Source organism: Ramlibacter sp. WS9 (assembly GCF_003797765.1).
GTDB lineage: Bacteria > Pseudomonadota > Gammaproteobacteria > Burkholderiales > Burkholderiaceae_C > Ramlibacter.
The window spans coordinates 1-57671 of record NZ_RKMB01000029.1 but is presented as its reverse complement, the minus strand read 5'-3'; the positions used below and the strand labels follow the sequence as shown (position 1 = coordinate 57671).

Annotated in this window: 44 protein-coding genes (1 of these 44 running past the window's edge); 26 read left to right on the top strand and 18 right to left on the bottom strand. The window is 66.8% G+C overall.

Features of this window, described 5'->3' with window-relative positions; genetic code table 11:
• The 10 genes from leuS to gshB form a co-directional block, all read left to right on the top strand.
• Positions 1-422, top strand: the final stretch of a protein-coding gene (leuS, locus tag EEB15_RS28040) for a leucine--tRNA ligase (protein WP_141513268.1). The gene continues 2206 nt to the left of window position 1, outside the view; only the last 422 of its 2628 coding nucleotides appear in the window; its start codon lies off the left edge, out of view; it ends in the stop codon at positions 420-422.
• Complete coding sequence (gene lptE / locus EEB15_RS28035) at positions 422-922, top strand: LPS assembly lipoprotein LptE (protein ID WP_141513267.1); 501 nt, start codon at positions 422-424, stop codon at positions 920-922. Before leuS ends, lptE begins: the two co-directional genes overlap by 1 nt.
• Before the next feature lie 11 nt (positions 923-933).
• Positions 934-1407 (top strand): Lrp/AsnC family transcriptional regulator, encoded by a 474-nt coding sequence (locus tag EEB15_RS28030; protein ID WP_141513266.1) that lies wholly within the window; start codon positions 934-936, stop codon positions 1405-1407.
• 155 nt (positions 1408-1562) lie between these two features.
• On the top strand, positions 1563-2891 hold the full coding sequence (gene rocD, locus EEB15_RS28025) for an ornithine--oxo-acid transaminase (RefSeq protein WP_141513265.1): 1329 nt from the start codon (positions 1563-1565) through the stop codon (positions 2889-2891).
• Positions 2892-2916: 25 nt separating this feature from the next.
• Positions 2917-3999, top strand: a complete 1083-nt coding sequence (gene holA, locus EEB15_RS28020) for a DNA polymerase III subunit delta (protein ID WP_141513264.1) — start codon at positions 2917-2919, stop codon at positions 3997-3999.
• Between the two features lie 66 nt (positions 4000-4065).
• Positions 4066-5346 carry a glutamate-5-semialdehyde dehydrogenase gene (locus EEB15_RS28015; protein WP_141513263.1) on the top strand — a complete coding sequence of 427 codons (1281 nt, stop codon included), beginning with the start codon at positions 4066-4068 and terminating at the stop codon, positions 5344-5346.
• 44 nt (positions 5347-5390) lie between these two features.
• On the top strand, positions 5391-6407 hold the full coding sequence (locus EEB15_RS28010) for a DUF6352 family protein (RefSeq protein ID WP_141513262.1): 1017 nt from the start codon (positions 5391-5393) through the stop codon (positions 6405-6407).
• Between the two features lie 87 nt (positions 6408-6494).
• Complete coding sequence (gene gshA / locus EEB15_RS28005; RefSeq protein WP_141513261.1) at positions 6495-7790, top strand: glutamate--cysteine ligase; 1296 nt, start codon at positions 6495-6497, stop codon at positions 7788-7790.
• A gap of 132 nt (positions 7791-7922) precedes the next feature.
• On the top strand, positions 7923-9791 hold the full coding sequence (locus tag EEB15_RS28000) for a potassium transporter Kup (RefSeq protein ID WP_141513260.1): 1869 nt from the start codon (positions 7923-7925) through the stop codon (positions 9789-9791).
• Between the two features lie 79 nt (positions 9792-9870).
• The gene (gshB, locus tag EEB15_RS27995) at positions 9871-10818 is read left to right on the top strand and encodes a glutathione synthase (protein ID WP_141513259.1); all 948 of its coding nucleotides are present in this window, start codon (positions 9871-9873) and stop codon (positions 10816-10818) included.
• 7 nt (positions 10819-10825) lie between these two features.
• Here gshB and EEB15_RS27990 read toward each other — a convergent pair whose 3' ends face one another.
• From EEB15_RS27990 to EEB15_RS27980, 3 genes are all read right to left on the bottom strand, one after another.
• Positions 10826-11353, bottom strand: a complete 528-nt coding sequence (locus EEB15_RS27990) for a hypothetical protein (RefSeq protein WP_141513258.1) — start codon at positions 11351-11353, stop codon at positions 10826-10828.
• Between the two features lie 146 nt (positions 11354-11499).
• A complete protein-coding gene (locus EEB15_RS27985) occupies positions 11500-12264 on the bottom strand; it encodes a class II glutamine amidotransferase (RefSeq protein ID WP_141513257.1) in 765 nt (254 codons plus the stop codon).
• A 4-nt stretch (positions 12265-12268) separates the two neighbouring features.
• Entirely contained in the window at positions 12269-13735 is a 1467-nt protein-coding gene (locus EEB15_RS27980) for an MFS transporter (RefSeq protein ID WP_233259646.1), read from the bottom strand.
• 98 nt (positions 13736-13833) lie between these two features.
• Between EEB15_RS27980 and EEB15_RS27975 the strand changes: the two genes are divergently transcribed.
• Positions 13834-15774, top strand: coding sequence for an acyl CoA:acetate/3-ketoacid CoA transferase (locus EEB15_RS27975; protein WP_233259645.1), 1941 nt, complete (start codon positions 13834-13836; stop codon positions 15772-15774).
• A 296-nt stretch (positions 15775-16070) separates the two neighbouring features.
• Here EEB15_RS27975 and EEB15_RS27970 read toward each other — a convergent pair whose 3' ends face one another.
• Together EEB15_RS27970 and EEB15_RS27965 are read right to left on the bottom strand one after the other, a co-directional pair.
• The gene (locus EEB15_RS27970; protein WP_141513255.1) at positions 16071-16292 is read right to left on the bottom strand and encodes a cysteine-rich CWC family protein; all 222 of its coding nucleotides are present in this window, start codon (positions 16290-16292) and stop codon (positions 16071-16073) included.
• Positions 16289-17194, bottom strand: coding sequence for a LysR family transcriptional regulator (locus EEB15_RS27965; RefSeq protein ID WP_141513254.1), 906 nt, complete (start codon positions 17192-17194; stop codon positions 16289-16291). The genes EEB15_RS27970 and EEB15_RS27965 overlap by 4 nt, the downstream gene beginning before the upstream one ends.
• A 72-nt stretch (positions 17195-17266) precedes the next feature.
• Between EEB15_RS27965 and EEB15_RS27960 the strand changes: the two genes are divergently transcribed.
• Positions 17267-17956, top strand: a complete 690-nt coding sequence (locus EEB15_RS27960; RefSeq protein ID WP_141513253.1) for a glutathione S-transferase family protein — start codon at positions 17267-17269, stop codon at positions 17954-17956.
• On the opposite strand, the gene EEB15_RS27955 is transcribed toward EEB15_RS27960, so the two are convergent.
• The 4 genes from EEB15_RS27955 to EEB15_RS27940 form a co-directional block, all read right to left on the bottom strand.
• Positions 17923-20001, bottom strand: a complete 2079-nt coding sequence (locus EEB15_RS27955) for an ATP-binding protein (protein ID WP_141513252.1) — start codon at positions 19999-20001, stop codon at positions 17923-17925. The genes EEB15_RS27960 and EEB15_RS27955 overlap by 34 nt on opposite strands.
• Before the next feature lie 60 nt (positions 20002-20061).
• On the bottom strand, positions 20062-22551 hold the full coding sequence (locus EEB15_RS27950; protein WP_141513251.1) for a DUF1631 family protein: 2490 nt from the start codon (positions 22549-22551) through the stop codon (positions 20062-20064).
• A 162-nt stretch (positions 22552-22713) separates the two neighbouring features.
• On the bottom strand, positions 22714-24921 hold the full coding sequence (locus tag EEB15_RS27945; RefSeq protein WP_141513250.1) for a malate synthase G: 2208 nt from the start codon (positions 24919-24921) through the stop codon (positions 22714-22716).
• A gap of 25 nt (positions 24922-24946) precedes the next feature.
• Positions 24947-25624: a haloacid dehalogenase type II gene (locus tag EEB15_RS27940; protein WP_141513249.1), complete on the bottom strand. Its 678-nt coding sequence runs from the start codon at positions 25622-25624 to the stop codon at positions 24947-24949.
• 197 nt (positions 25625-25821) lie between these two features.
• On the opposite strand from EEB15_RS27940, the gene EEB15_RS27935 reads away from it, so the two are divergent.
• On the top strand, positions 25822-26991 hold the full coding sequence (locus EEB15_RS27935; RefSeq protein WP_141513248.1) for a Fic family protein: 1170 nt from the start codon (positions 25822-25824) through the stop codon (positions 26989-26991).
• A 25-nt stretch (positions 26992-27016) separates the two neighbouring features.
• Here the strand turns inward: EEB15_RS27935 and EEB15_RS27930 are convergent, their stop codons facing one another.
• From EEB15_RS27930 to EEB15_RS27920, 3 genes are all read right to left on the bottom strand, one after another.
• Positions 27017-28240: a serine hydrolase gene (locus EEB15_RS27930; RefSeq protein ID WP_141513247.1), complete on the bottom strand. Its 1224-nt coding sequence runs from the start codon at positions 28238-28240 to the stop codon at positions 27017-27019.
• Positions 28241-28404: 164 nt separating this feature from the next.
• Positions 28405-29628: a serine hydrolase gene (locus EEB15_RS27925; protein WP_141513246.1), complete on the bottom strand. Its 1224-nt coding sequence runs from the start codon at positions 29626-29628 to the stop codon at positions 28405-28407.
• Positions 29625-30125 (bottom strand): helix-turn-helix transcriptional regulator, encoded by a 501-nt coding sequence (locus tag EEB15_RS27920; RefSeq protein WP_158290259.1) that lies wholly within the window; start codon positions 30123-30125, stop codon positions 29625-29627. Before EEB15_RS27920 ends, EEB15_RS27925 begins: the two co-directional genes overlap by 4 nt.
• 164 nt (positions 30126-30289) lie before the next feature.
• Between EEB15_RS27920 and EEB15_RS27915 the strand changes: the two genes are divergently transcribed.
• A complete protein-coding gene (locus EEB15_RS27915; RefSeq protein WP_141513244.1) occupies positions 30290-31165 on the top strand; it encodes a pirin family protein in 876 nt (291 codons plus the stop codon).
• Between the two features lie 12 nt (positions 31166-31177).
• Here the strand turns inward: EEB15_RS27915 and EEB15_RS27910 are convergent, their stop codons facing one another.
• The 3 genes from EEB15_RS27910 to EEB15_RS27900 are packed head-to-tail and all read right to left on the bottom strand — an operon-like array spanning position 31178 to position 35183.
• The gene (locus EEB15_RS27910; RefSeq protein WP_141513243.1) at positions 31178-31933 is read right to left on the bottom strand and encodes a GntR family transcriptional regulator; all 756 of its coding nucleotides are present in this window, start codon (positions 31931-31933) and stop codon (positions 31178-31180) included.
• Positions 31930-33705 (bottom strand): glycerol-3-phosphate dehydrogenase/oxidase, encoded by a 1776-nt coding sequence (locus EEB15_RS27905; protein WP_141513242.1) that lies wholly within the window; start codon positions 33703-33705, stop codon positions 31930-31932. The genes EEB15_RS27910 and EEB15_RS27905 overlap by 4 nt, the downstream gene beginning before the upstream one ends.
• Positions 33702-35183, bottom strand: coding sequence for an FGGY family carbohydrate kinase (locus EEB15_RS27900; RefSeq protein WP_141513241.1), 1482 nt, complete (start codon positions 35181-35183; stop codon positions 33702-33704). Before EEB15_RS27900 ends, EEB15_RS27905 begins: the two co-directional genes overlap by 4 nt.
• A 168-nt stretch (positions 35184-35351) precedes the next feature.
• On the opposite strand from EEB15_RS27900, the gene EEB15_RS27895 reads away from it, so the two are divergent.
• The 9 genes from EEB15_RS27895 (at position 35352) to EEB15_RS27855 (ending at position 49763) form a co-directional block, all read left to right on the top strand.
• On the top strand, positions 35352-36395 hold the full coding sequence (locus EEB15_RS27895) for a substrate-binding domain-containing protein (protein WP_141513240.1): 1044 nt from the start codon (positions 35352-35354) through the stop codon (positions 36393-36395).
• On the top strand, positions 36392-37924 hold the full coding sequence (locus EEB15_RS27890; RefSeq protein WP_141513239.1) for a sugar ABC transporter ATP-binding protein: 1533 nt from the start codon (positions 36392-36394) through the stop codon (positions 37922-37924). The genes EEB15_RS27895 and EEB15_RS27890 overlap by 4 nt, the downstream gene beginning before the upstream one ends.
• Positions 37925-37971: 47 nt before the next feature.
• Positions 37972-38961 carry an ABC transporter permease gene (locus tag EEB15_RS27885; RefSeq protein ID WP_141513278.1) on the top strand — a complete coding sequence of 330 codons (990 nt, stop codon included), beginning with the start codon at positions 37972-37974 and terminating at the stop codon, positions 38959-38961.
• Complete coding sequence (locus EEB15_RS27880) at positions 38958-39938, top strand: aldo/keto reductase (RefSeq protein WP_141513238.1); 981 nt, start codon at positions 38958-38960, stop codon at positions 39936-39938. Before EEB15_RS27885 ends, EEB15_RS27880 begins: the two co-directional genes overlap by 4 nt.
• A 112-nt stretch (positions 39939-40050) precedes the next feature.
• Positions 40051-40896: a class I fructose-bisphosphate aldolase gene (locus EEB15_RS27875; RefSeq protein ID WP_141513237.1), complete on the top strand. Its 846-nt coding sequence runs from the start codon at positions 40051-40053 to the stop codon at positions 40894-40896.
• A 96-nt stretch (positions 40897-40992) separates the two neighbouring features.
• Positions 40993-45684, top strand: a complete 4692-nt coding sequence (locus EEB15_RS27870) for an RICIN domain-containing protein (protein WP_141513236.1) — start codon at positions 40993-40995, stop codon at positions 45682-45684.
• Positions 45685-45725: 41 nt separating this feature from the next.
• Positions 45726-46910 (top strand): ABC transporter substrate-binding protein, encoded by a 1185-nt coding sequence (locus EEB15_RS27865; protein WP_141513235.1) that lies wholly within the window; start codon positions 45726-45728, stop codon positions 46908-46910.
• Between the two features lie 46 nt (positions 46911-46956).
• Positions 46957-48486: a tetratricopeptide repeat protein gene (locus EEB15_RS27860; protein WP_141513234.1), complete on the top strand. Its 1530-nt coding sequence runs from the start codon at positions 46957-46959 to the stop codon at positions 48484-48486.
• A 212-nt stretch (positions 48487-48698) separates the two neighbouring features.
• Positions 48699-49763 (top strand): porin, encoded by a 1065-nt coding sequence (locus EEB15_RS27855; RefSeq protein WP_141513233.1) that lies wholly within the window; start codon positions 48699-48701, stop codon positions 49761-49763.
• 34 nt (positions 49764-49797) lie between these two features.
• On the opposite strand, the gene EEB15_RS27850 is transcribed toward EEB15_RS27855, so the two are convergent.
• Complete coding sequence (locus EEB15_RS27850; RefSeq protein WP_141513232.1) at positions 49798-51465, bottom strand: GMC family oxidoreductase; 1668 nt, start codon at positions 51463-51465, stop codon at positions 49798-49800.
• A 71-nt stretch (positions 51466-51536) separates the two neighbouring features.
• On the opposite strand from EEB15_RS27850, the gene EEB15_RS27845 reads away from it, so the two are divergent.
• Entirely contained in the window at positions 51537-52463 is a 927-nt protein-coding gene (locus EEB15_RS27845) for a LysR family transcriptional regulator (protein ID WP_141513231.1), read from the top strand.
• A gap of 27 nt (positions 52464-52490) precedes the next feature.
• Here EEB15_RS27845 and EEB15_RS27840 read toward each other — a convergent pair whose 3' ends face one another.
• Positions 52491-53528: a VWA domain-containing protein gene (locus EEB15_RS27840; protein WP_141513230.1), complete on the bottom strand. Its 1038-nt coding sequence runs from the start codon at positions 53526-53528 to the stop codon at positions 52491-52493.
• Between the two features lie 238 nt (positions 53529-53766).
• Between EEB15_RS27840 and EEB15_RS27835 the strand changes: the two genes are divergently transcribed.
• The gene (locus EEB15_RS27835; protein WP_158290258.1) at positions 53767-55473 is read left to right on the top strand and encodes an MASE4 domain-containing protein; all 1707 of its coding nucleotides are present in this window, start codon (positions 53767-53769) and stop codon (positions 55471-55473) included.
• Between the two features lie 4 nt (positions 55474-55477).
• Here EEB15_RS27835 and EEB15_RS27830 read toward each other — a convergent pair whose 3' ends face one another.
• Positions 55478-56458 (bottom strand): amidohydrolase family protein, encoded by a 981-nt coding sequence (locus EEB15_RS27830; RefSeq protein ID WP_141513228.1) that lies wholly within the window; start codon positions 56456-56458, stop codon positions 55478-55480.
• A 103-nt stretch (positions 56459-56561) separates the two neighbouring features.
• On the opposite strand from EEB15_RS27830, the gene EEB15_RS27825 reads away from it, so the two are divergent.
• Positions 56562-57515, top strand: coding sequence for a Bug family tripartite tricarboxylate transporter substrate binding protein (locus tag EEB15_RS27825; protein WP_141513227.1), 954 nt, complete (start codon positions 56562-56564; stop codon positions 57513-57515).
• Positions 57516-57671: the final 156 nt, after the last annotated feature.

The following is a 57671-nucleotide window of genomic DNA, read 5'->3' as shown; positions in this document are numbered from 1 at the left end:
TGGTGTCGGGCGCCATGAAGCTGCTCAATGCGCTGGAAGATTTCAAGCGCCCGCTCGAAGGCGGCGACCGAGCGGCGGTGGAAGAGGGCTTCGGCATCCTGCTGCGCACGCTGCATCCGGCAACGCCCCACATCGCCCAGGAGCTCTGGCATTCGCTTGGCTATGCGAAGCTGTTCGGCCAGGAGCTGCTGGACGCGCCGTGGCCCAAGGTCGACGAGCAAGCGCTCCAGCAGGACGAGATCGAGCTTGTGCTGCAGATCAACGGCAAGCACCGCGGCTCGGTGCGGGTGCCGGCCACGGCCAGCAAGCAGGAGATCGAGAAGCTGGCCGTCGCCAGCGAAGCCTTCGCCGCGCATGCGGCGGGCGCATCGCCCAAGAAGGTGATCGTGGTTCCCGGCCGCCTCGTGAACGTGGTGATCTGATGAACCGGCGCAATCTCGTTGCCGTCGTCGGTTCCGCACTGGTGCTTTCCGCGTGCGGCTTCCAGCTGCGCCAGGCACCCAACTTCGTCTTCAGCAGCATCTACGTTGCGGCCCCGGGCAACTCGTCGCTGGGCGCCGAGCTGCGCCGCACCATCGCGCACAGCAGCGGTCTTGCAGTGCTCGATGCCACAGGCCCACGCGACACGGCCCAGGTGGTGCTGGACGTGCTGTCCGAGCAACGCGAGAAAGTCGTGGTCGGCCTGACGGCGTCGGGCCAGGTGCGCGAATTCCAGCTGCGCACGCGCATGAAGTTTCGGCTGCGAACGCCGCAGGGCAAGGACCTCATCCCCGAAACCGAGCTGCTGCAACAGCGCGACATCAGCTTCAGCGAATCGGCGGTTCTGGCCAAGGAAGCGGAAGAGAACCTGCTGTACCGCGACATGCAGACCGACATCGTGCAGCAGCTGATGCGGCGGCTGGCCGCGGTCAAGACCCTGTAGCTCCCGGCACCATGGAGCTCGATCGCGCGGACCTGAAGCTGCTCGACATGCTCCAGCAGGACGGCCGCGTCACCGTGCAGGCGCTCTCGGAGGCAATCCACCTGTCGGCCCGCGCAACGCTCAACCGCGTGCGCAAGCTCGAAGCCGAAGGCGTCATCGAAGGCTACCGCGCACTGGTGAGCCGCAGCGCCTTGGGCGAGCAGATCTGCGTCTTCGCGGAGATTGCGTTGAAAGACCAGCGCCAGGCCGTGATCCAGCGATTCGAAAAGCGGATGGCCGCCTCGCCCGAAGTCGTGGCCTGCTACATCGTGAGCGGGCGCTACGACTACCTGGTGCGCGTGGCCTGCCCGAATCTCGCGCATTACCACCGGCTGATCAACGCCTGGCTGGACGACGCGTCGCTCGGCGTCGAGAAGATCGTCACCAACATCGAGCTGCAGACCATCAAGGAATTCGCCGGCTTTCCGCTGCCCAAGGCGGCATAGCCGCCTGCACGCGCCTGGAGGCTCGTCCTACGTCACTTCCGATTCGGAAGTGAAACGGCGAATTCCCTGCCGTTGCCGCTGCGCCGAATGCGCCGATGTGCGCCCGCCGCAGCGTGCCCAGGCCTAGACTCTTCCTATCAACGGGAGCAAACGCCATGGACCGCACGACCCACACCGCGACGCAGGAATTCATCCGCAAGGAAGCGCGCTTCGGCGCACGCAACTACGCGCCCATTCCCGTGGTGGTCGACCACGCCAAGGACTGTATCGTCTGGGACGTCGAGGGCCGCGAGTACATCGACATGATGAGTGCGTATTCCGCCGTCAGCCATGGCCACCTTCACCCGCGCGTGGTCGCCGCCGCGCAGCGCCAGCTCGAGAAAGTGGCTGTGACCTCGCGTGCGTATCACGGCACCGCGCTGGGCCCGTTCCTGGAAAAGCTGTGCGCCATGAGCGGTTTCGATCGCGCACTGCCGATGACCACGGGCGCCGAAGGCGTGGAAACGGCGATCAAGTGCGCGCGCCGCTGGGGCTACCGCGTCAAGGGCATCCCCGCAGGGCAAGCGCAGATCCTGGTCGCACGCGGCAATTTCCACGGCCGCACCAGCACCATCGTGGGCTTCTCCACCGAGGACGACTACCGTGATGGCTTCGGCCCGTTCGCGCCCGGCTTCGCGCATTTCGATTTCGGCGACATGAACAGCGTCCGCGCTGCCACCACGGCCAACACCTGCGCCGTGTTGATCGAACCGATCCAGGGCGAGGCCGGCATCGTCGTGCCGCCGCGGGGCTTCTTCAAGCAGCTGCGCGAATGGTGCATCCAGAACAACATCCTGCTGATCGACGACGAGATCCAGGCCGGCCTGGGCCGCACCGGAAAGCTGTTCGCTTTCGAGCACGAAGGCATCCGCCCCGACGCGCTGATCCTGGGCAAGGCGCTGGGCGGCGGCGTGATGCCGGTGAGTGCTTTCCTGGCCGACGCGAAGGTGATGGATGTCTTCAGCCCGGGTAGCCACGGCTCGACCTTCGGCGGCAATGCGCTGGCGGCCGCCGTCGGCCTCGAAGCCCTCCAGGTGATCGAGGACGAGCAGCTCGTCGAGCGCAGTGCGCGCCTGGGGGAACAGCTGATCTCCGGCCTGCGTGAGGTCATGCAAGACAGCCACGGGCTGATCCGCGACGTGCGCGGCCGTGGCCTGTGGGTGGGCGTGGACCTCGACCCCAAGCTCGCCAGCGGGCGGGAAATCATCGAGCGCCTCGCCGCGCGCGGTGTGCTGTCCAAGGACACGCACGAAACCGTCATCCGCTTCGCACCGCCGCTCACGATCACCGAAGGCCTGATCGAGGACGCGATCGGCATCTTCCGGCGCGTGGTGCTGGAGAAGTGCGTCGAGCTTGGCCTGATGTCGGGCGCCTCGCTTAACTTGGCGCAGAAGATCGACGCGTTGCTGGAAACCGAGAACCAGAGCGATCGCCTGCCCGCCTGAGCCGCCGCCCCTTAAACTTGGCGGCATGCAGCTCGCCGCCCCCCAACTGACCCAGCACCTGCAAAAAGGCCTGCGCCCGCTGTACACCGTGTACGGCGACGAGCCCCTGCTGGTGCAGGAAGCGGCCGACGCCATTCGCGCGGCTGCGCGCGGCCAGGGCTACACGGAGCGCACCGTGCACACCGTCGCCGGCGCGCACTTCGACTGGAGCGAGGTGTTGGCGGCGGGCGGCTCGCTCAGCCTGTTCGCCGACAAGCAGATCGTCGAGATCCGCATTCCCTCGGGCAAGCCCGGCAAGGAGGGCAGCCCGGCGCTTCAACAGTTGGCCGAGGGCTCGCCCGGCAACGACAGCACGCTGACGTTGGTGCTCCTGCCCAAACTCGACAAGCAGACTCGCACCGGCGCCTGGTTCGGCGCGCTGGACGCGCATGGCGTGACGCTGCAGGTCGAGCCGGTGGAGCGTCCCGTGCTGCCGCAATGGATCGCACAGCGCCTCGCGCGGCAGGGCCAGCGCGTGGTGGGCGGTGACGAAGGCCAGCGCACGCTGCAGTTCTTCGCCGACCGCGTGGAGGGCAACCTGCTGGCCGCGCACCAGGAAATCCAGAAACTCGGCTTGCTGTATCCGGAAGGGGAGCTGGGGTTCGAGCAGGTGGAAAGCGCCGTCCTTAACGTCGCCCGCTATGACGTCTTCAAGTTGTCCGAGGCTGTTCTCGCCGGCCAGGCCGGCCGGGTGCAACGCATGCTCGACGGTTTGAAAGCCGAGGGTGAGGCCGAGGTGTTGGTGCACTACACGCTGTCGGAAGACATCCGCGCCTTGAAGCGCGTCAAGGACGCAATGGCCGCAGGCCGGCCGCTGCCGATGGCCTTGCGCGAGCAACGCGTCTGGGGCCTGAAGGAGCGGTTGTTCGAACGCGTGCTGCCGCGGCTCACGACGACGGCGCTGGACAACCTGCTGCACTCTGCGCACCTCGTGGACGGCATCGTCAAGGGCCTGAAGGCGCCCGGCTGGCCGACGGATGGTTGGCAGGCATTGCACAAGCTGGCGTTTACGTTGTGCAGCGAGTGTTCTTCTCTTTCTCCCTCTCCCTCCGGGAGAGGGCAGGGGTGAGGGTCTGCATGCCCGGAATGCCCTCACCCTAACCCTCTCCCAGAGGGAGAGGGGATAATTCAGCCCATGAACGCGTTCAACGTCGCCGAATACATGCAATCCGTGGGTTCTCAGGCCCGCGAGGCCTCGACCTTCATGGCGCGCGCCGATGCCGCCACCAGGAACAAGGCCCTGCGAGCCCTGGCCGCCCTGCTGCGCACCAACACCGAATCCCTGCAAGCCGACAACGCCAAGGACCTCGAGCGCGCGACGGCCGCCGGGCTGCCTGCGCCGATGGTCGACCGCCTCAAGCTCACCCCGAAGATCATCGAAACCGTGGCCCAAGGCTGCGAGCAGCTGGCCGCGATGCCCGACATCATCGGCGAGATCAGCGGGCTGAAGCAGCAACCCAGCGGCATTCGCGTCGGGCAGATGCGTGTGCCCATCGGCGTGTTCGGCATGATCTACGAGAGCCGGCCCAACGTGACGATCGAAGCGGCCAGCCTGTCGATCAAGAGCGGCAATGCCTGCGTGCTGCGCGGCGGTTCCGAAGCCATCGATTCCAACAAGGCGCTGGCCCGCCTGGTGCAGCAGGCACTGGCTGAAGCCGGCTTTCCCGCCGAAGGTGTGCAGTTGGTCCAGACCACCGATCGCGAAGCCGTGGGGCAGCTCATCACCATGCCGCAGTTCGTCGACGTGATCATCCCGCGCGGCGGCAAGGGCCTTATCGAACGCATCAGCCGTGACGCCAAGGTGCCCGTCATCAAGCACCTGGACGGCAACTGCCATGTCTACGTCGATGATCCTTGCGACATCGCGATGGCCGTGAAGGTGACCGACAACGCCAAGACCCAGAAGTACAGCCCTTGCAACGCCATCGAAGGCCTGCTGGTGGCGCGCGGCGTAGCAAAAGAATTCCTGCCGAAGATCGGCGCGGTGTTCGCGGCCAAGGGCGTGGAGATGCGCTGCGACGAAGAGTCGCGGGCCATCCTCGCCACGGTGAACGGTGCGAACCTGAAAGCCGCCACCGAGCAGGACTGGTACGAGGAATACCTCGCGCCCATCATCAGCATCAAGGTGGTGGACGGCCTCGACGCCGCCATCGCCCACATCAACCGCTACAGCAGCCACCACACCGACGCGATCATCACGCGCGATCACATGCATTCGCAACGCTTCCTGCGCGAGGTCGATTCGGCCAGCGTCATGGTCAACACCAGCCCGCGGTTTGCGGATGGCTTCGAGTTCGGCCTGGGCGCCGAGATCGGCATCAGCACCGACAAGTTCCACGCGCGCGGCCCCGTCGGCATCGAAGGCCTGACGTCGCTGAAGTGGGTGGTGCTCGGCGACGGCGAGATCCGGACCTGATTGCGGGACAGATCTTCAGCTCTGTCCCCAACTGACTAAACAACATGCATGATTTCTGGCGCAGCTGCGGCTATGTGCTGCTCGATCGAACCCCTGAAGGCCACCTGGTGGTCACCGACGGCTTCCTGCGGCACCTGATGGACCGGCCCGAGCTGGCGCCGGTGCCGGAGTCCTGCGCCGGCGAACTCGCGCTGCGCGAATTCCTGCTGGAAGACCCACGTGCCGACGTGGCGCCCGCCATGCTGGCTGCCGTGACGGACGAGAACGCGCGCGAGAGCTACGCCATCTGGCTGCGCTTTCGCAAGCGCCTGCTCGCCCACGACACACTGGAAGCGAGCTACGCGGCCCTGTTCCGTGGCGAAGGCGTCGACGTTCCGCCGCTGCTGGTGCACGTGCTCACCCAGGTGCTGCTGCGGCACATCCTGGGCGACGACGCCAAGCCGATGCAGGCACGGGCAGCGGAGATGCTGTTCCGCCGCCAGCGCATCTCCATCCAGCCGGACGGGCAGGTGATGGCGGCCGACGACGAAACCGTGGAACGCCATGCATTGGCGGCCAACTTCGGCACCGTCGGCGAGCTGCTCAAACAGGGCGGCGCGCCACTGCGCGAGGCCGAACTCGACGTCTTGCACGACACCAATGCAGACGACTACTGGGCGCGCGACGAAAGCCATGATTTCGTCGTGAGCCTCAATCACGGCCACCCGGCGCTCGCCGCGCTGTGCGTGGTGCTGGAAAGCTGGGTCGAGCATTTCCTGGGTTGCGCCGTGCGGATCGAGCCCGAGCGCGCGATCGACGACGAGAACTGGGTCTGGCACGTCGGCCTGGATGCGCAGGCCAGCCAACTGCTCAACGACCTGTACGAGGGCAAGGACGCCACCGAAGATCGGATGCGCCGCCTGCTGTGCCTCTTCCGCCTGGAGTTCGTGGAGCCGTCCGCCATGCGGCCGGAGATCGCCGGCCACCCGGTGTACCTCGCGATGGCCAAGGACGAGATGGAAAGCCTGCGGCTCAAGCCGCAGAACCTGCTGTTGAACCTGCCCCTGGCGCAGCCGGCCTGAACCGTCCGTCCCTTGTAACGGGCGCGGCCGCCCCCAAATCCCTACAATTCCTGTCAGATATTCCCACAAGCAAGGCGCGAGGGCCGCATGGTTCCCCATCTCATCACGGCCCTGACCGGCCCCATCAACGAGCTTGAGCAACGCGTGCTCGAGTCCATGCCCGCCATCGAACGCTGGTTCCGCCTGGAGTGGATGGAGCACACGCCGCCGTTCTACAGCTCGGTCGATATCCGCAATGCCGGGTTCAAGCTGGCCCCGGTCGACACCAACCTGTACCCCGGCGGCTGGAACAACCTGACGCCCGAGATGCTGCCGCTGGCCGTGCAGTCGGCGATGGCCGCGATCGAGAAGATCTGCCCCGAGGCCAAGAACCTGCTGGTGATTCCCGAGAACCACACCCGCAATACCTTCTATCTGAGCAACCTGGCCCAGTTGAAGCGCATCTTCCACATGGCCGGCCTGAACGTGCGGATCGGCTCGATCAGCCCCGACATCAAGGAGCCGACGACGATCGAGCTGCCAGGTGGCGGCTCGGTGTTGCTGGAGCCGGTGGTGCGCACGAAGCGCCGGCTGGGGCTGAAGGACTTCGACCCCTGCACCATCCTGCTCAATAACGACCTGTCGACGGGCATTCCCGGCATCCTGGAAGACATCCACGAGCAGTACCTGCTGCCGCCGTTGCACGCGGGCTGGTCGGTGCGGCGCAAGAGCAATCACTTCAAGAGCTACGAGGAAGTCTCCAAGCGTTTCGGCAAGCTGCTGGGCATCGACCCGTGGCTCATCAACCCGATGTTCAACATGTGCGGCGAAGTGAACTTCGCCGAAGGCACCGGCATGGAGTGCCTCAGGACCAACGTCGACGCGCTGCTCACCAAGGTCCGAAAGAAGTACAAGGAATACGGCATCAACGAGAAGCCGTTCGTGGTGGTGAAGGCCGACAACGGCACCTACGGCATGGGCATCATGACGGTGCGCGACGTGAAGGACCTGGACGACCTGAACCGCAAGACCAAGAACAAGATGGCCGTCATCAAGGACGGCCAGGAGGTCAATCAGGTCATCATCCAGGAAGGCGTGCTGACCAACGAGCGCATCAACGACGCCGTGGCCGAGCCGGTGGTCTACATGATGGACCGCTACGTGGTCGGCGGCTTCTACCGCGTTCATGCTGACCGCGGCATCGACGAGAACCTCAACGCACCGGGCGCCAGCTTCGTGCCTCTCGCGTTTGCCGAGAGTACGCGCTTACCTCAACCTGGCGAGAAGCCCGGCGCCAGCGCCCCGAACCGCTTCTACATGTACGGCGTGATCGGCCGGCTGGCCATGCTTGCGGCCAGCTACGAACTGGAAGCGACCGATCCGGACGCGGAAACCTACGATTGATCTAGAGTGGCGGCCCCGTTGCTGCGCTGCAACATGCACGGTTTTGCGGCGGGCCCGGGCGCACAATATCGATCCCAAAGGTAACGGAACCCCGCCGGCCGGCCCCTGCGGCCCCAAGAACGGGGCGTCTTAGTGCAAAGCTCGAAATCTCCGCTCGCGGCGCTCACGCTCGGCGCCATCGGCGTCGTCTATGGCGACATCGGCACCAGTGTCCTTTACGCGGTCAAAGAAGTCTTCGGATCGGGGCACGTTCCGTTCACCCACGCCAACGTCTACGGCATCCTGTCCATCTTCTTCTGGACGCTCACCGTCATCGTCTCGATCAAGTACGTCGTGCTGGTGCTGCGCGCGGACAACAACGGGGAGGGCGGGTTGATCGCCATGCTGGCCCTCGCGTCGCAAGCCGTGAAGGACAAGCCGGAACTGCGCAAGTGGCTGCTGGGCATCGGCATCTTCGGCACCTCGCTGTTCTATGGCGACGGGGTCATCACACCCGCGATCACGGTGCTGTCGGCCATCGAAGGCCTGGAGGTCGTGTCGCCGGTGTTCAAGGACTGGGTGGTCCCGCTCACGCTCATCGTCCTGCTGTGCCTGTTCGCCGTGCAAAAGCGCGGCACCGGCGGCATCGGCCGCTTCTTCGGCCCCGTGACCTTGCTGTGGTTCGGCGTGCTGGCGCTGCTCGGCGTCTCGCACATCGTGCAGCATCCGGAGATCCTGGGCGCGATCAGCCCGCATTACGCGGTGCTGTTCATGTGGCACAACCCGGGCACCACCTTCATCATCCTCGGCGCAGTCGTGCTGTGCGTCACCGGGGCCGAAGCGCTCTACGCCGACTTGGGCCACTTCGGCAAAAAGCCGATTCGGCTGGCCTGGTTCGCGATCGTCATGCCGTCGCTGGTGCTCAACTACTTCGGCCAGGGTGCGTTGCTGCTGGCGCGCCCCGAAGCGGTGAAGAACCCATTCTTCCTGATGGCGCCGGACTGGGCCCAGCTGCCGCTGGTGGTGCTGGCGACGCTGGCCGGCGTAGTCGCGTCGCAGGCGCTGATCACCGGCGCTTTCAGCGTGACCAAGCAGGCCATCCAGCTGGGCTACCTGCCGCGCCTGAACATCCAGCACACCAGCGTGCGCGACACGGGCCAGATCTACATCCCGCTGGTCAACTGGGGCCTGTTCGTGGCCATCGTGCTGGCGGTGGTGATGTTCCGCTCGTCCAGCGCATTGGCCGCGGCCTATGGCATCGCCGTCACGCTCGACATGCTCATCACGACGACACTCACGTTCTTCGTGATCCGCTACGGCTGGAAGTACCCGTTGGCGCTGTGCATCGCCGCCACCGGCTGGTTCTTCCTGATCGACCTCACCTTCTTCGCGTCGAACATGCTGAAGCTGTTCCACGGCGGGTGGTTCCCGCTCGTCATCGGCGGCGCGGTGTTCACGCTGATGATGACGTGGAAGCGCGGACGCGCCATCCTCAACGACAAGTTGAAGGCCGACGCGATCGACCTGAGCAGCTTCCTCGAAGCGGTGTTCGTCAGCCCGCCGACGCGCGTCGAAGGCACGGCGGTGTTCCTCACGGCCGAGCCCGGCACGGTACCGAATGCGCTGCTGCACAACCTCAAGCACAACAAGGTGCTGCACGAGCACAACCTCTTTTGCACGGTGCGCAGCCACGAGGTGCCATGGATCGGCATGAACAAGCGGGTCGAGATCGAGGCCCTCGGCCACGACTGCTGGCAGGTCATCGTGCACTACGGCTTCAAGAACGACCCCGACCTGCCGCGCGCGCTGGAGCAGATCCGCGCCCGCGGCTGCGAGATCGAGCAGATGAAGACCAGCTACTTCCTCTCGCGCGACACGGTCATTCCCAGCATCGGCAGCGGGATGGCACCGTGGCGCGAAAAGCTGTTCGCGCAGATGCACCACAACGCCAGCGCGGCGGCTGACTTCCTGCGGCTGCCGAACAACTCGGTGGTGGAGCTCGGGTCGAAGATCGAAATCTGATGCGCCGGCCCGGCAGCAGCAGCCGGACGCACGGGGTCATCGGATTTGTGCAACAGTACGGGCAAACCGAGCCCAGCCTATGAACATCCTCTTCGTCGCCGACCCGCTGGAAGTCTTCAAGACCTACAAGGACACCACTTTTTCCATGATGCGCGAGGCGCAGCGCCGCGGCCACCGCGTGGCGGCCTGCGAGCCGTGCCATCTTTCCTGGCGCGGCGGCGACGTCGTCAAGGCACGCGTGCGCGAGATCACCCTCACCGGCACCCTGGACGAATGGTTCCAGGTCGGGCATGAAGGCGTGCGAGCGTTGAAAGACTTCGACGCGATCATCATGCGCAAGGACCCGCCGTTCGACAGCGAGTACTTCTACGCCACGCACCTGCTCGAACAGGCCGAGCGCGAGGGCGCGCGCGTCTTCAACAAGCCCGCGTCGCTGCGCGACCATCCGGAGAAGCTCGCGATCATGGAGTTCGCGGCCTTCACCAGCCCCACGCTCGTGACACGCGACGAAGAGGACGTGAAGCAGTTCCACGCCCAGCACAAGGACATCATCCTCAAGCCCCTGGACGGCATGGGCGGCATGGGCATCTTTCGCGTCGGCGCGGATGGGCTGAATCTGGGCTCCATCATCGAGACGCTCAACCGCGGCGGCACCACGACCATCATGGTCCAGCGCTTCGTGCCCGAGATCGCGCAAGGCGACAAGCGGATCCTGGTGATCGACGGAAAGCCGGTGCCGTTCAGCCTGGCGCGCATCCCGCAGGGCAGCGAGATCCGCGGCAACCTGGCCGCCGGCGGCAAAGGCGTCGCGCAGCCGCTGTCCAAGCGCGACTACGAGATCGCCAATGCGCTGGGGCCGGTACTCGCTTCGCGCGGCCTGTTGCTGGTGGGGTTGGATGTGATCGGCGACTGCCTCACCGAAATCAACGTCACCAGCCCGACCTGCTTCCAGGAGATTACCCAGCAGGCCGGCTTCGACGTGCCGGCAATGTTCATCGACGCGTTGGAAGCGGCGATGGCGGATTGAGGCAGCCTCAGTAGACCGTGGCCGAGAGGCTGCCCATGACGGACGCGCCCGCCAGCGGCGCGAAGCCGCTCAGCGACAGCTCGGCGTCCTCGAACCAGTTCGCGATCAGCCGGGCCACCGACCGCAGCGCGGCGCGGTCGGGCGCGTCGCCGCTGTCCGCACCGGCCACGCGGAAGCACAGCGTGCCGTGTTCCATGCCATCGCTCGTGATCACCGGGACGGCGTCGTAAGTGCTGCTGCAGGTCTCGGGGGCGGTCTCGGCCAGCAGGCGCAGGCCGAACAGCGATTGAAGCGGGTCGCACTCGCCGTCCGATCCGTCGTCGTGGCAGCGGACGGCGGTCTCGCCGTCGCTGCCTTCGGAGATGAACGCGGCCTCCAGGCCGAAGGCCTTGCGCATGCGGCGCAGCAGGGCACACAGCGGGGAGAAGGCTCTCAGGTCGGCGCCGTCCGCAGTCACCACGACGAACTCGCGCGCGACCAGGTCGAAAGCGCAGGTCGCCGTTTCCGACCAGTCGATGATTTGGCGAGCTGACATTTTCCGACTCCTTGCACAGCGGCCGACGGGGGTGCCGGCCATGTGTGTAGTAAAGCAGCGGGGAGGGCCGCAGGCTTAGGGAATCGGCGTAAGCGGGTTGGGTGATTTGCCGGGATCGGCTTAGGCAAACGCCCCCGGCGCGGCCTTCAGGCCACGGCCGCGCCGTCGACGAAGACGCGCAGTTCGCCGCTGCTCATCCGCGCCCAGTCCTCGTTGGTCGTCAGCGGTGCCGTGACCACCACCGCCACCTTGTCTTGCGGCGAAGTGTTGCGCGCGAAGTCGATCGACAAGTCCTCATCGGCCAGATGCGCATGGGCGAACGGATGCTTGCGTTCGACGAAGAACAGGTTGGTCGAGCAATGCGCCCACAGGGCATGACCGTTTGACAACATGAAGTTGAACGTGCCGTGCGACGCGATGCGCGGCGTGAGTTCGCGCAGCGTCAGCGTCAGCTCTTCCACGCTGGGCACGCCGGCGTGCGACTTCGCCATTTCCTGCATCAGCCAGCAGAAGGCGCGCTCGCTGTCGGTGTCGCCCACCGGCTTGAAGCTCGCATGCAGCCGCGGATGAAAATTCTCCAGGTTGCCGTTGTGCGCGAACACCCAGTAGCGGCCCCACAGCTCGCGCACGAAGGGGTGGCAGTTCTCCAGCGCGACCGCGCCCTGCGTCGCCTTGCGAATGTGCGCGACGACGTTGCGGCTCTTGATCGGGTAGCGGCGGATCAGCTCGGCCACGGGCGATTCGCACGCCGGCTGGTGGTCCACGAAATGCCGCAGGCCCGCGCCTTCGAAAAAGGCGATGCCCCAGCCGTCGGCGTGATGGTCGGTGCGGCCGCCGCGCTGGGCAAAGCCGGTGAAGCTGAACGTCACGTCGGTCGGCGTATTGCAATTCATCCCGAGCAGTTGGCACATGGGACTATTTTGACCCGTCCGGCGCGGCCGTGGGGGCTGCGCGCAGCCGCCATGCGGCCACCATCGCCAGCGCGCATAGCCCGGCCAGCATCCAAAAGACTTCGTTGAACGCGGCCAGCCGCGCCACGCTCGTGACCGGGTTCGTGAGCGAATCGCCATGCGCCGCGATCCGCCATTCCAACGCGATGCCGCACAGGCTGACCCCGGCCGCGCCGCCCAGGATGCGCACGAAGTTGATCGCGCTGGAGCCCTGCGGGATCAGCTCCTTGTCGAGCGAGCGCATCGAGCCGATGTTGAGCGATGGCAGGATGAACCCCAGCCCGATCCGCCCCAGGATGGCCCAGGCCACCAGCAGCCACAGCGGCGAATCCAGGCCGATGGTCACCATCAACGCGAAGGAGAGCGCCAGCAGTGCCAGGCCGGTGCTCACCAGCACGTGGGTGGGCTGCCGGTCCGCGAGCCTTCCGACCAAGGCGATGGTGAAAGCCAGGATCACCCCCGCCGGCAGCAGGATGGTGCCTACATAGGACGGTGACAGCCGCAGCGCCAGCTGCATGTAGACCGGCAGCAGGTAGGTCGAGCCGAAGAGGGCCGTGCCGTAGATGAAGGCCACGATGCTGCCCATCGCGAAGGTGCGGTGGCCGAAGAGCGCCAGGTCCATCAGCGGCTGGCCGCCCTGCGCTTTGAAGCGCCGTTGCCAGGCAATGAACGCCACCAGCGAAACCGCCGCACCCAACAGCAAGACGGCCGCCTCGGCGCCGCCCGAGTGAAGCTGCACCAGGCCGTTGAGCAGGCACAGCGTGCCGACGGCGCCCAGCAGCAGGCCGCGCCAGTCGATCATGCCGCTGCGTTGCGCGGCCGCGCCGCCGGGCGCCGTGGTGGGGACGAACCTTATCGCCATCACCAGCGAGGCGATGCAGAACGGGATCACCATGAAGAACAGCGAGCGCCAGCCGAACAGGTCGACCAGCACGCCGCCGATGCTGGGGCCGATCGCCGGCGCCAGCACCACGCCCATGCCGAACACGCCGCTGGCGCGCCCTTGCTCGTGGGGCTCGAACGCGCGCAGGATGATGATGGCCGGGATCGGCTGCACCACGCCGGCTGCCAGGCCCTCGGCCACGCGCGCCGCCAGCACGACAGGAAAGTGCTCGGCGAAGCCGCCGACGATGCCACCGGCCATCAGCAACAGCATGGTCGCGACGTAGGTGTGGCGGTAGCCGTACCGCGCGAGCAGCCAGGGCGTGGTGAGCATCGACACCGTCATCGCCACCATGAAGCCGGAGCTCACCCACTGGGCGCGCTCCTGGCCCAGCGCGAATTGCTGGCTCATGTCCGGGATGCCCACGTTGATGATGGTCGACGACATGATCGACGCCATCGTGCCGATCATCACGGAAAGCAACAGCAGCCAGCGATAGCGCGGGCCATAGCGCTCGCGCAGTTCGGCCAGGCTGGTGCCGCGGGTCAAGGCGGCATCCCGGAAGCTGTCGGTCCCATGGGTTTTCCTGAAGTCGTGAGGCGGGTTTCCTCACGATGATAGGTGCAGATGCCACCAAGGAGACCGCCGTGCAGACCGACTTGAACTCACACGCGCCGCTGGGCAGCCGCCGCAACAAGGTGGTGACCGCGGCCGAGGCCGTCCGGCTCATCCACGACGGCGACACCGTCGCCACCGGCGGCTTCGTCGGCATCGGCTTTGCCGAAGAGATCGCGGTGGCGCTGGAAGCCCGCTTTCTCGCGACCCAGGCCGAGACCGGCACCGGCTCGCCCCATGCGCTGACGCTGGTCTATGCGGCGGGGCAGGGCGACGGCAAGACGCGCGGCCTCAACCACCTCGGTCATGCCGGCATGGTCCGCCGCGTCGTCGGCGGCCACTGGGGCCTGGTGCCGGCCCTGCAGAAGCTGGCCGTGGCCAACGAGATCGAGGCCTACAACCTGCCCCAAGGCGTGCTGGCGCACCTGTTCCGCGACATCGCGGCCGGCAAGCCGGGCACCTTGACGCGTGTCGGCCTGGACACCTTCGTCGATCCGCGCCACGGCGGCGGCAAGATCAACGCGCGCACCACGGAGGACCTGGTTCGCCTGATGGAGATCGACGGCCAGGAGTACCTGTTCTACAAGGCCTTCCCGATCTCGGTGGGCATCATCCGCGCGACCACGGCCGACCCGGACGGCAACCTCACGATGGAGCGCGAGGCGTTGACGCTGGAAGCGCTCGCGATCGCAATGGCGGCGCGCAATTCCGGCGGCATCGTCATCGCGCAAGTGGAACGCATGGCCGAACGCGGCACGCTGCACCCGCGCCAGGTGAAGGTGCCCGGCGTGCTGGTTGACGCCGTGGTGGTGGCCACCAACCCGGCGTACCACATGCAGACCTTCAGCGAGCAGTACAACCCGGCGTACTCGGGCGAGATCCGCTTGCCGATGGACCAGCTCGCGCCAATGCCGATGAGCGAGCGCAAGATCATCGCGCGCCGCGCCGCATTGGAGCTGAAGGCCAACAGCGTCGTGAACCTCGGCATCGGCATGCCCGAAGGCGTGGCCGCCGTCGCGGCGGAAGAGCGTGTGATCGACCTGGTCACGCTCACGGCCGAGCCCGGCGTGATCGGGGGAATTCCGGCGAGCGGCCTGTCGTTCGGTGCGGCCGTGAACGCGCAAGCCGTGATCGACCAGCCCAGCCAGTTCGATTTCTACGACGGCGGCGGGCTGCATCTTGCGGTGCTGGGCCTGGCGCAGGCCGATGCCGAAGGAAACCTCAACGTCAGCAAGTTCGGGCCGCGCCTGGCCGGCGCCGGCGGCTTCATCAACATCAGCCAGAACGCGAAGACCGTGGTGTTCGTCGGCACCTTCACCGCCGGCGACCTGGCCGTGAAGCTGGAAGATGGCAAGCTGCGCATCGAGAGCGAAGGCACGATGCGCAAATTCGTCAAGCAGGTCGAGCACCGCACCTTCAGCGGCCGGGAAGCACGCCGCCGCGGGCAGCAGGTGCTGTACGTGACGGAGCGCTGCGTGTTCCGCCTGGCCGACGGCGGCCTGGAGTTGATGGAGATTGCGCCGGGCATCGACCTGGAGCGCGACGTGCTGGCGCAGATGGACTTCATGCCCGCGATCAGCACCGAGCTGAAGCTGATGGACCCGGCGATCTTCGCCGCCTCCGCTTTGGGATTGCGGGAGCGCCTGCTGGCCAAACCGTTGCACGAGCGCTTCGAATTCGATCGCGATCATCGGCTGCTCTTCATCAACTTCGAAGGGCTTGCGATCAACAATCAGGGCGCCATCGCAGAGATCGAGCAGGCGGTGGCGCATTTGCTGGAGCCGATGGTGAAGTCGGCGGACCAGCGTGTGGCCGTGGTCGTGAACTACGACAACTTCACCATCCTGCCGGGCCTGGTGGACGAGTACTCGGCGATGGTGACGCGGCTGACCGACCGGTTCTACAGCCGTGTGACGCGGTATGGGACGGGCGGGTTCTTGAAGGCGAAGCTGGACGGGCGATTGGCCAACTGAGCTGTCATGCCGGACTCGTTCCGGCATCCATGCGTGCCTGCGGCGACATCGGCCAACGAGCCATGGATTGCGGGTCAACCAAAAACTAGTGTCCGGAGGAGAACACTCAGTCAGCGGCCAAGCGGTAGATGCAGCTGAAAAAAAATGGGCGAGTCCTCGGGAAATCCATGTCGACATGGCGGGCGGGATCGGGGCGGCGGGGCACTCTGCGCTGCATCGGCCACCCGGCGTCCATGGCTCCGCACAGGTCGCTGTGCAGCGCGCTTCGATGAGATCAGATGTCGGGCAGTACTGGGTCAAGCCCGCAATGACACCTCGCGCGCGCAAGCCTCGCAAATACACGCCTTACCCCGCGCTTCCACAGGCAATTGCGCCAGCAACTCCGCGCTGAAATTCACCCGCGTGCACCAGCACGGCGGCTGCTTCTTGCCGGTGGCCCTTTCGACCTCCATCGCGCACTGATTGCCCTGCCCGCACAAAGGGCAGCGCTCGGCTGTGGAAACGGTGTCGAGTGTCATCGCTTCAGTTTATCCGGCAACCGGATTGCCTGCGCGAAGTGCTGGTACACCGCGGCGATCCGCCGGAGGTGCCGGGACTCCGGGTGCGCCAACAGCCACAGCTGCGACTCGCAACCCTCCAGCGGCTCCGAAAGCGCGACCAATTGCGGCTCCGCCTCCAGCATGAAGAGCGGCACGATGCCCACCCCCAGGCCCGCCTTCACTGCATCGACGACCGCGACGATTCCATCCACCAGGTGCCGAGGCGCGAGCTTGGGCAGGTGCTTGCGGCGCCAGCGCACGGATGGGTGATCGGGCATGGCTTCGTCGGGCGCGATCCAGTCGTGCTCGGCGAGGGGCTTGCGCCGCCGCGCGGCCGGCATTGCCCGCGCGACGCATGGCACGAAGCGGATCGCGCCGAAGTGCCGGCCCACCAGATGGTCGGGCGCCTTGGGCGTGGCACGCAGCGCCAGGTCGGCATCGCGACGCGTCAGGCTCACCAGTTCGTTGGCGGATCGCAACTCGAGTTGCAATAGCGGGTGTTTCGCCGCCAGCGCGGGCAGGCAGGGCAGCACCAGGCCGCGCAAGACCGAGTCGGTGGTGGTGACGCGGACCCGCCCGGTCACCTCTGCATCCTTTCCCTGCGTCGCGAGGCGCGCTGCTTCCAGCTCGGCTTCGATGCGCTCGGCATGGCGCGCGATCTCCAGCGTCGCCTCCGACGCGAGGTAGCCCTGGCGAGTGCGCTCGAACAGCCGCTGGCCGAGGCTCTTCTCGATGCGCTGCACGCCGCGAAACACGGTCGATGCGTCGGCGGCCAGGCGTTCCGCCGCTTCCGCCAACGTTCCGCCGCGCACCAGCGCGAGCAACAACTCGAGGTCGGACGCCGTCAACGCATATTGCGATCTTGCAATGCCAGTTTTCATGGACGCCTATTTTCATTGCGACTTTGCAATCCTACAGTTCGCTTCCCCTCCACGCAAACGGAACACGGCCCCATGCACCACTACACGCTCGTCAGCCATCACTTGTGCCCCTACGTGCAGCGAGCCGCCATCGTGCTCGCCGAAAAGGGCGTGCCGTTCGAGCGGCGCCATGTCGACCTGGCGGCCAAGCCCGACTGGTTCCGGGCCATCTCGCCCTTGGGCAAGACGCCGGTGCTGCTGGTGCAGGACGAGCCCCTGTTCGAATCCGCGGTGATCTGCGAATACCTCGACGAAACGCTCGCGCCGCGGCTGCATCCGCAGGGCGCCCTGGAGCGCGCACGCGAACGGGGCTGGATGGAGTTCGGCTCGGCCATCCTCAACACCATCGCGGCGTTCTACAACGCGCCCGATGCGCCGGCGTTGCAGGCACGCCGCGAAGAGCTGGGCGCAAAGTTCATGCAGGTGGAACAAGCGCTGCACGCCGGCGGCCCATGGTTTGCCGGCGCACGCTTCGGGCTGGTCGACGCGGTGTTCGGCCCGGTGTTTCGCTACTTCGACGTGTTCGAGTCGCTGGGCGAGGCCGGCCTTTTCGGAGAGACGCCCAGAGTCCACGCCTGGCGCCAAGCCCTGGCCGCGCGGCCGTCGGTCAATCAAGCGGTGTCGGCCGAGTACCCGCGGCTGCTGCACGACTTCCTGATCGCGCGCAGCAGCGAACTCTCCCGCCGCATTCAGGTGAGCGGCTCGTCCGCCAGCGTGAAATAGAAAGTCGCCCCCCGGCCCGGCACCGCGTGCGCCCAGATCCGTCCGCCGTGCCGCGTGACGATCTTCTGCACCAGCGCCAGCCCGATGCCCGTGCCGTCGAACTCGCTGGGCGAGTGCAGGCGCTGGAAGGCGCCGAACAGTCGCGAGGCATGCGCCATGTCGAAGCCCGCCCCGTTGTCGGCGACGAAGTAGACCGGGTCGCCGGCATCCTGCTTCGTGCAGCCGAACCGGATCGACGCGATGGGTTTGTGGGCCGAAAATTTCCACGCGTTGCCCACCAGGTTGGCGACGACCTGGGCCAAGAGGCGCGGGTCGCCGTGCGCAGGCAGGCGGCTCGGCGTCTCCAGCGTGCCTTCGCGGTGCGGCTCGCCTTCGCGCAGCTGCGCGAACACCTTGCGCGCGATCTCCGCCAAATCGACGGGCTCCCACCTCAGCCGCACGCGCGACAATTGCGCGAGCGAGAGCATGGCGTCCGTGAGTTCGCTCATCTGCCGCACGCCGGCGCGGATGCGGCGCACGTAGTGGCGGCCCTGCTCGCCCAGCGCGGGCGAGCACAGTTCGTCCAGCGAGTGGCTGAAACCGTCGATGGACGTGAGCGGCGAACGCAGATCGTGCGCGATGGAATACGAGAAGGCTTCGAGTTCGGCGTTGGCTGCTTCCAGCTGCGCGGTGCGAAGCCCCACGCGCTCTTCCAGCTCCGCGTTCAGGCGCGCGATCTCGTCCTGCGCGCGCCGCTGGTCGGTGATGTCGCGGCCCACGCCGCGATAGCCGGTGAAGCGGCCCTGGCCGTCGAAAACGGGCACACCCGCCAGGGCCAGCTGCCGCACGCTGCCGTCCGCAATGCGCCGGCGCACCACGAAGTCGCGGAACGGCTCATGCCGTTCCAGCTGGGCGCGATGCTGCACCCAGGCGTCCTCGTCGGCCTCCGTGTCTTCCAGCTCCCACCGCGCCTTGCCCAGTATCTGCCCCGGTGGCAGCAGGCCCGGCGGGTACGTGCTGCCGCCGCCTTCGATGGCGATGAAACGGAACTGCGCGTCCTGCTCCCAGTACCAGTCGACCGACAGCTCCGTCAGGGCGCGAAAGCGTGCCTCGCTGCGGCGAAGGCCGTCCGAGGCGTCGAGCTGCTCGGTGATGTCGATCGCCAGCACCAGCCTGGCGGCGCGGCCTTCGAAGAGGATGTCGTTCGAGAAGGTGTCGACGTGGATCACCTCGCCGTTCTTGCGCTGGTGGCGGCCACGGCGCCGGGCCGGGCCGACCAACGGCTTGGCGGCCATCTCCCGGCGCCAGGCCTCGACATCCTCCGGCGGTCGCATCGCTTCGATGGACATGGCCAGGAACTCGGCCTCGCTGCGCCCGTACTGCGCCACCCACGCGGCGTTGACGGCCAGGAACTTCAGCGTGCCGGGGTCGTACACGCACATCGGCTGCGGGTTGTCGATGAAGAGCGATTTGTACTGCGACTCCGACGCCGCCAGCTGCGCGGCATGGCGGCGCCGCTGCAGCACCGCACCCAGCGACTCGGCCAGAAGCTCGAGCGCGGTCTCGTCTGCCTGCGTGAAGAAGCCGGGCTGCAGCGACATCACGCTGATGACGCCCACCGTCTCCTGCCTCTGGCGCAACGGCGCGCACATGATGGACTTCCAGGGCTGCGGCGGGACCGTGCGGTGCACGCGCCGGTCGGTGTCGACGTCGTCGCTGCGCAGAATCCGCTGAGAGCACACGGTCAGTCCCGAGAGGCTGCCCTCGAGGGGCACGAGGGTGCCGACCTGGTCCAGCGCGACGCCGTAGACCGATCGCACGCGCAGCCCGTTGCCCTCCAACACCCCGAACGCGGCGCCGTCGGCGGCCAGGACGTCCTGCGCCATTTCGGCGATGCGCGCCGTCAGCGCTTGTTCATCCGCATCGCTCACCGCCAGTTCGTGCTGGGCCCGCGCGATGGCCTCGACGCGCGCGGCCTGACGGCGCGCGTCGGCGTCGCTCAACTCGCGAGCCGGCGTATCCGCCGTCGTCAACACCTTGAATTTGACTGCCTCTCCGCTGCGCATGAGCGAACTGTAACCTTTATCATCAGCGCCCGGGACCCGGCGTGTCCCCAAGTAGCAGTTTCAGGCCGTCGCGTCGGCAGGTTCTTCACGCCCCACGGCGTCGAGGGCGCCGGCCACCACGCCGTGCATGCGCACCGGGCGCAGGAAGCGGTCGCGGATCAACCGCTCGCAGATCCGCTTGGTCATCGAGTGCGGCTGCCCGCCGTGGCTCACGAACATGAACAGCGTGCCCTTGGTGCTGGCCCAGATCAGCTGGGCGCGCAGCCAGCGGCGCTTGGAATACAGGTCGATCCAGTCGCCTTCGCGCAGGTTGGCCAGCACGGTGTCCGGGTCCAGCACGACGGCGGGCGGCGGCGGCGCTTTGGCCACTGCCACGGCCACTGCCGGGGCGGGCTCCAACGGCGCCGGCCGCGAGGTCTCTTCTTCCGCCCACAGCTGCGCCATGTCGGTGGGCATCGTCTCCTGGAAACCCAGTGCGCTCAGCTCGTTGGCGCTCATCCAGGGCTGGCCGGACTTGGCGGCTTTCTCCTCGGGATCGGGGTCCTCCAGCCGCACGCGATCGGCGTCCATCGCACTGAGCGGCGCGTGCCCGGACTCGAGAGCGTCCTGCCGCGACTTCGCACGGCGCAGCTTGAGCACCGGGCGATGCAGTTCCATCAGCTCCTGGAAAAACGATTCATCGGCTTCCTGCCCCACCAGCGCGAGACCCTCGCGCAGCTTGGCCAGCAGGGGCGGGATCCGCTCGAAGAGCTGTGCCGGCTGGCGCATCGTCACTTCCGGCTTCACGCTCCAGAGCAGATCGGTAATGACGGAGAGATAGCCCTGCGGGTCGATGCGGTTGGCGCCGTCGGTGAGCCGCGCGTGCGCCAGCACCAGGGCCCATGGCCCGAACAGGAAATCCTGCACCACCGACGGCACGGTTTCCAGGTCGGGCCGGGTGCTCAGGCCCCAGGCGATCTGGTCGGCTTCGGCCTGGCGGCGTTCGGCGAACCGCATCGCGGCGACCGCCTGCTCCAGCGGGTCGGACTCGATGCGGTCCTGCTCCGCCCACACGGCCTCGAGTCCCTTGAGCATCAGATCGAAGGGCTGGGCGTCGGGAATCTCGGCCTTGTTCAGCTCGTTGAACGAACCCTGCACGCCGTCGAAGAAGCTCGCAAATTCCTTGCTGAACTCGTCGTTGTACTTGAAGCTGCGCAGCGCCACGCGCTCCATCAGCAGCCGGCCCGGGTGTTCTTCTTCGGTGAAGAAGCGCGGATCCACCATGGCCAGGCGCAGCAGCGACGGCTCCAGCGCCACGATCGCTTCGCGCACCGGGCCGAGCAGCCGCGGATCCTGCGCGATCTGGTTGACCACCTTGCGAACCAGTTCCAGGCCCAGCACCTGCGCTACCTGGGTGGCGTCCTTGCGCAGCCGCGTGCGCACCAGCGAGCGCTCGTGCGAATGCGCGTAATCGCCCCAGACCTCGCTGTTCAGCCGGCTCTGGACGCCGATGTTGCGCTGGGGGCGGTCCACCGCGGGCATGTCGCGGTAACTGGCCGGGACGGGCGGTTCGGGTGCGACATCGCGCTCGCCCTGGGCTTCGGCTTGTAGCCGCTCCAGTTCGCGGTCCACTTCCGCGTAGTACGACGCCGGCAATACCTGCGTCGCGTGCTCGCCGGCCCCGTGCGACACGAAGTCGCGCAGCAGGGCGTGGCTGATCTGCCGGCTGGAAAGCGAGGCGAAACCCGATGGCAACTCCTGGCCCGCGGACCCAGGGTGGCCGCCCGCGGACGGCGTGCTGCCCCGGTTGGCCTGGGCACCGGTACTGCCGCTGCCACCGCCACTATTGCTGGCACCACCGCTGCCATCGGCAGCCGCATCAGCAGCAACACCCGGTGCGCCCTGCGCGCGCGCCGGCGCGCCTGCTGCCTGCGTAACGCGGTATTCGGCGGCCTGGACATTCGCGTCCTTCAGCTGTGTGACCAGCCGTTGGTAAAGGCTTTGCAACTCCTGGCCGAGCGGCTCGGCCATGTGCTTCATCCAGAGCGATCCGGTGGCGGGCTTGACCTGTGCGCCGTTGATCAGGGCCCGCAAGCTTTGCGCGAAGATTTCCGGACGCAGGGGGTTCAGCTCCGGCCGCACGGTGGCCAGCCCCATCGCGGAACTGACCAGCGCGTCGAGTTCCGACACCGGCCGTTCGACGATGGGCATCACGTGGCTCACCAGGCGCGAGGACTCGATGGCGCCGTCGATGGCGGAGTCGTCCATCAGCGACAGCTCGAGGTTGGGCGTATGCCGTGCCGCGGGCGCGCGTGCAGCTGCGTCCTTGCCCTGGTCGGCGGTGAACGCGGCGCGCAGTTCGTCGGGGTACCGTTTGCACCAAACCGGCTGTTGCCGCTGCAGCTCGCGCCAGGCCTCGCCGAGTTCGGTGCGGTCGCCCGATTGGCTGGTTTTGAGCTCCGCGTCTTGCAGCGAAGTGACGACCTGATTCAGGCACCGCTCCAGCGCCATCGGCGCCGATGTGGCGACCTCATTGAAACAGTGTTGCAGAGCGGTGGAATGCGTAGCCATGTTGTTGCTTGTGGCCTGAAAAGCGCAACGTTTCGGTACCCCTCAGCACCGAAACGTTATGTAGCAACTTTTTAGCACGTGAACCGGGGATGTGCGCGTTCTCGAAATATCCGGTTACGCATTATCGTCGCACGGGCCCCACAGGCCCCCTGAACGGTGAGGTCAGGCGGTCCCAGCCTTCACCTTCAAGCGCCAGGCATGCAGCAGCGGCTCGGTGTAGCCGCTCGGCTGCTCCAGGCCCTTGAACACCAGGTCGCAAGCAGCCTGGTACGCGGCCGACTTCTCGAAATTCCCGGCCATCGGCTTGTAAAGCGGGTCGCCCGCGTTCTGGCCGTCCACCACGGCGGCCATGCGGCGCATGGTTTGCTCGACGCGCTCTTTCGACGCCACGCCGTGCAGCAGCCAGTTGGCGATGTGCTGGCTGGAGATGCGCAGCGTGGCGCGGTCTTCCATCAGGCCCACGTTGTGGATGTCGGGCACCTTGGAGCAGCCCACGCCCTGGTCGACCCAGCGCACCACGTAGCCGAGGATGCCCTGGGCGTTGTTGTCCAGTTCCGCCTGGATCTCGGCGTCGGTCCAGAAGGGCATCAGCGCCGTGGGAATCTGCAGGATCGCGTCGAGCAGGTTCTCTTCCATCGCCAGCGACTTCTTCTCGTTCACGAAGATCTCCATGCTCTTTTGCAACTCGGCCACGTTGACCTGGTGGTAGTGCAGCGCGTGCAGCGTCGCGGCGGTGGGCGAGGGCACCCACGCCGTGTTGGCGCCGGCCTGCGGATGCGCGATCTTCTGCTTCATCATCTCGGCCATCAGGTCGGGCATGGCCCACATGCCCTTGCCGATCTGGGCGCGGCCGCGAAGCCCGCAGGCCAGGCCGATCTGCACGTTGCTCATCTCGTAAGCGCGCAGCCAGTTGGTGTTCTTCATCAGCGGCTTGCGCATCATCGCGCCCGCATGCATGGCGGTGTGGATCTCGTCGCCCGTGCGGTCCAGGAAGCCCGTGTTGATGAAGGCCACGCGAGCCGCCGTTTCGGCGATACAGGCCTTGAGGTTGACGCTGGTGCGGCGCTCTTCGTCCATGATGCCCAGCTTGACGGTGTTCTCCGGCAGGCCCAGCACCTTCTCGACGCGGCTGAACAGCTCCGAGGCAAAGGCCGCTTCGGCCGGGCCGTGCATCTTGGGCTTGACGATGTAGACCGAGCCCTTGCGCGAGTTCTTGATGCCCGGCTGGTCCTTGCGCTTCAGGTCATGGATGGCGATGGCGGTGGTGACCACCGCGTCGAGAATGCCTTCCGGGATTTCCTTGCCGTCCCCATACAGGATGGCGGGGTTGGTCATCAGGTGGCCGACATTGCGCACGAACATCAGCGAGCGGCCGTGCAGCGTCACTTCGCCGCCGTTCGGGCCGGTATACACGCGGTCGGGGTTGAGCCCGCGCGTGAAGGTCTTGCCGCCCTTGGACACCTGCTCGGTCAACGTGCCCTGCAGGATGCCCAGCCAGTTGCTGTACGCCAGCACCTTGTCTTCTGCATCCACCACGGCCACCGAGTCTTCCAGGTCGAGGATGGTGGACAGCGCGGCTTCCAGCACCACGTCGCTCACGCCGGCGGCATCGGTCTTGCCGATGGCGGTGCTGCGGTCGATCTGGATGTCGATGTGGATGTCGTTGTGCTTGATCAGCACCGAAGAAGGCGCGGCCGCGTCGCCCTGGTAGCCGGCGAACTGCGCGGCGTCCTTCAGGCCCGTCGTCTTGCCGTCCTTCAGGCTCACGGCCAGCTTGCCGCCGTCGACTTTGTAGCCCGTGGCGTCGGCGTGTGAACCTTCTGCCAGCGGCGCCGCCTGGTCCAGTGTCTTGCGGGCGTAGGCGATGACCTTGGCGCCGCGCGCGGGGTTGTAGCCCTTGCCCTTTTCGACGCCTTCGGTTTCAGGGATCACGTCGGTGCCATAGAGCGCGTCGTACAGCGAGCCCCAGCGCGCGTTGGCCGCGTTCAGCGCGTAGCGGGCGTTGAGGACAGGCACCACCAGCTGCGGGCCGGCCTGCAGCGCCAGCTCGTCATCGACGTTGGTCGTGGTCGCCGTCACCTGCGCAGGTGCCGGCACCAGGTAGCCGATTTTTTCCAGGAAGGCGCGATAGGCCTTCATGTCGCGGATCGGGCCCGGGTTGGCCTTGTGCCAGCTGTCCATCTCGGTTTGCAGGCGGTCGCGTTCGGCCAGCAAGGCGATGTTCTTGGGCGCGAGGTCAGCGACGATCGCGTCGAAGCCCTTCCAGAAAGCGGCGCTGTCCACGCCGGTGCCGGGCAGCACTTTCTGTTCGATGAAACTGTGAAGCTCGGTCGCGACTTGCAGGCCGTGAACTGATGTGCGGGAGGTCATGGTTCTTCTCCAGGATGAATGTTGATCAAAAAAAGCCGAGGACATCGCGCAGGCTCGTGCCGGTGCGTGTGGGCTGCGTGCCCAGTTCCTCGAATGGCAATTGGTAGCGGTTGACCCACAGCGTGCGAAATCCGTACCAGGTGGCGGCCAGCGCGTCCCAGCCGTTGCAGCTGACGAAGGCGATCTGCTTGCGCTCCAGCTTGGTTGCCTGGGGCCCCAACGCATAGGCATCGGGATGGGTCTTGTATTTGCGCACGGCGTCGACGCTCAGCACGTGATCGAGCAGGCCATCCAGCCCCGCGCTGCGCACGGCCACGCCCAGCATCTCCGGGTCGCCGTTGGACAGGATGCCCGTGACCACGCCACGGGCCTTGAGCGCGGCCAGCACTTCCTTGTTTTCAGGGAAGGCGGAGAGATGGCGGTACTGGTTCATCAGCCGCTCTTCGCTCGCGGGCGTGAGATCGAGCGAAAGGCGCTTGCACGCAAAGCGCAGGCCGGCGCGCGTCAGTTCCCAGAACGGCTTGTAGTGCTCGCCACCGTTGCTGGTGGTGACCAACCGCGTGTATTCGATCTGCTTGTCGCGCCAGAGCACGCCCAGCGCCGCACCCTGGCCCGGAAACAGCTGTTCCGCGAGCAGGCCCACGCTGTACACGTCGAACAGCGTGCCGTAGGCGTCGAACAGTACGGCCTTGGGCTTTTCCATGGCGATACTTTATTTGATACTTCGAATGGTATTAATAGTCCGAAATGTCGAATATACGTGACTAAAACGAATGCAATGACGAAAAACCTGCTTTGCGGGCTTCGTGCTTGCAGTTGAGTCAGCGAAATTATTAAAGTAAAGTCCGTTTGTGTTTAATAAGAAATTATCTTATTCAAACTTCGCAGCAAGGCCTCGCCATGCGCCGTGAAGCCACGGGTCGCTACGCCAGTAGCGTTGCTGGCAGTGAAACCGTCCGCGCCTTCGTACCGCACCCACTGCCCCCGACGTTTGCACTCGAGCTGACCGGCGAGCGCCAAGCCCTGCTGGAGCGAGCCACTCTGGCCCTGGGGCGGCTGGACAGCATCGCGCTCCTGCTGCCCGATCCGCAGCTCTTTCTCTATGCCTACGTGCGGCGCGAGGCCGTGCTGTCATCGCAGATCGAGGGCACGCAATCATCCCTGTCGGACCTGCTGCTGTTCGAGCTGAACGAACTGCCCGGCGTTCCTTTCGACGACGTGGTCGAAGTTTCCGACTACGTCGCTGCGCTGGAGCACGGCATGGCCCGCTTGCGCGAAGGCTTTCCCTTGTGCAACCGGCTGCTGCGCGAGATGCACGCGCAGCTGATGGCGCGGGGGCGCGGCAGCGACAAGGACCCCGGTGAGTTTCGCCGCAGCCAGAACTGGATCGGCGGCACCCGGCCGGGCAACGCGCGATTCGTGCCGCCGCCGCCGAATGAGGTCGAAGCCTGCATGGCAGCGCTGGAGGCTTTCATCCACGACGAAGCGCCGGCCGGCAGGCTGCCGGTTCTGATCAAGGCCGCGTTGGCGCATGTGCAGTTCGAAACCATTCACCCGTTCCTGGATGGCAACGGGCGTCTGGGCCGCCTGTTGATTGCCATGATGCTCCACGAAGGCGGCGTACTGCGCCAGCCGCTGCTGTACCTCAGCCTCTACTTGAAGCAGCACCGCACCATCTACTACGAGCTGCTGGACCGGGTGCGTGTCGAAGGCGACTGGGAGGCGTGGGTCGACTTTTTCCTCGAAGGCGTGGAGCAGACGGCCGAGAGCGCGGTACAGACGGCACGGCGCCTGGTGGAACTGTTCCGGCAGGACACGCAGCGCGTGCAGGAAATGCGTGGGCGCAACGCCAGCGTGCTGCGGGTGCTCGACACGCTGCGCCAGCGACCGTTGTGCAGCCTGCGGCAGATCGGCGCGACGGCCGGCATCAGTTTTCCGACGGCGAGCAAGGCGATGGTGGCGCTGGTGGAGATGGGGATTGCGCGGGAACTGACCGGGCAAAGAAGGAATCGCGTGTTCGTGTACGACGCGTACTTGAACGTGCTGAATGAAGGGGGGGAAGCGTTGTGACGGTCGTCGCACGCGTCCCCGTCGATCACTTCGGTTGGACGGCGGCCGGCGCTCCGCCCACCTCATCATCCACCGCCTTCTGCACCGCCTTGTAGAACGCTTCCCGCGCCGGGCTCGCTTCCTTATCCCTCGCACCCCCAGCCCAATTCGCATTCGACACGATCACGATCTTCCGCTTCGGGTCGATGAAGATCCCCTGCCCGAAGATCCCGCGCGCTGCGAAGCTACCGTCGTCATACGTCCACCACTGATATCCGTACCCGCGCCCATCCTGGCCGATGCCGGTGCGTTTGCTCGTGGCTTCGGCCAGCCAACCGTCCGGCACGATGGCCTGGCCGTTGACGCGCGCACCGCCGAGGATGAACTGCCCGAAGCGCGCATAGTCCCGTGCAGCCGCCTGGATGCAGCAGCCGCTGATCTCTTGCCCGGTCTTGCTCAAAAGCCAGGTGGCTTGCTGCTCCATGCCGGCGGGCGCCCACACCTTCTCTGAGAGGTACGTGGCCAGCGGCTTCTTCACTGCCTGGCTGACGAGGATGCCGACCAGATTGGTCTCGCCCGTGCTGTAGTTCCAGCGCGTGCCGGCCGGTACCGCGCGCGGCAGGCGCCGCATGTAGCTCACCAGCGCATCGACGCCTTCTTCGGGCTGGTGCTTGTTGAACTGCGCCACATCCGACTTCGGGTCCGCATAGTCTTCATTCCAGGCGATGCCCGAGGTCATCGTCAGTAACTGGCGCACGCTCACTTCGTCGTAGGCCGAGCCCTTCATCTGCGGGATGTAGTCGCTGACCTTGTCGTCCATGCTCTTGATGTGCCCGTCGCGGATGGCGGCGCCCACCAGCGTCGACGTCATCGATTTCGCGACGGAGAACGATGTCCAGCGCCCGCTGCCGTCAAAGCCCAGGCCGTAGCGCTCCATGCGCAGCTTGCCGTCGTGCACGATCAGCAGCGCCGCGCTGCGCTGGCCGGCCATGTAGGCGTCGATATCCACGGGCAGTTTGAGCGGCGGGCCGGGCGGCAACGGCGTCGCCGTTCCGCCAGCCGCAACAAGGCGCGACTTGGCCAGCACGGGCAGGCGATCGAGCGCGCGGAACGCAGCGTCGCGCTGCGGCTGGCTCCAGAACAGCAGGTCGCGGTTGGTGGGCACCGTGGCAAGCAGGCCACGCGTTTCCTTGTCCAGCGTGAACCAGCCGGCTGTCGCGGCCACTGCCAGGACGGCGACGAGGCCGAGAGCGATCTTCTTGAGTTTCATGAGGGTGCCGTGGGTGATCGAAGCAGCGATTCTGCGCCTTGCGCCCACGTCAATGTCCAGGTGCACACGTCGGCGGCGCCAGACGCTGCAATCGCGCCGCTACAACCAGAGTGCCGCGTCCTCGGAGGACGCCACTCCTGTGGATGCGGCCGCGCGAGGGCGCGCTACCAGCTGCCGTAGTGCTCCACGAGTCCGCGCCACAACGCCAGCAATTCCGCGCGGGCGGCCCGGTCGCCAGGGGTCTTCCAGGCCGCGGTCTGGACCAGGACCAGGCGAAGTTCAGGATCGACGAAGATCACCTGGCCCCTCACGCCGATGAGCGCGAAGCGCCGCTTCGCGCCGGGGAACGTCCAGAAGTGGTAGCCGTAGCCGAAGTACGAGCTGGCGACGAAAGGCTGCATGTGCGGCTGGCTGCCTTCGGTGGCTTCTTGCAGCCACGCCGGCGGGATGACCTGCTTGCCGCGGGCCGCGCCGCCGTTCGCGAGCAGCCGTCCCAAACGCCCGAAGTCCCGCAGCGTGGCGTGCAGGAAGGCGAAGGTGGCTTCCTGCCCGGCCGCGTCGATGAGGAAGCTCGCGTCGTCCTGCGCGCCCATCGGCTGCCATATGCGCGTGCCGAAGTAGTCCGCGACAGGCACGCCCGTCGCGCCGCGCAGCACCAGGCCCAGCGCCTGCGTGTCGGCCGAGGAGTAATAGAACACCTTGCCGGCATCGACACGCCGTTTGCCATACGGCACGAGCACGGCGGCGCCGCCCGCGGACTGCTGGCCGATTGTGTTTTGAATGAGGGCCACCAGGTCGTCGCGCCCGTCATAGCGCTCGGCGAAATCGATGCCGGACGACATCTGCAACAGGTGGCGGATCGAGGTCTCGCCGTACGGGTTGCCTGACAGCGCGGGCACATAGACCTTCGCGAGATCGTCGATGGACCGGATGTGGCCCTCGTGCAGCGCAACCCCGACCAGCAGGCCGACGATCGACTTCGCCATCGACGCAGACAGGAAGCGACTACCGGCGTTGTGTCCATGGCGATAACGCTCCAGCACGACGGTGTCGTCCTTGATCGCCAGCAAGCCGGTGACGCGCTGGTTCGCCAGATAGTCGTCGACGTTGCGGCGTGTTCCTTCATGGGCATAGGTGAATGCGATTTCGCCGGCCGCGGAAGGCAGTGCCGAAGTGTGTTCGCCCTTGCGCACCACGCGATGCGGCAGGCGCCTTTCCAGCGCGCCGCCGAACGATTCGATCAAGCGCTCCGGCTGCGCGCTGCCGACGAGGTGCTGCGCCAGCGCGCCGGCCGCGGGGGCCTGCGGCTGTGCGTGCGCGAGGAGGGCGGCTGCTGCAAGACACACGAGCAGCAAGTGCGCGACGATGCGCATGTGTGTCAGCCTCATTTCGCGAGGCTTTGCCACAAGGGCCTATCGCATCTCAGTACGCCAGCGAGCATACCCATCCGCTTCCATGTCGCCAATTTTGGCAAGCCGTGCGACTCGAGCTCGTCGGCGATCTCTGCAAGGATGGCCACCGGTGCCTCGTCCAACAGGGTTCGCAGATGCGGGATGTACGCGGGCGCGACAACCCCGGCTTTGAGGGAGTCGAACAGCGCGCTGGCTGGCATCTCGGCCTTGTACGGCACGCTGGCAATCCCAGCCGCCACTTTCAGCGCGCCCCTGCCCTTGGGGCGCAGTGTGCCGACGAGTCCCACGGCGAAGCCTAGCTCGTTTGCGAGGCGCTCGATCCGGCGCGCGCTTAAGTCTTTGAGTTTGCCCATTTCAAGCTCGTTGATGGTGGCTCGCGACAACTCGACGAGGTGAGCCAACTGCTGCTGGCTCAGTCCCATCTCTCGCCTTCGCTGGCGGACCGCAGCGCCGAGTTCCTTCAGTAAGGGCATGACTGGCAGGGTATCGACGCCCAAACGATATGTCAAATATATTGAACTTATCGGTATCAAAAATATTTGACATGCCTCTTCGCGGCATCGTCCCATTTCCAGCAACGGTGTGGCGTGAGTTTGGGGTCTAGTGAAGACGCATCAGCGGCCCCAACATACGGAACATGAATACCTCCACCGCCCGCCGCATCCTGCACCGCACCCGAGGCCAGGGCCACGGCCCCATCACGCGGCTGATGAGCCCTTCCGACCTGGGTGAATATCTCAAGCCTTTCGTCTTCCTCGACATCTTCGACATGGACCTGCGCGGGCCGGCGGGCCCCCGGATGCCGATTCATCCGCACTCGGGCATCGCCACCGTCACTGTCTTGGCGAAAGGCCAGATGCATTTCGAAGACGCGGAAGCCGGTTCGGGCACGCTGGGCTACGGCGCCGTCGAATGGATGCGGGCCGGCGGCGGCGTCTGGCACGGGCAGGAAATGTCCCCGGCCGACGTGCCGCGCGTGCAGGGCTTCCAGCTCTGGCTGGCGCTGCCGCCCGAGCTCGAGAACGCGCCGCCGCAAAGCCGCTACATCGAAGCGGACGCCATGCGGCGCGCGGGGCCGGCGCACGTCATCGTCGGCAGCTACGCCGGCGTGGACAGTCCCGTGCCGGCGTGGGGCGGCGTCAACTACCTGCTTGTGACGTTGCGGCCCGGCGAATCGTGGACGTACCAGCCGCCAGCGGGGCATTCGGTCGCGTGGATGGCCGTGGCCTCGGGTGCGGTGGATGCTGAAGCGCCCGTACCCGCCGGCGAGATGGCCGTGTTCGAAGACAGTGAAGCTCCGATCGCGCTGAAAAACACTGGCGCGGAAGATGCAGTATTTGTCCTCGGTTCGGCCGCACCACACGAGCACGATCTGCATCTGGGCAACTATTCCGTCCACACGACGGCGCAAGCCCTCGAGGCCGGAGAAAACCGCATCGCCGAACTTCGTCGGAAGATGGTGGCGGAAGGTGACCGGCGCACGGGCTCCGGGACCGTGCCGGTCTACCGTTAGCCCGCCCTTTGCCTACGTCGTCGTCTGCACGTGCAGACGGCTCGACTGGCAGCGGTGGAGCGCGGTGTAGTGCTCCAGCGGCCGGCCGTTGCTGCTGTACGCGATGGACTCGATGCGCATCAGGGGCTCGACGCCGGTGATGCCCAGCAGGTTGCTGGTCGGTTGATCCGGCATGACGGCGTCGATCCAGCGTTCGGCGCGCACGATGCGCAGGCCGTATTGCCGGCGCAGCACGTCGTACAGCGAGCGGTTCTCCAGCCGCGTGCGGTGCAGCCCGGGCGCCAGGTCGGCGGGCACGGCCGTCTCCACCAGCAACTGAAGCTCATCGTCGACGCTGCGCAGGCGCCTGAGCGCGACGACCTGGTCGCCGGGCTTCAGGTCCAGCGAGCGCGCCTCACGCTCGTTGGCTTCGCGCAATTCCTGCTGCAACACCTGGGTGCGCACGGTGCGGCCCTTGCGCTGCATCTCGTCGGAAAAGCCCAGCACAGTGGAGACGAAGTCTTCGTCCCGCTCTCGCGCCTGGATGAAAGCGCCCTGGCCTCGGATCTTGTAGATGAGGCCGTTGCGCACCAGGTCGGCCAATGCCTCCCTGACAACGATTCTTGAAATGCCGTACTGCTCGCCGAGCTGTGCTTCGGTGGGCAGCTTGGTGCCTGCGGGGAACTCGCCGCCGAGGATCTGCGCTCGCAATGCGTCGCGGAACTGCGCCCACAGGGGGGAGCCGGAATTTCGGTCGAGGGCGGGAGTCGGAAAGGTCGAACTGTTCACGTGGCAAGCGGGGTAGTGATCGGGTCGGAGCGCAATGATGCATCGAAAACAGAAACCTCCGGCAGCGGTTGCCGTACAGGCTCGAATCGCACGTGATGCCGGTCGCGCAGTGTTTCAAAGCAGGCCTGGAACTCTTCGAGCCGCCGTGGGCTGTCCCAGTGCAGCGCTGACGCGGCGATCTCCGTCAGCTCCGACAGCAGAGCCTCCGTCACATGGCCACGAATGGCCAGCAGCGTGCGGCGGATCACGAGGTCCACGAGGTGCGTGACGCCGGTGTGCAGGCAGAGGTAGCGAATCTCGCCGACGGAGTAGGCGGGCGCGTGCCGCAACCGCACGTCGCCGTCGGCCGCGAACGTTTCCGCCAGTGTTTGCGCGCGGGAGCCGTAGCGGCTGACGAGATCCGCGACGCGTTGCGCGTCCAGGCCCGTCGCCGCCTCGATGCGTGCGAGGAAGCCGGCCATCGACGTGGTGTCCGCCGGCCAGTCCGCCCCGCCGCCGATGGGCAGCAGCTCGGTCGATTGCGTGCGCGGCACGCCCAACAGGCGCAGCACTTCGTCCGCCGCCTCCGTCGCCAGCGCGCGGAAGGTGGTCCACTTGCCGCCCACCAGGCAGATCATGGGCACGCTGCGCGTCGCATTGGGCGGGTCGATGGCGACGGCATGGTCGCGCGAGATCTGTCCCGGCCGGTCGGCGTCCGAGCGTGCCAGCGGGCGCACGCCGACGTAGGTGTAGACCACGTCGGCGAGGGCGAAGCGCAGTTGCGGGAACAGTTCGCGCAACACGTCCAGCAGGTAGTCGATCTCGGCCGGCTCGGTGGCGACCTGGTCCGGGTCGTCGACGGGGATGTCGGTGGAACCGACCAGGATGCGGTCGAGGAAGGGGTAGACGATGCAGACACGCCCATCGGAGGCCTCGAAGTAGGCCATGCGGCCGTCCAGCGAGTCCCACAGCGCCGGATGGTCCAGGACCAAGTGCGAGCCCTTCGTGCCCATGATGCGCGCGCCCGCGCCGTTCAGCGCCGCGGCCGAGCGGTCCAGCCACGCGCCGGTGGCGTTGACCACCGTGTCCGCCGTGACTTGCACCTCTTCGCCGGTGATCTCGTCGCGCAGCGTGACGGCGTTGCCTTCGCAGCGCACCACGCGGCAGTAGTTGGCGGCGGCGGACCGTGGCTCGTCGCGGTGCGCGTCGGCCAGCAGTTCCATGATCAACCACTCGGGGTGGCTGATCCACGCGTCGAAGTAGGTGGCCGTCCAGCGCACCGACGCACGAAACAGCGCACCGTCGGCCGAGGGCACGCGCGAGATCTGGTGGCCGGGCATGCGGCGTTGGCGGCGCCCGAGCAGGTCATACAGCCGCAGCCCCAGGGCCACGGCGAACAGTCCGCGCGTGCGCGGCGACGGGGTGAAGCCGACAAAGCGCAAGATGCTGCCGAACAGCCCGCCGAAGTGGCTCGACAGCGGCACCACCGTCTTGAGCGGCCGCACCAGGTGCGGCGCATTGCGCAGCAGCAGGTTGCGTTCGCGCGTGGCCTCGGCCACCAGCGAAAAATCACCGTTCTCGAGGTAGCGCAGGCCGCCGTGGATCATGCGCGACGGCGCACTGCTCGCACCGGCCGCGAAGTCGCCCTTGTCGACGATGAGGCAATGCACGCCCTGCAGCGACAGGTCGCGGAACACACCCGCGCCATTGATGCCGGCACCCACGATCACCGTGGAGAAATGCGCGCCCGCCAGCGAGACGCAGCGCGTGAATGCGGAACGCTGCTCGCTCATTGCCGTGCCTCCGCCAGTTGCGCGAACGCGGGTGCGAGGGTGTCCACCAGTTCGTGGAAGCTGTCGTAATAGTCCGCGTGGGCGGTAGCCTCTTGCGTGTCGTGTTCCACCACTTCGATGGAAGGCTGGGGCAGGCCGGCGCCCTGCGATTGGGCGGCGTAGAGCGCGGCGCCGCGCGCGCCGGTCTCGTCGTCGCCGCAGCGCTCGAGCGGGTGGCCGAGGAAGGATGCGATGAGCCGCACCAGCCGCGCGTCGCGCGCGCCGCCGCCCAGTGCCGCCACCCGGCCGCGCACGCCCAGGCCGAACGACGCAAGCCGGGCCAGGTGCCTCGCGTGCAGCGCCGCCACTGCATCGACCACGGCGCGGGCCATGTGCGAGCGGTCATGATGCGAGGTGAGGCCGATGAACCCTGCGGAAGCGCCTTCGGGCCCGCCGCCACCGTTGATGAACGGCATGAAGCGAAGGCCATGCGCGCCGAGCGGCACGGTCATCGCGCAATCGACGGCCTGCGCCGCGCTGTCGAAGCCCACCGTCCTGGCGAGCCAGGATACGTTCGCCATCGACGAAGGGCTGTTCTCCAGGTACAGGCGCCGGCCGGGGGCGCCGAAATTCACGATCCCGCCGATGGCGGGCTTGGCCTCACGTTGGTCGTCGACGACCGCGTTGACGCACCAGGTGCCCAGCACCGCGACCGCCTGGCCGCGCTGCGGCGCGCCCACGGCAGCCAGCGACGCGAGCAGGTCGATCGCGCTGATCGCCACAGGCAGGCCAGCCGGCAGGCCGCACTGCGCGGCGCGCGCCGGCAACAGCGTGCCGATGATCGAGCCGCTCGGCAAGATGGGCGCGAGCGTCGCGGGGCCGAGATCGGACAGGTCGGCCGCGCAACTGGCGAGCCGCGACCAGGTTCCCGTCTGCTCCGACAACAGGCCGCCGGTGCTGGCATCGCTGGCATCCGTGGCCATCTCGCCTGTGAGCAGCAGGCCCAGATAGTCCTTGGCGAACAGCAGGCGATGGATCGCGCCGGTGTGAACCGCGTCGCCGCCGTACAACTGCGCGGCGATCAGCAGGGGCTGGCCGGCCCAGGGCTGGAAGCCGACCTCCTCGAACAGCTCGGCGCCCTGGCGCAGCGCAAGAGCCCGTGCCCGCGCCGACGCGCGCTGGTCGGTCGACGCAACGGCGCGGCCGCGGAGCAGCTGCCCCTGCTTGTCCAGTGCATAGAGGCCCGCACCGTGGCCGGTGCAGCTGAGGGCCCGCACCTGCGCGGCGCGAGGGCCCAACTGCGACGCGATGCTCTGCAAAGCCTGCATGAGTGTTGATTCGATGGCCGCGGCTTCGAGCTCGCAGCCCCCTTCAGGCAAGCGGATGAAAGGCAGTGCGCTACCAGCGGTGGCGAGCCCCAGGCCCGTCTCCCCGTCGAACGCGACTGCCTTCAAACCGGTCGAGCCCATGTCGATCCCGATGAAGATGTCGTTTTTCATTGTTATGACATCGTGGCCCAAAAACTTGGAATTCATTTCAGGGTTTCTCCTAGTGAATGTTTGGAATTGGCGTCATACATTCTATTCCGTTGTCATGACAACGACCCTTTTGCCAAGTGGCGCTTCGTCGGCGTCTAAAGTGGCATCCACCCTTACGAGGAGAAGACGATGAGGCGAGATTTCCTGAAAACCGCGGCCCTGGCCGGAGCCGGCCTGGCCGGTTCCGCAGCCGCGTTGGCGCAAGCTGCTGCCCAACCCGCTTCCACGGGTCTGCGCGGCAACCCGAGCGACGTCTACGTGATGAACGTGATGGTCTCGGGTGTCGAGTACTGGTTCCCGGTCTACGAAATGATGAAGCAGCTGGGCCGCACGCTGGGCGTGAAGACGCGCTACACGGGCACGCCCGAATACGACGTCAACAAGCAGCTGGCGTCGTTCGAACAGGAGCTGGCGCGCAAGCCCGCCGGCATCCTGCTGCACCCGATGAACCCCGACCCGTTCATCGAGCCGATCAATCGTGCGGCCGCCATGGGCATCCCCGTGGTCACGTTCGCCGCGGACTCGCCGAACTCCAAGCGCGTCTCGTTCGTCACCTCCGACAACGACCGTGAAGGTTCGCAGGCCGCCGACGCGATCGCCGCTTCGCTGGGCGGCAAGGGCGACTACGCCGTGCTGGAGAACCCGGGCCAGGACAACCACGATCGCCGCATCGCCGCCTTCGTCGGGCAGATGAAGGCCAAGCACCCGGGCATGAAGCTGGTCGGCCGCGCCGCCAGCAACCAGGACCCGAACAAGGCTTACCAGGCGACGCTGAGCCTGGCGCAGGCCAACCCCAACCTCGGCGCCATCTTCATGCCCGAAGCCAACTCGGCGCTGGGCGCGGCGCAGGCCAAGGTCGAGACCAAGAAGAACATCCGCGTGATGTGCTGCGACGTCAACGCCAAGATCCTCGACATGATCAAGTCGGGCGAAGTGTTCGGCTCCATCAACCCGAACCAGGGCGTGCAGGGCTACATGGGCATGATGATGCTGTTCCTGGCGAAGAACGCGAACCTCATCGACCCGATGAACGACGCCAAGCGCAACAAGGCCAACCCCATGGCCGTGCCGTTCCTGGACAACGGGCTGTCGGTCGTCAGCAAGGCGAACGCCGACGACTTCTACTGGGACAAGTACCTCGCTCGCCGTGGCACCAAAGGCATCAACGAATGACGAACGCGGACGCGCCGGTGCTTGAACTGCGCGGCATCCAGAAGAGCTTCGGCGCGTCGCGTGCGCTCGCCGGTGTCCACTTCTCGTTGCGCAAGGGCGAAATCCATGCCTTGTGCGGCGAGAACGGCGCCGGGAAGTCCACGCTGATGAAAATCATCGCGGGCATCCACGAGCCGGACGAGGGCACCGTCATCCTCGACGGCGAGATCGTCAGGATCGACGGGCCGGCCCACGCCATGCGGCTGGGCGTGGGCCTGGTGCACCAGGAGATCGCGCTGTGCGGCGACGCGACGGTCGCCGAGAACGTCTTCATGCCGGAGATCAACGCCAGCCGCCGCGGCTGGATGGACTACGCGGCCCTGAACGAGCGCGCTCGCGCGCTCTTGAAGCGCCTGGGCCAGGACATCGACCCGAAGCGCCGCGTGGACGAACTCAGTCTCTCGCAGCAGCAGCTGGTGGAGATCGCAAAAGCGCTCTCGCTGGAATGCAAGGTGCTGATCCTGGACGAGCCGACCGCCGCGCTCACCGAGGTGGAATCCGTCGCGCTGTTCCAGGTGCTGCACGAGCTGAAGGAGCAGGGCATCGGCATCGTCTACATCAGCCATCGCATGGCGGAAATATTCGAGCACTGCGACCGCGCCACCGTGCTGCGCGACGGCCGCGATGTGTTCTGCGGCGCCATCGAGAGCATCACGCCCGACGACTTGGTGCGCAGCATGGTCGGCCGTGACCTGGGCCAGTACTACCCGCCGAAACTGGGCGCGCACGCGGCCAACGACGAGTCGGACTGCCTGATGGAAGTCGACGACATCGCCGACGGCGAGCGCGTGCATGGCATCTCGTTCAAGGTCAGGCGCGGGGAAATCCTCGGCATCGCAGGGCTGATGGGCGCGGGCCGCAGCGAGCTGGCGGAGTCAGTCTGCGGGTTGCGCCGCACGCGGCGCGGCACGGTGCACCTGAAGGGCAAGCCGCTCACCATCCGCAAGTACGCGGACGCGCTGCGGCACGGCATCGGTTACCTGAGCGAAGACCGCAAGGCGGCGGGGCTCTTTCTCGATATGTCGGTCGCGCAGAACATCTGCTCAATGGCCTTGCAGCGCGTGAGTTCGCGCTGGGGCTGGGTGCAGGGCGCGGCGCAGCGAAAGCTCGCCACCGACCTGGGGACGAGCCTGAAGCTCAAATGCAACGGCGTTTCCGCCGAGGCGTCCAGCCTGTCCGGCGGCAACCAGCAGAAGGTGGCCATCGCCAAGCTGCTCGCGACGAAACCCGCGGTGCTGTGGATGGATGAACCCACGCGCGGCGTGGACGTGGGCGCCAAGTCCGAGATCCACCACATCCTGCGCGAACTCGCGGACCAGGGCGTGGGCGTGATCGTGATTTCTTCCGAGCTGCCCGAGATCATCGGCCTGTGCGACCGCGCACTGGTGATCCACGAAGGCCGAATCGCCGGCGAACTCGCCGCCGAAGATATGACCGAGGAAAGCCTGCTGCGGCTGGCCTCGGGTTTCAGCGCACAGGAGGCGCATTGATGTCTAAACTAGAGTCCCCCACGGCTACAGGCGTGCTGCCCGCCGGTATGGCGCCGTCGGATCCGCAACGCGGCGGCCAGGGAATGCCGAAAATGAAGCTGACGAACATGCGGGAGGCGGGCCTCCTGCTGATCATCGCGGTGATGTGTGCCGGGATGAGCTTTGCTTCGCCGTACTTCCTCACCTGGGACAACATCCGCGCGATGCTGCTCTCGTTCTCCATCGAGGGCATCGTCGTGGTCGGCATGACGATCCTGCTGATCGTCGGCGGCATCGACCTCGCGGTCGGCTCCGTCGTATGCCTCGCGATGGTGGTGACCGGCAAGCTGTTCCTCATGGGGCTGGACCCCTGGACCGCGAGCCTCGTGGCCATCGCCGCGAGCGCCGCCATCGGCGCGATGATTGGTGGCTGCGTCACGCGCATCGGCCTGAACCACTTCATCGCCTCGCTCGCCTTCATGGTGATCGTGCGCGGCCTGTGCCTGGCCGCCACGCAGGGAACGCCGCAATCGCTGTTCGCCTTGCCGCCTGAATTCAAGTTCATCGGCCAGGGCTCGGTGTTCGGCATTCCCACGGTGATCCTGATTTTCGCGGTGATCGTCCTCATCAGCGACCTCGCGCTGCGCCACGCCACGATCTTCCGCAAGGTGTTCTACACCGGCAGCAATGAGAAGGCCGCGCTGTATGCCGGCATCCGCACCGGCCGCGTGAAGTTCTGGGTGACGGTGCTGTGCTCCGCGCTCGCGGGCGTGGCCGGCGTCGTGTACACCGCGCGCTTCGGCGCCGCCACGCCCACCTTCGGCGTCGGCATGGAACTCAACGTGATCGCCGCGGCGGTGATCGGCGGCGCCAGCCTGAAGGGCGGCTCCGGCACCGTGCTGGGCGCGGTGCTCGGCTTGGCCCTGCTGTCGGTCGTCACCAGCTCGCTGATCCTGCTGGACGTCTCCCCGTACTGGCAGGACGTCATCAAGGGGCTGATCCTGCTGGCGGCCGTGACGATCGACCACCTGATGAACAACACGAAAGCCAAGAGATGAGCAAGACCAAGCTCGGAAAATCCGGGATCGAGTGCGAGGACGTGGGCCTCGGCACCTGGGCGATGGGCGGATGGATGTGGGGCGGCAACGATGATGCCGCCGCCGTCGATGCGATCCGTGCCTCGCTGGACGCCGGTGTCCAGATGATCGACACCGCGCCCGCCTACGGCCTCGGCCACGCGGAGCGCCTGGTGGGCACGGCACTGAAAGGCCGCCGCCACGAAGCCATCGTCGCCACCAAGTGCGGGCTGGTGTGGCACACGCGCCAGGGCACGCACTTCTTCGACGAGGACGGCACGCCGGTGTACCGCCACCTGGGCCGCGAATCGATCTTCCACGAAGTCGAGCAAAGCCTCGCGCGGTTGCAGACCGACTACATCGATCTCTACATCACGCACTGGCAGGATGCCCAGACGCCGGTGGCCGAGACGATGGGCGCGCTGCTGGACCTGAAGGCGCAGGGAAAGATCCGCGCCATCGGCGTCAGCAACGTCAGCCCCGAGACGCTGCTGGAATACGTGAAGTGCGGCCCGGTCGACGCGATCCAGGAGCGCTACAGCCTGATCGACCGCGAGATCGAAACGACGCTGCGCCCCATCTGCGCGGACTACCACGTCGGCATCATGGGCTACTCGTCGCTGGCCATGGGCCTGCTGGCCGGGCCCATGGACGCCGACCGCCGCTTCACCGGCGATGACCAGCGCGCCGACGAGCCGCGCTTCTCGCCGGCCAACCGGACCAAGCTCGCGCATTTCTTCGCCGAACTCGAGCCGCTGCGCCATCGCCTGGACTGCTCGTTCGCGCAGATGATGATTGCCTGGACCCTGCGGCACGGCACCGTGTCGGTCGCGCTGTGCGGCGCCCGCACATCGCGGCAGGCCGTGCAGAACGCCGGTGCCGGCAAGGTCGAACTGGGTCGCGAGGAACTCGCGGCGATCGAAGGCGCGGCAGCGCGCCACCTGGGCGCGTCGTTCTAGCGCGCACATTCGTCCCTACACCGTCCGCGCGATCTGTGAATCGCGCATTTGCTGAGAGCGGCAGGGCCCTCGGTTGGAGAGGCTCATGCCCAAGATTTGTCTAGAAGGAAAGATGATGCAGAAAAAAGAAGCCAGGCTGAACCGTCTGTTGAACGCGGGACGATGCCTCGATATCGCGGTGGACCATGGCGTGTGCAACGAGCCCAGCTTCCTGGCGGGCCTGGAAGACATGGAAGCCGTGATCGGCAAGCTGGTGGCGGCGCGTCCCGACGCCATCCAGCTCGCCTACGGCCAGGCCGACCTGGTGCAGAAGCACGGGCGCGACCGCCCGCAGCTCGTGATGCGGCTGGACATGGGCAACCCCTACAACGCAACGCGCCACCGCAGCATGTGGGCCGTGCTGCAGAACGAGCAAGACCCGGTGCTGCCGGCAGTCCAGATGGACGCGGCCTGCGCGGTGGTGAACCTGTTCATGCTGCCCGACGAACCCGACCTGTTCCGCCAGTGCGTGCAGAACATCGCGCGCGTGCGCGCCGACTGCGACCGGTACGGCATGCCGCTGATGATCGAGCCGCTGGTGATGGCGCCGCAGACGGAGCGCGGCGGCTACATGGTGGACGGCGACGCCGACAAGATCGTCACGCTGGTGCGCCTCGCGCGCGAGATGGGCGCCGACATCATCAAGGCGGACCCGACGAGCGACCCCAAGGAGTTCCACCGCGTGGTGCAGGCCGCACGTTGCCCCGTGCTCGTGCGCGGCGGCGGCAAGGAGGACCTGCAGCAGGTGCTGGTGCGCTCGCGCCAGCTGCTCGATCAAGGCGCGGTGGGCCTGGTCTACGGCCGCAACGTCTACCAGCACCGCAATCCGCAAGCCGTGGTGCGCGCGCTGATGGCCATGATCCACGAGAACGCCAGTGCCGAGAAAGCCTGGCAGCTGTACGAGTCACAACCCGCGTAATCCCTCCGGGCGAGCCCCAGCATAGAGGCACCCCGGACGCAGGGATGAAAAGCCGGCGACGCCGGCGACGAGCATGAAAGATTCAGGAGACAAATGATGATACTCAGAAGACTGTTCTCGGTGCTGGGGCTCTTGTTCGCCGCGCTGCTGGGCCACGCCGCGGTCAATGGCCAAAGTCCGCTCACCTCGCTGAGCCAGATGAGCACGGCCGTCTCGGCCCTGGCCGTCGGGCCGTTCCCCTTGCAGGGCCCAGGCCTGGGCAACCTGTCGTACACCCAGGCCGAACTCTTCCAGCCTGTCTCCTGGATCCGCCGCGACGAAGAGGGCACCCCCGAAACCTACCCGGGCCGGAAGGCCTTCGGGTTGAACGCGGGCATCATGATCAACGGCTACTTCCTCACGATGTTCGCGCCCGACAGCGGCGCGGGCCCGGGGGGATTCCTGCTGTATGACGTCTCCAACCCACGGGCGATCCAGCTGGTCAAGCGCATCTACGAACCCGAGGGGCGGACCTCGGAGTTCCGCGAAGCGCATTCCTTCGGCACCTCCACCATCGGCGGCAAGGTCTATGTCTCGATCGCGACCACCAAGGGCGTCGAGTTCTGGGACTTCACCGACATCAACAACGTGATCCAGGTCAAGAAGCTCGCGTTGCCCACGGTCAATGCCGGCGACTACGCCAATGTGAGCTGGCAGCTCTGGTGGCAGGCGCCCTACCTGTATGTCGCCTCGGCGAACGACGGCATGTACATCATCGACGCGCGCGACCCGGCGAATGCGGTGCTCGCCAATCGCGGCGCCGGCAAGCCCAACCCGGTGCCCACCGGCGAGCTGGGCGGGTTCCGGATCGGCCCCATCTTCACGATGGGAAATCACCTGGTGCTGACCTCGATGGAAAACACGGACGGCATCGCCAGCCTGGACATTTCCGATCCGCTGAACCCCAAGGTGCTCGACACGGTCGGCGCAGCGCCCTTCTATTACGCCACCTGTTTCGATGGGCTGAATCTGTACGGCTCCGTACGCGGCTTTGGCGCGCGCATGTTCAGCTACAACCTGGCCGATCGCAGCCGGTTCGTGGCCGGTGACAACCGGGCCGTCGTCGACGAGCAGCTGTATTGCGCAACCCAGGACGACTACGTGTTCCAGGGCGCACAGCACAAGGTCCACAAGATCGACGTCAGCAACCCGATGCAGCACGTCGAGGTGGGCCGCGGCGGCATGTTCCCGCCCGGTTCGGAAGACGAATCCCATTCCGACCACGGTCAAGTCGCACCGTTCGGCAACCTGCTGTTCGTCGGCAATGACCACGGCTCGGGCAGCGCCTTCATGGTTCACTCGACCCTGCCGGACACTACCCGGCCCGTCGTCAAGGCGATGTCGCCGGCCAATGGCGCGCGCCAGCAGGCGCTGACTTCGCGCATCGGCTTGGGCATGACCGACAGCATCCTGCCCGAGACCGTCAACACCAGCACGTTCATCGTGCGCCCGGTCGGCGGCAACGCGCTGGCGGGTACGTACAGCGTGCAGCTGGGCATCGTCAACTTCTTCCCGGCCCAGCCGCTGCAGCCCAGCACCACCTACGAGGTCGTGCTGCCCGTCAACGGCATGAAAGACTATGCCGGCAACGCCGTCGGCACGGAATACAAGGCAACCTTCATCACCGGCAACGCGACCGACATCAACCTGGCGCACTACTGGACGCTGGGCCGCACGCTGGCCGACCAGATCGGCCAGAACAACGGCACGGCCACGGCCACGGATGCCTTCGAGAACATCGGCCTGAACTTCAGCCAGCGCACCGGTGGTGTCGCGCTCAAGGACGACAACGTCGCCTCGGCCCTTGGCGGCTCGGCCTCGCTCAGCTTCTACATGAAGACCACCCAGGTCGGCACCAGCGTGCCGTGGACGGCGCCCGGCATCTTCGGGCGCGACCAGAGCGGCGGCGCGGACGACGTGTTCTGGGGCTGGATCGACAACACCGGCCGCATCAACCTGTCCGTGGGCGACGTCGCGGCAAACAACCCGGGCCTCAAGTCGGCGGCGGCCGTGAACAACGGCGCCTGGCAGCACATCGTGCTGACGCGCGACGCCGCCTCCGGCGCGCAGACCATGTACGTGAACGGAGTGAAGTCGTCCGCGGTAGGCCGCACCGGAGCGCTGGGCCTGGGCAATCGCTTCCAGCTCCTCGGCCAGATCCAGGGCAATGCCGACTTCTTCCGCGGCACGCTGGCCGACGTGCGCGTGTACAACCGCGTGCTCGGCGACACCGACGTGACGCAGCTGCGCGCGCTGCCCGTCGTTGGCGACCCGGGCCTGGGGACTGACCCGAAGCTGGTGAACGGCCAGCTGAACTTCAGCCCCACGGTCTTGAGCGGGACCGCGACGTACAGCTGGAATTTCGGCGACGGCACGCGCACCGCATTCTCGTCTTCGCCGAGCGCCAGCTACTCGTACACCAAGGCCGGCCACTACAACATCACGCTCACCGTTCGCAGCACGAGCGGCCTGGAAACGTACTACAACTCCCTGGTGACGGTCATCGAGCCCGTCACGGCATCTGCGCCCACGCACACCACCAACATCGCCGGCGACGCCAACGCCGTCTACAGCGTCAACCCCGACAGCGGCACGGTCTCATCCATCGACGCGCAGACACTCGCCAAACGCTGGGAAGTGCGCGTGGGCAACGAGCCACGCACGTTAGCCGTGGGCCCCGACGGGCGCATCTGGGTGACGGTGCAGGACGACGACAAGCTGGTTGCGCTCAACGCCGTCGACGGCAGCCTCTCCGCCACCGTGACGCTCGACTACGGCAGCGGGCCCTACGGCGTGGTGTTCACGCCCGACCGGTCGAAAGGCCTGCTGACGCTGGAGAGCAAGTCGTCGCTCGTCACGTTCGACCCGGCCACGGGCGCACGCACCGGCACCGTGCCGCTGGCCGGTGCCGTGCGCGGCGTGGCCGTCAGCGCGGATTCGCAGGCGGCCTACGTCACGCGCTTCAAGTCGACAGCCCAAGGCGGGCAGTTGCACAAAGTGAGCCTGACGTCGCTCTCGCTGGCCTCGACGATACCGCTGCGCGTCGACACCACCACGGTGGACGACGAAAGCCGCGCCCGCGGCGTGCCCAACTACCTGAGCCAGGTGGTGATCGCGCCCAGCGGAAAGCGCGCGGCGCTGCCGTCGAAAAAGGACAACATCCTGCGCGGGCTGAACCGCGACGGGCAGCCGCTGGAGCATGACCGCACGGTGCGCTCCATCCTGTCGCAGGTCGATCTGCAGCAGGCGTCCGAGGTGTTCGCCGACCAGCTGGACTTCGACGACCGCGCGCCGGCCCGCGCCGTGCTGTACGCGCCCAGCGGCGACTACATGTTCGTCGCCCAGATGGAAGGCAATCGCGTTGCCATCGTCGACTCGTACAGCCGTGCGATCCGTGGCGAAATCACCGATGTGGGCAAGGCGCCGCACGGCCTCTACCTGGACGCAGCGCGCAAGCGCCTGTTCGTCAACAACTTCCTGGACCGCAACGTGACGGTGCACGACGTCGCCGGCGTGCTGACAAGCCAGACCGCCGCGGCCACGTTGCTGCAAACCGTGCCGACCGTGGCGCTGGAGACGCTCAGCGCCGCCGCCTTGCGTGGCAAGCAGATGTTCTACAACGCCGCCGACCGCCGCATGAGCCGTGACAACTACATGTCGTGCGCGAGCTGCCACGCCGACGGCAGCGACGACGGCATGGTGTGGGACTTCACCCAGCGAGGCGAGGGCCTGCGCCGCACCATCAGCCTGCTGGGCCGCCAGGGAACGGGGCACGGCAGCCTGCACTGGAGCGCCAACTTCAACGAGGTGCAGGACTTCGAGAACGACATCCGCGGCGCGTTCGGCGGAACCGGGTTCATGAGCAACGCGGACTTCGCCGCGACGTCCGATCCCCTGGGGGCGGCCAAGGCGGGCAAGAGCGCGGAGCTCGACGACCTCGCGGCCTACCTCGGTTCGCTCAACCGCTACATGCGCAGCCCGGCCCGCAACGCGGACGGCAGCCTCACCGTCAACGCCGTGCGCGGACAGCAGCTCTTCGCGTCGGCACAGTGCGCGACCTGCCACACCGGCGCCAATATGCAGGACGGCCTGCGGCACGACGTGGGCACGATCCAGGCATCGTCCGGCAAGGGCAACAACCAGCCGCTGGCCGGTGTCGGCTTCGACACGCCCACGCTGTTCGGCACATGGAGCAACCCGTCGTTCTTCCACAACGGGCAGGCCGCGCAGGTCCAGAACGTGTTCACGTCCGCGCACGGCAACGCGGCCTCGCTGTCGTCAGCCGACCAGACCGCACTGGCCGAGTACGTGCGTTCGCTCGACAACCCCGGCGCCACGCCACCCCCGTTGGTGCGGGTCCGCTCCGCGCTGAACAACCTGTGCGTCAACATCCGCGGCGCATCGCCTGCCGCCGGCGCGGTCGTCATCCAATGGACTTGCGGCAGTGCCACCAATGAGCAGTTCACGGTGAACTCCTCCGGCGGTTACGTCCAGTTCGTCGCCAAGCACAGCGGCTTGTGCGTCGCCCAGAGCAACACCGCCACCAGCGGCGGCCCGGTCGTCCAGACGGCCTGTACGGCGGGCACGACGACGCAATGGACGCAAACGGGGGCCACGCTGCGCAACCGCGCGTCCGGCGCCTGCCTGGACGTGCCAGGCTCCGCAACCGCGCTGGACACCGCCCTGATCACCTGGCCGTGCAACGGAGGCAACAACCAGAACTGGAGCCTCATCGCGCCGACCAATTGAGACGCGCGCCGACTGGGGCGCACCACCGAAGGAACCATCACATGAAGCGAATCATCGCGGTAGCGGCCGCCGTCTTGGCCGCAAGCGCGCTCGCCCAGCAGGCGCCGCTTCGTGTCGGGGTCATCGGGCCCTTCACCGGCGGCTCGGCGGACGTTGGCGTCCCGATGCTGAACGGCATCAAGATGGCCGTTGACGAGATCAACGCCGTCGGCGGCTACCTGGGGCGCCCGCTGGAGCTCGTCATCAAGGACGATTTCGGCAATCCGGACACGGCGGCCGCGAGCGCCACCGAGCTCGTCTCGGAGAAGGTCGTGGCCGCCATCGGGTTCTGCGACACCGGCGTCGCGATGAAGGCGATCGACGTGTTCCAGAAGGGCAAGGTGCCGCTGATCGTGCCTTGCGCGACGGGGACGCCCATCACGGCGAAATACCCCTCGCCGCAAAGCTACATTTTCCGCACCTCGGCGCGGGACGCGATCCAGGCGCCGTTCATCGTCGACGATGTGCTCAAACGCGGCTGGAAGCGCGTGGCGATCTTCGCCGACACCACAGGCTACGGCGAAGCGGGCCTCGCGGATGTGGAGAAGGCGCTCGCGGTGCACGGCATCAAGCCCGTGTACGTGGCCCGCTTTCAGCTGGGCGTGAGGGACCTCACGCCGCAACTCACGGCGGCGAAGGCCGCGGGCGCCAACGTCGTGCTGAGCTACACGGTGGGCCCGGAGAACGCCGCGATCGCGAATGGCCGCAAGGCCATGGCGTGGCGGGTGCCGCAGGTGGGCGCCTGGCCGCTGTCGTTCCCCAACTACATCGACGGCTCGTACGGCGGTGCCGAAGGCTCGCTGATGGCGCAGACCTTCATCGCGGAGCCGAGCAACGAGCGGCGCGCTGCTTTCCTGAGCGGCTACGTGCGCAAGTTCAGCGCCAAACGGATCCCGGTGCCGATGGCGGCGGCGCAGGCTTACGACGCAACCTACCTGCTGATGTATGCGCTGCTGGGCATCCGCGACGGCGAGTTGGGCGGTGTCGCGGTGAAGAACGCGCTGGAGAACATCCAGCGTATCTACTACGGCGTCGTCGCTACTTACGAGAAGCCCTTTTCGCTCGACGACAAGGAAGCGATCTCCGAAAACATGCTGGTGGTCGGGTTGGTGAAGGGCGCTGGCGTCACGTTTGCCTATCCTGAGGACGCCAAGCGCAACCTGTTCGTGCAGCGGAAGCAGCAGTGAAGGCGCACGGGCCTGAAGGGGCGCGCGCGCGGGCAAGGTGGAACGCATGCGGCGCGATGACATCTTCCTGAGGGATGCGGCACGGCGCGGCGACACCCAGGCATGTTTGGAAATGGCGACCCGCCTGTTCGGCGGGAAAGCCGGCTTCTCGCAGAACTTCAAGCTGGGCCTTGCGTACCTGCAGCAGGAGCTGATCAGGGAGTCTCCGTGCGCCATCGTGCTGGTCGGCGAAATGGTGCCGCTGGAGCTGCTCATCGCGCAGGACGCCAGGGCCACGCTGGCCGCCGCGGCGCGGTTGGGCTGCGAGGCCGCCATGCTGAAGCTGGGTGTGTGGCATGCACTGCGATCCGAGTGCGCTGAGGCGCGGCAATGGCTCGAACGCTCCGGACATTTCCCGGACACCGAGACAGCAGGTGTCGAAGACGCGAAAACATTCGCAAAGACGCTCGACTCGCGCATTCCGCGCGAATTGCTCGACACGCGCGAGGTGATGCTGGCCGGCGCGCGCCAAGCGCTGCGGCTCGCGGATGTGCAAGGCGCCCGCTATTGCCTGAAGGGGTACGCCGCGCTCACGGCACCGCCGGTGCTGGACGCGGCGACTGCGGAGATAGTCTTATCGTTCGTTCACCTGGCGAGCAACAGCGGCAGCGAAAGCAACGCCAACTGCGCGCTCGACCTGCCTGTCGAACTGGTGGAGTCGAGCCTGTCTTTCCGCAGCGAGCATGCGGACGTGCAAGCGCAGTATGTTCTTGGATGTGCACTGGCCGGCATGGCCTATGGGTGCCTGCTGCCGCACGCGCTGGTGGCGCAGAAGAACCTCCGGCGCGCGACGGCGCTGCTGTTGCGCGCGGCGGATGCGGGGCAGCCCGAAGCCTGGCACCGTCTCTACGAGGTGGCCGCGGATTGCCGCAGCGTTGCCGGCAACCAGGAGGCGGCGCGATTCTTCCTGGAGAAGGCGGCGCACGCGGGCGTCGTGCAGGCCCAGCGAAAGCTGGGCGCCTTCCTGCTGAAGGAGGCGACGTCGCTGGAGAAAGCCGAGCGGGGTGTGCATTGGCTGACTCGCGCGGCCGAGCGCGGCGATCGCCCGGCCCGTGAACTGTTGCAGACGCTGGTGCTGCCGCTGCCGGCGTTGCCCGCCGCGATCGAAAGTTCGATCGTGGAGAAGGTGCGCGCGATGGATGCGGAGCTGGCAGCGCGGCTCACGCTCGCACGCGCGTTCCACTTGACGCGCAGGGAGGCGCTCAACTTCAACGCGCGGCGCGACATCCGCGCATGGGGCCTGCTCATTCCGGGCACGTACACCGAAAACCCGAAAGGCCGGCTGGTCCCCGCGTTGCAGGAGTCCATGAAGACGGAACTGCAGCGGGCGGCCTCGTTCTTCGACGCCGAACGCACGCTGGGCTCCGCCGCCTCGCAAAAGGCCAAGGTGCAGCGGCAGGTATTCGAGGCGCTGGCCATCCCCGAGGAACGGTTCTTCGCCGCGGAGATTGGCCGGTCGTGGTCCCACTATGGCTTCGGCCGGCACTGGGCCGCGCGCGCCGGTCCGCTGCTCAAGGAGATGCTCGGCGAGTGCTGAGATGGGCGCGCGCGGGCCGCAACAAAAAGCGTGCTCGCTCGCTGCTTTCATTGCGGTCGAAGGCCTCGCGTCGCAGCGTCGCAACTGCACGCATGTCTGGCGCCTGTTTGTTCCCCGGATGTTCTTTTCTCCAACGCGCGGGCGCGGTGCAATGAATTGCGGCGTTCACGGTGGACGCTGCTTCACAACACATACTTGGAGAGACAGTTTTCATGAATCGCACAAAGATCGCACTCGCCGGCATCGCGGCACTCGCAGCCGGCGCAGCATGCGCACAATCTTCCGTCACGCTGTATGGCCGGGTGGACGCGGCACTGGCGCGCGGCACCGGCAGCGTTTCCAGCATGACGCAGCTCAAGAGCTCCGGCTACAACGCTTCGGCCATCGGCTTTCGCGGTGTCGAAGACCTGGGCGGCGGTATGTCCGCATCGTTCGTTCTCGAGGCCGGCCTCAACAACGACGATGGCTCGGGCCAGGGAACCAGCACCAACAACCAGCCGTCGGGCGGCTCGGGCGGCGGCGGGCTGACCTTCAACCGGCAGTCCACGGTGAGCCTGGCGGGCAGCTGGGGCGAGCTGCGCTTCGGGCGCGACTACACGCCGCAGTTCCGCATCGTCAGTATCTTCGACGCGTTCGGCACCGACGGCGTCGGTACCACGCAGACCTTGATGTCGCCCATCGGCGGCATGCCGACCTACGTGCGCGCATCGAACTCCATCGCCTATCTGTACAACACGAACGGCTGGGGCCACGGCAGCGGCTTCTACGGCACCGTGCAGCACTACATGGGCGAGAACCCCAGCAGCGCCGCCAACTCGAGCGACGGCCGTGGCACCGGTGCGCTGGTTGGCTTCGGCAGCGGCCCGTTCGACGTCGCCCTCGCCGTCAGCCGCACCTCATACCTGAGTGGTGACGTCCGCCAGAACAACGTCGGCGGTTCGTGGGACTTCGGCGCGGCGAAAGTCATGGCGCACTACGCCAGCGACAGCATCGGCGCCGTGGATGGCAACGGCTACCTGGTCGGCACGCACGTGCCGGTCGGCGCCGGCGTGATCCGCGCTTCGTACTCGCGCTACAAGCTCGACTCGGCCGGCAATCCCACCACCAAGAAACTGGCGCTGGGCTACGTGCACAACCTGAGCAAGCGGACTGCGCTCTACGGAACGTTCGCGCACGTCGCCAACAGCGGCGGCGCCGCGCAGTCGCTCAATGGCGCGGTGACGGCGCCCAACGGTTCGTCGAACGGCTACGAATTCGGCGTGCGCCACAGCTTCTAAAAGCCGGGCGAAAGCCCTTCCCGTCAGCTTCCCGTTAGCGGCCCGCCAGAATCCAGCGGGCCGCTTTCTCCGCGACCATGAGAGTCGGGCTGTTGGTGTTGCCGCTGGTGATCGTTGGCATCACGCTGGCGTCCACCACGCGCAGGTTGCGAACGCCGATCACACGCAGGTGCGGATCGACCACCGCATCGGCATCGCTCGCGCGGCCCATGCGCGCTGTGCCTACCGGGTGGAAGATGGTGGTTGCGATGTCGCCCGCCAGCCGGGCTAGGTCGTCGTCGGACTCGAAGTGCGCACCTGGCAGGAATTCCGCCGGCTTGTACGGGGCCAGCGCGGGCTGCGCGACGATGCGTCGCGTGACCCGCAGCGAGTCGGCGGCCACCTGACGGTCCTCTGTCGTGCTCAGGTAGTTGGGCGCGATCGCGGGCGCGAGGTCCGGGTCGGCGCCGCGGATGGTCACCGTGCCGCGGCTGCTCGGGTTCAGATTGCACACGCTGGCCGTGAACGCCGGGAAGCCGTGCAGTGGCTTGCCGAACGCGGGCAGGCTGAGCGGCTGTACGTGGTATTGAATGTTGGCGTGCGGCTGCGCGGGGTCGCTGCGCGTGATGGCGCACAGCTGCGAAGGCGCCATGCTCATGGGGCCGGTGCGGCGCAGCGCGTATTCCGCACCGATCATCGCCTTGCCCCACCAGCTGTTGGCAATGGTGTTGAGGGTCTTGGCGCCTTGCACCTTGAAGACGGCGCGCACCTGCAAGTGGTCCTGCAGGTTGCCGCCAACGCCACGCAATTCGCGCACCACCGGGATGCCGTGGCGCTGCAGGAGCGCGCCCGGGCCGATGCCGGACAGCTGGAGCAGCTGCGGTGTGCCGATGGCGCCCGCGGCAAGAATCACTTCCCGTTTTGCCCGGGCCTGCAGCTGCTCCTGGCCCACCACCGCTTCGACGCCCTGGCACACAGGACCTGTCCCCGCGCTGTTCGCGATCAGCAGGCGCGACACGCGCGCGTGGGTCAGGACGCGCAGGTTGCGCCTGTGCCGCACCGGGCGCAGGAAAGCCTTGGATGTGTTCCAGCGCCAGCCATCCTTCTGGTTCACCTCGTAATAGCCGACGCCTTCGTTGTCGCCGCGGTTGAAGTCTTCCGTCGCCGGCACACCAGCCTGCTGCGCGGCGCGCGCGAAAGCGTCGAGCAAGTCCCAGCGCAGCCGCTGCTTTTCCACGCGCCACTCACCGCCCGCGCCATGGGCACCGCGAAGGGTCGCATCGGCTTCGCCCGCCGCGCGGGCGCGGTGGTGGTTCTCGTGGCACATGAAGTCCGGCAGGGCGTGCGCCCAGTCCCATTCGCGCTCGCCGGTCAGGGCCGCCCAGGCGTCGTAGTCGCGCGCCTGGCCCCGCATGTAGAGCATGCCGTTGATGCTGGAACAGCCGCCCAGCACCTTGCCGCGCGGGTACAGCAACGAGCGGCCGTTGAGGCCCGCGTCGGGCTCGGTGCGGAAGCGCCAGTCCGTGCGCGGGTTGTCGATGCAGTACAGGTAGCCCACCGGAATGTGGATCCAGGGATAGGTGTCGGCCCCGCCCGCTTCGAGAAGAAGGACGCTGCATTCCGGATCGGCGCTGAGGCGATTCGCCAGCAGTGCGCCGGCGGAACCGCCGCCCACGATGATGTAGTCGACTTCGAGGCAGGGAGATGCGGGGAGGGTGCTCATGGCCAGCGAATCTAGGCCCGCCGCGCTGCCCGGTCCAATGAGATCGGGCCCGGGTGATATAAGCTGCGCAAATGACGTCCCGCCCCCTCGACACCCGCCTGCTGCACACCTTCGTCACCGTCGCGCGCGAGCGCAACGTGTCGCGCGCGGCGGAAAAATTGTTCCTCAGCCAGCCGGCGGTCAGCCTGCAGCTGAAGGAGCTGCAGAGCCTGCTTCAACTGGAGCTGTTCACACGTGAATCCGCCGGCGTGGCGCTTACGCCCGACGGGCTGGCGCTCCTTCCGCACGCGGAGCGGGCGCTCGAAGGGCTCGCCGACTTTTCGGTGGCGGCCCAGCGCCTCACCGCACGGGTGCGCGGCAAGCTGCGCATCGGCACGATCCTTGACCCGGAGTTCACCCGGCTCGGGGCGTTCCTGCAGGAGCTGGTTGCGCAGGCGCCCGAGATCCGTCCGGAGCTGCGCCACGGGATGAGCGGCAACACGCTGGAGCGGCTGCTCGCGCGTGAGATCGACGTCGGCTACTACGTCGGTGATCCGGTGGCTGACGCGGCCGCGCTGCGCGGCGAGGCGAAGGCCGTGAAACTGCACAGCGAAGTGCTGACGCGTTTCACCTACCGCGTGATCGCCCCGCGTGGCTGGGAATCGCGCGTGCACGGCCAGGACTGGGCCGGGCTGATGGCGTTGCCCTGGATCGTCACACCCCCGGACTCCGTTCACGCCCGGCTGCTCGCGGCGACGCTCGAGCCGCTGGGCTTGAAGCAGCGCGGCGTGTCGTTGGTGGACCAGGAGGTGTCGATGCTGGCGCTCGTGCGCTCCGGCGTGGGCCTGGCACTGGCGCGTGATGCGACGGCCATCCAGCTCAGCCAGGCGGAGGGGCTGGTGATCGCGGACCGCGTCGCGCTGCCGACCTCGCTTTGCTTCATCGCGCGCGCAGCGGCGCCCCGGTCGCCGGTCGTGGAGGCCGCGCTTTCGGCCATCGGCCGGGCCTGGGGGCGATGAGTCCGCCTTCGCCCGTCGTCTGATTGCTTACGCGATGCGCCGGAACCAGATCAGCGACAGCACTGCAGCCGCGCCCGCCAGCAGTGCCGCGATCAATGCGAGGGGCCCCGCGAGCTCGGTCTCGCGCGTCTGCACCTGCAGGCGCGAGCCGAGCGTCTCATACACGCTGCGCAATCTCTCCGCCGTGTCGGCATGGTGGTATTCACCGCCGGTCATGCGCGCCACTTCGCGCAGCGTCGGCTCGTCCAGCCGCAGGTACATCGGCATGCCTTCGGCGGAGAAGGCTTCGCCATCGACTGTTCCCAGTCCTACGACGTAAATGCGCACGCCGCGGTCGGCCGCCATCTTTGCCGCCACCAGCGTGTCGATGCCGGTGGTGCGGCGGCCGTCGCTCAGGAGAATGATGGCGGCCGAGTTGTACGAACCCGGCGCCACCGGTTCGATCTGCTTGGGCGGTGGCTTGGCCCTGTCGTCCAGGCTGCGCCCTTGCCGCTTGCTGCCGAACACCATGTCGCCCACGTCGATGCCGTGATCGGGAAACAGCTCGGCCAGGCACTGGACGATCGAACTGCCGACGGCCGTTCCCATCTGCATCTGGAAGCCGTTGATGGCCTCGACGAGCAGGGCGCGGTCCAGCGTGGCGCGCTGCGCGATCTGGCTGCTGCCGGCGAAAGTGACCAGCCCCACCTCGATGTTCCTGGGGAGGTCGCGCAGGAACAGTTTCGCCGCGTCTTGTGCCGCCACCAGCCGCGTCGGCTTGACGTCGGTGACGCGCATGCTGAGCGACACGTCGATGGACAGCATGATCGTCGCCCGCGCCCAGGGCAGCGTCACCTGCGCGGCGGGCCGCGCGGCCGCAACCAGCAGCACTGAACATGCGAGCAGCACCAGTGCGGGCGGCACGTGCCGCCGCCAGTGCGTTCCAGCTACAGCGGCCCGCACGACGCCCAGGCTGCTGTAACGCACAGCGGGCTTACCCCGCCGGCGCAGCAGCCACAGGTACAGCAATGGCAGCAGGGGCAGAGCCACCAGCAACCAAAGATATTGCGGCCACAAGAAAAACATGGTCAGCGCCTCGAACTGGGCTTTCTCATCGCATGGGCAGGTCGTTCACCGGACAGCTTATCTCAATGAAGCAAGCGCGGTACATACGCCAAAAATACTAGACATCTTCTTTCAGCCCGCGTGGTTGCCTCGGGCGAGTCGCGATAGCCGCGCGTTGCTTCCACGTGTCGCTTCTCTGCAAGCCCTAACCCGCGTATATTTCACGAGCGGGCATTTGCCGCGCCTCGAGGGAGGAAGTATGGAAGCTCAACGAGCACTTGAGAGCCTCGCGTGGCGGTCCGACACCGGTGATCGCGGCCACGACGCTGCGTATGCGTTCGACGCGCGGCGCGTGGACCAGGGCTACGTCGCAAGCAGCCGGTCCCCCTTCCTCTCCACCCTGAGTCCCGGCCGCAGCCAGTGGTACGCCGCGTGGGCCGTGGGGCTTCTTTCCGTGGCCCTGTTTCTCGCGTTGGCTCCATCCGCAAAGGTCCCCTGGCCGCAAGTGCCGGCCTTCCTGCCCATCTACCAGTCGGCCTTGATCGTCGTCGACATGATCACGATGACGCTGCTGCTCGGGCAATACACGATCCTGAGGTTCCGCGGACTCCTCGTGCTGGCTTGCGCCTACCTGTTCAGCGCGCTCATGGCCGTTGCGCATGCCCTCAGCTTCCCCGGCTTGTTCGCGCCCGGCGGGCTGATGGGCGGCGGGCAGACCACCGCCTGGCTCTACTTTCTCTGGCACGCCGGGTTTCCGCTGCTCGTCATGGGCTACACGCTGCTGACGGGACGCGGTCATCACGCGCGCCCGGTGTCCAGCGCCAGGGCCATGGTCGAGCTGGCGGTGGGGATCGGGCTCACATTGGCGGTCGCGGTGGCATGCGTCGCGGTCGCCCGCTGGACATCGCTGCAATTGCCGCTGATGGCGGGCCACATGGACGCGCAGGCGAAGGCGGCGGTGGCAACCCTCACATGGCTGGTGTGCCTCGCCGCGTTCGCGCTGCTCGCGTGGCGCCGCCCCCACTCGGTCATCGACCTGTGGCTGATGGTGGTGTTGTGCGTGTGGGCCGCGGACTCGGCGCTGGCCTCGGTTTTCAACCATGCGCGCTACGACCTGGGGTGGTACATCGGGCGCGTGTACGGGCTTGTGGCGAGCAGCTTCATCCTGGCCGTGCTCTTGCTCGAAAACAGCATGCTGTACGCGCGGCTGGTCGAAGCCAACGAGGCCCAGCGGCGCCGCGCCGAAGATCTGCAGCGCCTCAGTACCAAGCTGGAAGCCGCCAATCGCGACCTGGACGCTTTCGCCGGTGGGCTGGCGCATGACCTGCAGCAGCCGATCGTCACCATCGGCGCGTTCGCCCAGGTGATCCAGCGTCAAAGCGGTCACCTGATCGGGGAGAAGGACGCGTCGCACCTGGAACGCATCATCGGCGCCGCCAGTACGGCGCATCGCATGATCCGCAGCTTGCTCGAGTTCGCCCGGCTCGGCCAGAAAGAAATCGACGCGGAAGCGGTGGACTTGAATCTGCTGCTGCAGGAAGCGCGAAACACCTTGGCCACCGATACCGGCGCCCCGGTCGCGTGGGTGATCGGCCCGCTGCCGACCGTGCGCGGCGATCCTTCGCTGCTGCTGCTCGCGCTGGTCAACCTGCTCTCCAACGCAGTGAAGTACAGCCGGGGGCGCGAGCAGCCGCAGATCCGGGTCGAGGGCGAAGCCGATCCTGCGGGCGGCAGCCGGGTCCGCATCAGCGACAACGGGATCGGTTTCGACATGGCGCAGGCCGGCCGGCTGTTCCGGCCGTTCGAGCGCCTGCACACCGTTGCTGCCTTCGAGGGGACCGGCATGGGACTGGCCAACGTCAGGCGCATCATGGAGCGGCATGGCGGTAACGTGCAGGTCGAGGCGGCGCCGGGTGAAGGCGCGACGTTCACCCTCGTCTTTCCGCCGGCCGAGAGCCTTCCCTGACCCGCTAGAACCCGAACACCCTCACCGCATTCCCGGAGCGCACCGCTTGCATCTGCGCTTCGGGCAACCGCGCGGTGTTCGTAAACGCGCCCTTCGTGTCGTGCACCCAATGCGGCCAGTCCGTGCCGAACATCACGTGCTCGGGGCCGACGATCTCGATCAGGTACTTCAAGCTGCGCACGTCGTAGGTGATGCTGTCGTAATAGATGTGGCGCAGGTAGTCGGCGGGCTTGCGCTTCATCTGGCGGCGAGAAGGCAGCTCCACCTCATCGCCCTTTTCAAAACGCCCGACCAGGTAGGGCAGGGTGCCGCCGCCGTGCGAGGCGATGACCTTCATGTTCGGGTACTGGTCGAAGAAGCCTTCGAAGATCATCCGCGTGATCGCGAGCGTGGTGTCGAACATGAAGCCGACGGACCAGCTCAAGTCGAACTTGGCCATGTCCATCAGGTCGACGCCCGGTGGGTCCGTGGGGTGCACGAGCACCGGCAGGGAGCGCTTGTCGATTTCGGCCCAGATCGGCGCGAACATCGGGTCGGTGAGGCTCTTGCCCGCCACATTGGCCAGCACCATCACGCCCACGGCGCCTTGAACGCAGCTGCGGTTCAGCTCCTCGATGGCGCGCTGCGGGTACTCCCATGGCAAGGACGCGAACCAGCGAATGCGGTCGGGGTACTTCCCTTGCGCCTGCGCCACGTTGTCGTTGGCTTCAGCCGCCGCGCGGCAGCTCACTTCCTCGCCGCCCCAGTACACGTTGGGGCAGGTGAGCGAGACCACGGAAACATCGACGCCGGCCTCGTCCATGTGCTTGATGCGCAGGGCCCAGTCGAAATGGCCTTTCTGCGGCAGCACGACCGGGGTGTTGCCGCGGAAGATTTCCTGCTGCCCGTCCGGGCGCGTCTGGATGTTGTACTGGCCGCCTTCCTTCTTGAGCAGTTCGAGCCACTGGGTGGTGAACATGTGGGTGTGGACATCGATGACCGTCATGCGTACTTCTCCTGTTGTGGTACTTTTGTCTCCGCACGGGTCCGCCCTGATGGCGAGTTAGCATGCATCCGATAAATTTACCCGATTACCGAAGGAGCCGCTCATGAAACGCCGCCAATTCGCCGCCCTCGCCGCGGCCACGCTCGCCGCTCCCGCCGTGCTGGCGCAAGAGCGAACGATGAAAATCTGGATCGGTTTCCCGCCCGGGGGCTCGGCCGACACCATCGCCCGCGTGCTCGCCGAAAAAATGAAAGTCTCGCTCGGCCAGAACGTCGTGGTCGACAACAAGCCGGGCGCCGCGGGCCGCCTCATCCTCGGCGAGCTCAAGCGCATGCCGCCCGATGGGCAGAACCTGGTGCTGTCGCCCAGCGGCGCGATGGTGATCGCGCCCTGGCTCTACAACAACCTGCCGTACGACCCGATCAAGGACTTCACGCCGGTCTCGCGCATCGTCACGTTCGACTTCGCGGTGACGGCGGGACCGGGCGCACCGGCCGGCGATCTCAAGTCGGTGCTGGCCTGGATGAAAGCCAACCCCACCAAGGCCAACTACGCCACGTCCGGCGCGGGCACGGTGCCGCATTTCGCGGGGATGCTCTTGAGCCAGGCCGCTGGGGTTCCGCTCACGCACATCGCGTACAAGGGCGGCGCGCCCGCCGCGCAGGACCTGATCGGCGGGCAGGTCCCGCTGATGGTCGACACGGCGTCGGAGACGCTGGAGCACCACAAGGCGGGCAAGGTGCGCATCCTGGCGGTGACGGGCGAAGCGCGCAATCGCGCGCTGCCGGATGTGCCGACGTTGAAAGAGCAGGGCATCAACAGCACGGCCGATGCGTTCTTCGGTCTGTACGGCCCCCCGGGCATGCCGGCCGACGTCGTCGCGCGCATCGACCGCGCGGTCGCCGACGCGCTGAAGGCGCCGGAGATTCAGGAGCGCATCTATGCCTACGGCCTGGTGCCCAACCACGCGCCGGGGCCGCAGTTGGGAGCCACCCAGGCCGAGCACCTGAAGAAGTGGGAAACGCCGATCAAGGCGTCGGGGTTCAAGGCGGAGTAGGGGGTTGTCACGCCGGATCTGATCTCATCGGCGCGCAACGGCCGAATACCAACAGCCTTCCCGGATCGGGGTGGTGGGGCACTCTGCGCAGCGAAATAAAGGAGGAGGGAGCGGCTTGCCGCGACGGGGGACATTCGCAGCGCAGAGTGCCCCACC

Bases quoted from the DNA above. Each gene is read 5' to 3' on its own strand.
- lptE (WP_141513267.1), top strand. From the start codon at position 422: ATGAACCGGCGCAATCTCGTTGCCGTCGTCGGTTCCGCACTGGTGCTT.
- EEB15_RS28030 (WP_141513266.1), top strand. From the start codon at position 934: ATGGAGCTCGATCGCGCGGACCTGAAGCTGCTCGACATGCTCCAGCAG.
- rocD (WP_141513265.1), top strand. From the start codon at position 1,563: ATGGACCGCACGACCCACACCGCGACGCAGGAATTCATCCGCAAGGAA.
- holA (WP_141513264.1), top strand. From the start codon at position 2,917: ATGCAGCTCGCCGCCCCCCAACTGACCCAGCACCTGCAAAAAGGCCTG.
- EEB15_RS28015 (WP_141513263.1), top strand. From the start codon at position 4,066: ATGAACGCGTTCAACGTCGCCGAATACATGCAATCCGTGGGTTCTCAG.
- EEB15_RS28010 (WP_141513262.1), top strand. From the start codon at position 5,391: ATGCATGATTTCTGGCGCAGCTGCGGCTATGTGCTGCTCGATCGAACC.
- gshA (WP_141513261.1), top strand. From the start codon at position 6,495: ATGGTTCCCCATCTCATCACGGCCCTGACCGGCCCCATCAACGAGCTT.
- gshB (WP_141513259.1), top strand. From the start codon at position 9,871: ATGAACATCCTCTTCGTCGCCGACCCGCTGGAAGTCTTCAAGACCTAC.
- EEB15_RS27990 (WP_141513258.1), bottom strand. From the start codon at position 11,353: ATGTCAGCTCGCCAAATCATCGACTGGTCGGAAACGGCGACCTGCGCT.
- EEB15_RS27985 (WP_141513257.1), bottom strand. From the start codon at position 12,264: ATGTGCCAACTGCTCGGGATGAATTGCAATACGCCGACCGACGTGACG.
- EEB15_RS27970 (WP_141513255.1), bottom strand. From the start codon at position 16,292: ATGACACTCGACACCGTTTCCACAGCCGAGCGCTGCCCTTTGTGCGGG.
- EEB15_RS27965 (WP_141513254.1), bottom strand. From the start codon at position 17,194: ATGAAAACTGGCATTGCAAGATCGCAATATGCGTTGACGGCGTCCGAC.
- EEB15_RS27960 (WP_141513253.1), top strand. From the start codon at position 17,267: ATGCACCACTACACGCTCGTCAGCCATCACTTGTGCCCCTACGTGCAG.
- EEB15_RS27955 (WP_141513252.1), bottom strand. From the start codon at position 20,001: ATGCGCAGCGGAGAGGCAGTCAAATTCAAGGTGTTGACGACGGCGGAT.
- EEB15_RS27950 (WP_141513251.1), bottom strand. From the start codon at position 22,551: ATGGCTACGCATTCCACCGCTCTGCAACACTGTTTCAATGAGGTCGCC.
- EEB15_RS27945 (WP_141513250.1), bottom strand. From the start codon at position 24,921: ATGACCTCCCGCACATCAGTTCACGGCCTGCAAGTCGCGACCGAGCTT.
- EEB15_RS27940 (WP_141513249.1), bottom strand. From the start codon at position 25,624: ATGGAAAAGCCCAAGGCCGTACTGTTCGACGCCTACGGCACGCTGTTC.
- EEB15_RS27935 (WP_141513248.1), top strand. From the start codon at position 25,822: ATGCGCCGTGAAGCCACGGGTCGCTACGCCAGTAGCGTTGCTGGCAGT.
- EEB15_RS27930 (WP_141513247.1), bottom strand. From the start codon at position 28,240: ATGAAACTCAAGAAGATCGCTCTCGGCCTCGTCGCCGTCCTGGCAGTG.
- EEB15_RS27925 (WP_141513246.1), bottom strand. From the start codon at position 29,628: ATGAGGCTGACACACATGCGCATCGTCGCGCACTTGCTGCTCGTGTGT.
- EEB15_RS27920 (WP_158290259.1), bottom strand. From the start codon at position 30,125: ATGCCCTTACTGAAGGAACTCGGCGCTGCGGTCCGCCAGCGAAGGCGA.
- EEB15_RS27915 (WP_141513244.1), top strand. From the start codon at position 30,290: ATGAATACCTCCACCGCCCGCCGCATCCTGCACCGCACCCGAGGCCAG.
- EEB15_RS27905 (WP_141513242.1), bottom strand. From the start codon at position 33,705: ATGAGCGAGCAGCGTTCCGCATTCACGCGCTGCGTCTCGCTGGCGGGC.
- EEB15_RS27900 (WP_141513241.1), bottom strand. From the start codon at position 35,183: ATGAAAAACGACATCTTCATCGGGATCGACATGGGCTCGACCGGTTTG.
- EEB15_RS27895 (WP_141513240.1), top strand. From the start codon at position 35,352: ATGAGGCGAGATTTCCTGAAAACCGCGGCCCTGGCCGGAGCCGGCCTG.
- EEB15_RS27890 (WP_141513239.1), top strand. From the start codon at position 36,392: ATGACGAACGCGGACGCGCCGGTGCTTGAACTGCGCGGCATCCAGAAG.
- EEB15_RS27885 (WP_141513278.1), top strand. From the start codon at position 37,972: ATGGCGCCGTCGGATCCGCAACGCGGCGGCCAGGGAATGCCGAAAATG.
- EEB15_RS27880 (WP_141513238.1), top strand. From the start codon at position 38,958: ATGAGCAAGACCAAGCTCGGAAAATCCGGGATCGAGTGCGAGGACGTG.
- EEB15_RS27875 (WP_141513237.1), top strand. From the start codon at position 40,051: ATGATGCAGAAAAAAGAAGCCAGGCTGAACCGTCTGTTGAACGCGGGA.
- EEB15_RS27870 (WP_141513236.1), top strand. From the start codon at position 40,993: ATGATACTCAGAAGACTGTTCTCGGTGCTGGGGCTCTTGTTCGCCGCG.
- EEB15_RS27865 (WP_141513235.1), top strand. From the start codon at position 45,726: ATGAAGCGAATCATCGCGGTAGCGGCCGCCGTCTTGGCCGCAAGCGCG.
- EEB15_RS27860 (WP_141513234.1), top strand. From the start codon at position 46,957: ATGCGGCGCGATGACATCTTCCTGAGGGATGCGGCACGGCGCGGCGAC.
- EEB15_RS27855 (WP_141513233.1), top strand. From the start codon at position 48,699: ATGAATCGCACAAAGATCGCACTCGCCGGCATCGCGGCACTCGCAGCC.
- EEB15_RS27850 (WP_141513232.1), bottom strand. From the start codon at position 51,465: ATGAGCACCCTCCCCGCATCTCCCTGCCTCGAAGTCGACTACATCATC.
- EEB15_RS27845 (WP_141513231.1), top strand. From the start codon at position 51,537: ATGACGTCCCGCCCCCTCGACACCCGCCTGCTGCACACCTTCGTCACC.
- EEB15_RS27840 (WP_141513230.1), bottom strand. From the start codon at position 53,528: ATGTTTTTCTTGTGGCCGCAATATCTTTGGTTGCTGGTGGCTCTGCCC.
- EEB15_RS27835 (WP_158290258.1), top strand. From the start codon at position 53,767: ATGGAAGCTCAACGAGCACTTGAGAGCCTCGCGTGGCGGTCCGACACC.
- EEB15_RS27830 (WP_141513228.1), bottom strand. From the start codon at position 56,458: ATGACGGTCATCGATGTCCACACCCACATGTTCACCACCCAGTGGCTC.
- EEB15_RS27825 (WP_141513227.1), top strand. From the start codon at position 56,562: ATGAAACGCCGCCAATTCGCCGCCCTCGCCGCGGCCACGCTCGCCGCT.